Raw genomic sequence first — 56,565 nt, forward strand, 5'->3', positions numbered from 1 at the left:
GCAGGACTTCGGCGAAGTTCCGTGCCGTCAGCGTCTCGAGATTGAGCGGGGCGCCATAGGTCGGCACGAGGGCGGCCGTCAGGAGCGAGAGCACCGGCAGGATCAGGACGATCGCGATGATCGCGTACAGTCCGAGGCCGATGGGCCAGCGCCATCGGCCGAGCGCCCACAATCCGGAAACGCTGCGCCCGCGCGCGAGACGGCTGGGTTTCGTCCGCAGGGCCAGTTGCGCGACCATCAGACCGAGGGCAGCGATCGCAGCCACCAGGACCGACAGCGCGGCGACATCTCCGATGACGGAGGGGCCGAGGCTCGACAGGCGACGATAGATGAGCGTCGGCAGGGTCAGGTAATTCACCGGCATCCCGAGCAGCGCGGGAATCCCGAAATTTCCAACCGCCGCCACGAAGGCGAGGGCGGTCGCGGCGACGAGATGGGGCCTCATCAGAGGCAGCACGATACGGGCGAGGATCTGCCTCGGCTTCGCCCCCGCGGCCTGCGCGGCTTCGAGAAGATCGCGCGGAATCGTCCGCAGCCCTGCCTGCAGGGTGATGAACACGAGCGGCGCGTGATGCAGCCCGAGCACGACGATGATTCCCTCGCGCCCCACGAAAAGGTTCGGCGAACCCGGAGGCGGAGCCAGGCCGAGACTGTTCAGGAGCGGCGAGGACGGCCCGGACAGGGATTGGAAGGCAAGGGCGGTGACCTGCGGGGCGACCATCGTCGACAGCACGAAGAGAAGCGCCATCAACCGTCGCGCCGGCGGATCGAACAGGACGGTCAGGATCGCAACCGCGCCGCCGAGAGCGGTCGCGATGGCGGTCGATGCGAGGCTCGTTTCGAGGCTGTGGAGGGTTGCCCGCCAGGCGCTGCGGCTCGCGATTTCCGCGAAAGCGGGTCCGGGATCAAAGGAGCCTCCCGCCAGGAACGCTGCCGCGACGAGGCGTGCGAAGGGCAGCGCCGAGAAGAGAACGACGCTGAACAGAACGAGGACGAGGATGGTGAAGCCGTCCCCGCCCGCGAAGGCGACTGCTCGCGAACGCACCCTCACCGGGTGAAGATGTCCTCGAAGCGCTTCTTGTTCGAGGCTTCTTCCGCCAGCGCTTTGCCGGCGTCAAACGCCATGATCTTGATGTCTCCGCGCGGCGGATAGCCCGCCGGGAGAGCGACGTCCGGATGCGCCGGCACGTAGCCCTGCTTCGCGGCGAGTTCTTGACCGTCCTTCGAGAGCAGGAAGTCGACCAGAGCCTTGGCGGCTTCGGGATTGCCGGTGCTCTTGAGAATCGCGACGGGCTCGGTCACTGCGGATACCCCTTCCTTCGGGAAGACGAACTCGACCGGCGCGCCCTTCGCCTTCTCGCGTATCGGCATGAAGTCGACGATCATTCCGTAGAGCTTCTCTCCTCCGGCCACCTTCTTGAGGATGTCGCCGTTGCCGCCCGCCGCGAGGGCGCCGTTCGCCTCGAGAGCCTCGTAAAACTTCCAGCCCTCGGGCAGGTTGCTCGTGAGGGTCACCGTGTGGATCAGCGCCGCTCCGGAGGTGAGTGGGCTCGGCATCGTGACCTGGCCCTTCGCCTCCGGCTTCGCGAGATCAGCCCAGGAGGAAGGCTTCATGGGCGCCTTCGTATTGTAGACGATCCCCGTCGTGATCAGCTTGGTGGCGAACCAGTGTTTCTGGGGATCGTGCAGGCCTGCCGGGTAGGCCGAGATGTCGGCCTCGTCGTGGGCGAGGAGCAGGCCTTCCCCTCTGAGGCTCTCCATCGTGACGCTGTCGGCGATCAGGAGTACGTCGGCCTGCGGCTGGCCGGCCTGGATCTCGGCGCGAAGCTTCGCGAGGATGCGCGGCGTCCCGTCCCGCACGAAGGAGATCTCGATGTCCGGGTATTTCACCTTGAAGGCGTCGATCGTCTGCTGGGCATCGGTGTTCGGCTGGCTCGTATAGAGAACGAGCTTGCCGGAGGGGGCTCCCTGGGCCAGCGCGGCCGGCGCGATCAGGGCAGCCGCAGCGAGCGCGGCGAGCAGGCGTCTCATGGGATGTCTCCTGAGATACGGCGGCGGCTGGCGCCGTCCTGTAGCGGGCGCGCTTAATGCATGTAGGTACGACACCGCAATGACAGAAGACATCCGCGTCAGCGAGTCCTGACGGGACGGTTCGCGGGCAGCACTCAGGCGGAAGCCGTCCCCGTGATGAACCTCGTGGTTTCGCTCACGCTCGCCACCATCTATGGAAAGCAGGATGCTCCGGCAGGACGGAGCGCACGTGAACGGAAAGACCGACGATGCCCTCGAAGCTCGAACAACTCCGCGCCACGACCGTGGTGGTGGCCGATACCGGCGACATCGAAGCGGTGCGCCGGCTGAAGCCGCAGGATTGCACCACCAACCCGACGCTGCTCCTCAAGGGCATCGAGACCCCCGCGGCGGGCCCGATCCTCGAGGAAGCGCTGAGCTGGGGAAAGCGGCAGGGCGGCTCCCGCGAGGGCGTCGTGGCGGCGATCTGCGACCGGCTCGCCGTCGCCTTCGGGGCGGAACTCGCAGGGATCGTGCCGGGCCGCGTCTCGACCGAGGTCGATGCGGATCTCTCCTTTGACATCGCCGGCAGCGTCGCCAAGGCTCGCGCAATCATCGCGGCCTACGAAGCGCACGGAATCCCGCGCGAGCGCATCCTCATCAAGGTCGCGGCCACCTGGGAGGGTATCCGGGCGGCCGAGATCCTGCAGCGCGAGGGGATCGACTGCAATCTGACCCTGCTCTTCTCCCTCCCGCAGGCTGCGGCCTGCGCGGATGCGAAGGTCTTCCTGATCTCGCCCTTCGTCGGGCGCATCTTCGATTGGTACGTGAAGGCCGGCGGCGGGCCATATACGGGCGAGACCGATCCGGGCGTGCAGTCGGTCCGGCAGATCTACGCCTATTACAAGAGCCACGGGATCGGCACCGTCGTGATGGGCGCCTCGTTCCGCAACGTGGGACAGATTGAGGCTCTGGCCGGCTGCGACCGCCTGACGATCTCGCCTGCGCTCCTCGACGAGCTTGCCGCCTCCGACGGCGACCTCCCGCGCCGACTCTCGCCTGAAAATGTCGAGAACGCTCCCGCTCGCCTGCATCTCGACGAGAAGGGCTTCCGCTTCGCCCTCAACGAGGATGCGATGGCGGCCGAGAAGCTGTCCGAGGGAATCCGGCTCTTCGAGAAGGATCTTCGTGCCCTGCGGGACCTCGTGGCGCGCGGGCTCGAGGAAGCGAAGGCCGCCTGAGCGGCCTCGTATGTCAACTCCTACGAAAGCCTCTGAGCGCCAGAGAGCGCCATGCTTCCTGACATCGAAAAGTGAGGTTATTCGGCACCGTTGAATCAAGGCTGGGAGCGTGCTGTAGGATGGCTGGTCCGGGCGCTAATGAGTGCTGAGGGTGTGGTCCTTCCGGAAAGGCCGAAGGCACATAGCCGGCAGGGTGCTCGGGATTCTCAGCCGGGCTCCCGGATGCTCTCGTCGAGGCCCCGCAGGATCGGGTAAAGGAAATAGGAGATCACCGTGCGCCGACCGACCTTGATCTCGGCTTGCACGGTCATGCCAGGAATAAGGTGCATGGTCTCGGGCACGTCTCTGAGTGTCGTATCAGTAAGACTGATGCGCGCCCGGTGAATCAGTGCCGGAGCTTTGCCGGGTTCCTTCGATCCTTCTGTCGAGAAGGCGTCCTGGCTCACTGTGCGTACTTCGCCCCGGGCGGCTCCGTGCTTCTGGAACGGAAAGGCCTCGAGCTTGATCCGCACGGGCTGCTTTGGGGTAACGTGACCTACATCACGCGCGTCGATCGCAACCTCTGCCTCCAGAGGCGCATCGGCGGGCACGAGTGTGAAGATCGGCTCGGCCTCTCGTACCACTGACCCGACCGAGCGGTGGGCCGTGTCGAGCACGATCGCGTCTGCCGGTGCGGTGATTGCCACCATCCGCCGACGCAGTTCCGCCTTCTTGAGCTGCTCTGCCGCCTCGTCCCTCTGATTGCGCGTCTCCACAAGCTGTTCGAGAGCTGTACGGCGAAAATCATCAATGAAGGCCTGACGCTCAGCTCGGGCCTTCTCGAGGCCTTGTGCCAATTCCGACAGGCTGCCCTTAAGGCGGGCAAGGGAGGCCTCCGTTTCGAGCCGCATGTCCCGGGATTGGAGAAGGTTCAATCGTGAGCCATTGCTACTGGCAAACAGGGTCTCCCGCATGGTTTCGATCTCGCCGAGGGTCGAGAGGCGCTGCGTGAGCACCGTGATCTCGCTGCGGGTCGTCATAATATTCGCCGCTAGCCGAGCGGTCTGCGCATCGAGATTGCGCACCTGTGAGGTGAGGTAGGCTTGGCGCTGAGCATAGAGACGAGCTTGGAGAATCTCCTCAGGGGGAGCTTCCGCACCGGCTGTAAAGTCGAGATCTGCCAACTCGGCTTCGAGCCGCCGTGCTTGGGCATCCAGCGCTGCGTGGTGCGTGCGCAGCTGCTCCAAGTCGGCCTGTGTGAAAGTGGGATCAAGTGTGGCGAGCACCTGACCAGCCTTCACGGTATCACCCACTTGCACGTCGATGGAGCGCATAACGGAGGTCTCGAGCGGCTGCACGACAAGATTTGGTTGAGTGGTGACGAGCCGACCCGGGGCGACCGCGATCTCATCCACCTCTGAGAGGCATGCCCAAGCGATCGCGGTCACAATGAGAAATGCAACGATATAGAGTGTGATGCAGGCGATACGTGGCGGTGCACGCTCCTCGATCTCGGTAGCATCGGACTGGAACTCGACCACCTCGGGCGCGGTCGACACAAGTCTGAGATGAGGATGGGTTCTGGATGGGGCGCTCATGCGACCTGCCTCGTCTGCTGCGCCCATAGGCGCCGGTAGGCGGCGCAGCCGGACAGCAGCTGGTCATGCCGACCCATCGCAGCGATTCGGCCCCGGTCGATCACCAGGATGGCATTAGCGTCCACTAGTGTGGAGAGCCGGTGTGAGACAATCACGACCGTGCGCCCGGCTGCGATGCGGCGCAGATTCTGCCGGACCAGAGCCTCGCTTTCCGGATCTAAGGCGCTTGTTGCCTCGTCGAGAATGAGGAGCCGCGGATCAGTAACGAGCGCCCGCGCAATGGCAAGGCGTTGGCGTTGTCCACCGGACAGATTGCCGGCGTTCTCCTCGAGCGGGGTGTCGAAACCTCGTGGCAGTCGCTCGATGAACTCCTCTGCACCTGCGAGTCGGGCCGCGAATGCAATCTCTTCGAAGGTGGCGTCTGGCTTGGCGGCTGCGATGTTTTCCCGGATGGTGCCGCGGAATAGAAAGCTGTCCTGAAGCACCACGCCGGTGTTTCGCCGCAGATGCACGAGGTCGAGCTCGCGGATGTCGAAGCCGTCGAAGCGGATCTGACCCTCGTGTGTCGCATAGAGCCCTTGGAGGAGCCGCGTCAGCGTTGTCTTGCCGGAGCCGCTGCGCCCCACGATGCCCAGAATGCTGCTTGGTGCGACCGAGAAGGAGACCTCTTCAAGGGCGGATGGCCGATCGGGAGCGTACCGGAAAGTGACGCTCTCGAATTCGATGCGGCCCTCGAGCTGCGGCTTCAGGCCGTTGGTACGTCCGGCCCGCTCCTCGGCACGATTCATCACCTCGCCCAGCATTCGCACCGAGAGCGCGATATCCTGATATTCGTGCACCATAGTGACGAGTTGCACGAGAGGGCCCGAGACTCGGCCGGCGAGCATGTTGAAGGCCACGAGAGCACCGACCGTCAGCGTTCCGTCGAAGACTGCCATCGTGCCGAAGCCCACGATGGCCACGACCATCAGCTTCTCGACGAGACCTGTGGCTGCCTGCGCCACGGTCGAGATCGTCTCGACACGGAACCGTGTCGAGACCGCCGAGGCGGAGCGATCGTCCCAGACACGCCGCTGCATGGGCTCCATAGCGAGCGACTTGATGGTGTGCATCCCGTGCACGGTTTCGACGAGCAGCGCCTGGCGCTCCCCTTCGGCTTCGTAGAGGTGCTGGAGGCGCCGACGGAAAGGACCCACGAGAAGTGCGATCACCAACCCGACGACTGCCGTGAAGGCGACAACGATCAAGGTGAGTTCAACACTGTAAAGGACCAGGACGGGGACGAAGACCAGCAGTGACAGCGCATCGAGCACCGTCAGGAAGAGACGCCCGGTGAGAAATTCCCGAATACGCGCCGCTTGCTGCATGTGCTTCACCAGCACACCAGCCGGCATGCTCTCGAAGAATGCAATCGGCAAGCCCAGGAGATGCGCGAAAGTCCGCGTCGCGACCCGGATGTCGATGCGGTTCGTGGCGTAGAGAAGAAGGTAGCGGCGCAGGAACGTAAATATGCTGTCGAACAGGAGCGCGATCACGATCCCGATCGCCAGCACCTGCAGCGTGGCGTAGCTCCCGTGGAGCAGTACCTTGTCGATGATAAGCTGAAAGAAGATCGGAGTCGCGAGGCCGAGTCCATACAGGAACAGCGCGGCCACGATCACGTCCCGGAAGAGGCGCCTCTGGCGGATGAGCTCCGGGACGAACCACAGGAGGCCGAAGGGGCGCTCCGGATCCGTGACCCCATAGCTGCGCTTGACAAGCGCGACCTCGCCGGTCCAGCGCTCACAGAACAGGTCTTGCGGCACGAGGATCGTGTCGGTCTCGCCCGCAAGCGGGTCGTAGAGCCGGATGTGGTCCTGGTTCTCTCCCTCGATCGCCAACACCGCTACCCAGTTCCCGTTCGAGAGCCGGGCAATAGCCGGGTAGGCTTCGCCGAGACGTCCGAGGCCGCTCCAGTCGGAGGTGATCCTGCGGGCTTTCAAGCCGACCTGGCGGGCCATGCGCAAGAGGAGCGAGACGGGGACCGCCTCGTCACCGAGCGCATGGTCATGGACGAGGCGCTCGACAGAGAGGTCCAAACGATGGCGACGGGCGGCAAAAACGAGGCATGCCGCCGCCGTATGGGAATGCTGGCTCATCGAGCCTCAATCTCGTGCAGGGGCAATGGATGGAGCACAGCCATCTCAGGAGAAGTTTGGGGAGCCCTTCGGGCGTAGCGGCGTCGACGTGTGGGCCTGCATGGGCTTCTGGTCCTCGGCGCCGGGTGAGCGCCGTACCGCACCCGATTCCACGAGACTGGCCAGCACTTTTTGCATGAGATCGACGCTGCCCGCGAAGGCCTCGATCGACATGACGATGCGTTGCCGGAACACTGCCCTGGGATTGCCCATCTCGTCCCGCTCGGTGGGCGAGAGGCTCACGAGATCGACGCGGACGATCGGTCCGGTGACATGGATTTCACCGATACCATCGGCATAAATTTCCTGATCCATAGATGAAACTTCCTTCAGGCAGCCAATTGCCGGAAGTTGACGTCAACCCAATAGTTGGAGGCATTGTAGGTGCTGGTCGGGAAGGTTCCGGACTGGCCATAGGCGTAGACACCGGCATTGACGGGGGCGGTCAGCGGACCGCTCGTGTACGGCGCCGTAAAGTAGTTCAGGTCGGCCGAGTAGCTCCCATTCGTGCTGTAGGAGGCCACATAGGTTGTCCCGGCGGTGATCTTCACCGGGGTCGTAAAGGTCAGAGTCTGCCAACCGCTGGCGGTTTCATTCGTGAAGGTGCCTTGCGCGAGGCGCGTGCCCGTGCTCGACCACAGGCTCCCGATATGGGTGCCGGTGTTCTGAGGTCCTTTGTAGAACTCGATGCCGGTGATCTCGCCTGCCGCAGAGGACGAGAACCGCACCCCGAGTTCCAGCGCACTGCGCTCGGGATCGGTGATGATCGTGGGCGTGGCATTAGGAGAAAACAGACCTGCGGTCGTTGTGGTGCCGGGATCTGTGACGTTGACAGACACGGTTGCGGTGGATGTGCCGCCTCGCCCGTCACTGATCGAGTACTGGAAGCCTGCCGAGCCTACGTAGTTCATAGCGGGTGTGAAGGTGACGGCCTGCTGGTTGAGAGAGACCATTCCATTCGATGGATTGGATACACCCGTGATCGTGAGGGGGTCATTGTCCGGATCGGAGTCGTTGCGGGTGAGATCCGATCCTTGAATGGTGACGGCGGTGTTCTTGGTGGTTGTAGCGCTGTCGTTTACTGCCGTCGGGGGGCTGTTCGCCGTCGACGTGGATTGTCGAAAGATCGTGTCAACCCAGTAGTTGGAGGCATTGTAGGTGCTGGTCGGGAAGGTTCCGGACTGGCCATAGGCGTAGACACCGGCATTGACGGGGGCGGTCAGCGGACCGCTCGTGTGCGGTGCCGTGAAGTAGTTCGAATCGGCCGAGTAGCCCCCGTTCGTGCTGTAGGAGGCAACGTAGGTCGTCCCGGCCGTGATCTTCACCGGGGCAGCGAAAGTGACAGCCTGCCAGCCGCTGGCGGTCTCGTTCGTGAAGGTCGCCTGTGCGAGGCGCGTGCCCGTGCTCGACCACAGGCTCCCGATATGGGTGCCTGTGTTCTGCGGCCCCTTGTAGAACTTGACACCGATGATTTCGCCTGCCGCAGAGGACGAGAACCGCACCCCGAGTTCCAGCGCATTGCGCTCGGGATCGGTGATCACCGCGGGCGTATCAGTAGAAGAAAACAGACTTGCAGTCGTGGGATTGGAGACCGTGACCTGCACGCCTGCGCCGGGCGTCTCCATGTTGACGGAGTCGTCCACTGCCCGGGACCGGATCGTGTAGGTCCCGCCCGCTGTCGGAGTCCAACTGTAGCTCCAGCTAGATCGGCCGGCAGCCCTTCGCCATGTGGTTCCGCCATCGGTCGAGACCTCCACGCCGCCGACCACGCCGCCGACGTCTGTTGCCGTACCCGTGATGGTGACGGACTGGCCACCTGTCAGGGTCGAGCCATTGCTGGGTGTCACAATCGTCGAGGCGGGTTTGGTCGTGTCCGTGGACGGGATTGGCCGCACCAAGCCGGCCTGAAGAGTGTCCGTGAGGACTCCCATATCGGCCAAAAGGTTGGCAGTGGACTGTTGCACGCGGACGTCGGGGACCGCTGCCGCGACGCTGCCGCCATGGGCCATGTCGTAATCGTGTGTCCCGTCCAGACCCCAGGCCCAGCGGGGCGTCCCGGCTCCGAAGACGAGGGCGCCGCTGTCGTCCCGGTACAGGCTCAGGTTGTGCGTGGCAGCCCGAGATCCATAGGTACTGCCATAGTCCAGCAGATACGAGGTCGATGGGTCGGATGTGGAGGATAGGTTTATGAGCCCCGGTGGACGGAAGCCGTTATCCAGGTCCTCATCCCACTCGTAGCTGAGCAGTTCCCCAGACAATGTGGCGGTCTGGCTCGGCGACATTCCTGCAATGCTGGTGTTCCGCCAGAAGCGGAGATTGCCATAGCTTCCCGGTACCTGGATCGTTTCCTGAGACCCGTTATTGACAGTGAAGATGGTCCCGGTGAGCTGGTTTTCGGGGCGGCCGCCGTCGCTGGGCGGGCTGAAGCGCGGGTCGCGCCAGGTACCGGTCCAGGCCGGGTTCGGGTCGATCTTGGCGTTGGCGTGTGTCTCCTTGTACGAGACCAGCGTGCGATAGGGGGTGTTCGAGCCGTCAATCGAGTTCTCCCAGCGCGTCTTCCAGAACACCTCATTGCCGCTGAAGAAGGCGAGGTTGACGCCGGCATCGCGGGCGGCCTCGACATTGGCGCGCTGCTGGCCCGACCAGTATTCGTCATGCCCGACCGAGAGGAAGGCCTTGTGCTCGCGGAGCTCGGCCCCGAGCCGGTCGGTGTCGATGCCCGACAGATAGCTGACACCGTAGCCGTTCTGCTCCAGCCAGCGGATCATCGGATACTCGGAGTCGAACAGAAAATCCCGAGGTCCTCCCTGACCGGTGGGATCACCCCGGGTGATAAAAGGACGGTTATAGCTGACCTTGTAGGCCCGGCCGGCGGGGCTGCCTGTGTAGAGGCTGTTGCCGCCCCAGCTGTTGTAAGCCTGCCAAGTAGTGTCGGAAGTCTGGAATATGATGTCGCTCTGACTGTTGTCATCGCGCACGATGAAGGGGATAAGGCTTGCCCCGGAGACGCCGTCCTGGCGTACGAGCTTGGCGATGTAGACGCCTGACACCGCGGTCGTGGGCACGGTCCAAGAAGCCGAGACACTCCAGTTGCCCGCGTCCACCAAGCCCGTCGCACTATCCGTTCGGGGATTCGGCTGAGCCTGAGCGCTGCTGAGAGTCCTTTGGATCGTGGATACCTTACGAGCGCCCAAGCCCCCGTAGTAGCCGAGCCGGTAAATATCGATCCGGTAATTGGTCGAGTTCGTCTTGATCTTGAAGTCGACTTTGCCGCCGACATTCACGCTCATGTTGGTGGCAAAGCCCTGGATGTTCGTGCTCCCGGCGCCGGGTACGTCCCACTCGCTCTTCGGGCTACCGGGAAGTTGGTTCTCTTGGACGATCCGATCTGAGTACGTACCCATGGTCGCCTCCAGTATGGCGATCATGTCAGTTGCTCTCGCCCCCGATAATTCCCCGATCGGCGATCCTGGGTTACGTCTTTTGGGGATTTGCAGGGCGCCCAAGGAGCGCCACTCCAACGGACTAAGCTTTGCTGGATCAAGGGGAATCAAGTCGTTCAGGGCGCTGGAACATGGCCAGCTGATAGCTGTACCGGCCTCTCCCATTCCACTTATCAGAGGATGAATTGTACCTACGGCTGAATTGACCCTCCGGTGCCCAACATGAATCGTTAGCGATTTAGCGCCGGGTGCATGCTGCGTCAGATGCGGCTTCCGGTAATCACGATTTTGAGGCCTCGTATGGGGGCCTCTAAGGGCGCCACAATTGCGAAGCCCAGTCATGACGGCTTCTATTCAGCAGATGCGGACTACTTCCAAACGAGCGGTGTGGGGAACGGTCCGATCAGAGCCCTGTCGAGCCAGGAGGCAGGTGGGAACGGTGTATATGCCTATGGCACTACGAGTTGGTTCCCAGGCTCCTCATACCGGTCTTCCAACTACCGGGTGGATGTGGTGTTTGCCGACACCCTGACGACCTAAACAGGGGTGCCGCCCGTAAAGGATTCGGCGACGACCTGAGTTCAGCCGGAGGCAAGTTTCTGAAAGCGACAGCAAACGAGGCGATGCTCTGGATCAGGACCCGCCAAAGCTGGTTTTCGCTCTTGGCCATTGGGCAATCCTTGGCCGTCGGCGTTGCCAGGGCTGCGCCAGCCTCATTGTGCTGCCACCGAGGTGAACGGTATCAGCTGCCCGCCAATGCCTTTTCGCGGATCGCCGTGAGCGTCGTCGTCGGGGTGATCGCCTCGGAGTCGATCAGGCAATGCAGGACCGCCGGTTTGCCGGATTGCAGCGCCCGCTCGAGGGCCGGCGCGAAGTCCTCCGTGCACTCGACGCGCTCGCCATGTCCTCCGAAGGCGCGCGCATAGGCGGCGAAGTCGGGATTTTTCAGGTTCGTGGCCGAGATCCGGCCCGGATAGTGCCGCTCCTGGTGCATGCGGATCGTGCCGTACATGCCGTTGTCGACGACGATGATCAGGACCGGCAGGTCGTATTGTACGGCCGTTGCCAATTCCTGCCCGTTCATCAGGAAGTCGCCGTCGCCTGCCATGCAGAGGACGGTCGCTGACGGACGCAGGCGCTTGGCCCCCACGGCGGCGGGCACGCCGTAGCCCATAGATCCCGAGGTCGGCGCGAGCTGGGTGCCATAGGCCCGGAAGGGCCAGAACCGGTGGATCCAGGTCGCAAAGTTCCCGGCGCCGTTGCAGACGATCGTGTCGGCGGGCAGCACGGCGCGCAGATGCGCCATCACCTCGGCCATCTGCACGGAGCCCGGATTCCGGATCGGGCCCGGATCGCTCCAGGCGACGTACTGCGCATGCGCGGCCTCGCTCTCTCCCTGCCAGCCGATTGTGCCGGGCGGCTGCACGCCTTCGAGCGCCGTGGAGAAAGCGGTCGGAGAGGCGTTGATCGCGAGATGCGGGCGGTAGACCCGGCCGAGCTCGTCCGGATCCGGGTAAACATGGACGAGCGTCTGGCGCGGCGCGGGGATGCCGAGGAGCGTATAGCTCTGGCTCGGGATCTCCGAGAGCCGGCCGCCGACGAGCAGCACGAGATCCGAGGACTTGAGGCGCTCCAGGAGCTTCGGATTGATGCCGAGCCCGAGATCTCCGGCATAACAGGGATGATCTGCGGGAAAGAGCATCTGCCGCCGGAAGCTGCAGACGACCGGGAGAGCAAAGCGCTCGGCAAAGCGCGCGAAGCGCTCCGCAGCGGCAGCAGACCAGCGTGAGCCTCCGAGGATGGTGATTGGTGCTTTCGCGGCCCAAAGGAGCTTTTGCAGCTCCGCCATCTGGCCGAGCGAGGGATGCGTCTCGATGGGCTCGAAAGGAGGCGCATCAGGGACAGCCGCCTCATCGGTGAGCGTATCCTCCGGCAGGGCGATCACGACCGGCCCGGGCCGTCCGCTCGTCGCGACGTGAAAGGCGCGCGACACGAGTTCCGGAATGCGTGCGGGGTCGTCGATCTCCGTCACCCATTTCGCGATGCTTCCGAATACTGCGCGATAGTCGAGTTCCTGGAAGGCCTCCCGCTCGCGCATGCCGCGCTCGACCTGCCCGACGAACAGGATCATCGGAGTCGAATCCTGCCGGGCGATATGCAGGCCCGGCGAGGCGTTGGTCGCGCCGGGGCCGCGCGTCACGAAGCAGATGCCGGGCCGCCCTGTCAGCTTGCCGGCCGCCTCGGCCATCATGGCCGCGCCGCCCTCCTGCCGGCAGACGGTCACTGCGATCGAGGCATCGTGGAGCGCGTCGAGGACGGCGAGATAGCTTTCGCCGGGGACGCAGAAGATGTTGTCGACGCCATGGGCGAGAAGCTGGTCCACGAGGATCCGGCCGCCGTTTCGCGATTGGGTCGTCATCGTAGTCGCAAGGCTCCTTTACCCGTCTGCTGGGGGACTCGCGGTTCCGGGTTCGAAGCCTTTCATCGCCCGGCCTGCGCGGAATGTCACGAGGCTATGGAATGCCTGACCCGCCCCAGGCAGGATCGCTCAGGACCTCCGCGTCGTGCTGCCCGAGCTGCGGCGGCGGCCGGTCGGACACGAGAGGCTGCCCGTCCAGCATGAAGGGCGAGCGGACCGAGGGAACTGCGCCGCCGCGCACATGGGGCGCGGGGAGATCGACGCGCATGCCGCGGGCGACGACCTGCGGGTCGGCGAAGACATCCGCGACATCGTTGATGGGACCGCCCGGCACGCCCTCGCGCTCGAGCGCGGCGAGCAGATCCTCGCGAGTCGTCTCCCGGGTGCGCGCCGTCAGGAGCGCGATCAACTCCTCCCGGTGGCGGATCCGTTCGCGGTTCGAGCCGAAGCGCGGATCCGTCGCGAGTTCCGCGACCCCGAGGATGCGCACGAAGCGTGCAAATTGCGCGTCATTCCCGACCGCGACGATCACGTGTCCATCCGAGACCGGGAACACCTGATAGGGCACGAGATTCGGATGCGCGTTGCCCATCCGGTGCGGGACCTTGCCGGACACGAGATAGTTCATCGCCTGGTTGGCGAGCACGCTCGTCTGCACGTCGAACAGGGCCATGTCGATATGGGCGCCGACGCCAGTCTCGTCGCGGCGGCGCAAGGCAGCGAGGATCGCGACCGACGAATAGACGCCCGTGAAAATGTCCGCGAAGGCGACGCCGGGCTTCTGGGGCTCGCCGTCCGGCTCGCCCGTCAGGTCCATGATCCCGCCCATGCCCTGGATGATGAAATCGTAGCCCGCACGTGGGGCGTAGGGGCCCGTCTGGCCGAAGCCGGTGATCGAGCAATAGACGAGGCGCGGATTGATCTCGCGCAGGCTCTCGTAATCGAGCCCGTATTTCCGCAAGCCGCCGAGCTTGAAGTTCTCGATCAGGATATCGGCATGGGCTGCGAGGCGCCGCACCAGTGCCTGCCCTTCGGGCGTCTCGAAATCCGCCGCGACGGACCGCTTGCCGCGGTTGCAGCTGTGGAAGTAGGCCGCCGAGAGATCTTCGCCGTCGGCTCCGTCGACGAAGGGCGGGCCCCAGGCGCGGGTGTCGTCGCCCGCGCCGGCGCGCTCGACCTTGACGACATCGGCGCCGAGATCCGCGAGCGTCTGCCCGACCCAAGGACCGGCGAGAATCCGGGCGAGTTCGAGAACCTTGAGACCGGCCAGAGGTTTCATGGATCCATCACCGCATCGAGGCCCCTCTTGAGGCCGACAAGAGAGCCGACACGCCGCGCCGCGAGCAGCGTCCCGGCGACGTAGGGTGCCGCGGATGCGCCCGCATCATGGCGGATCGTCAGCCGCTCGTTGTCCGCCCCGAGCACGACCTCGCAGGACAGGACGAAGGACGGCATCCGAAGCGAATGAACCTGGACCGGTCGTGGCGCGCCGATGGCGCCGCCGCGGGTCTCGCGAACCCCGGTGAGTTCGGCAACTGGCTTTGAGGTTGCAGGCTGGCGCGTGTTGCCGAGCAGTTCCGCGAGCTCGCGCGCCGTTCCGGAGGGCGTATCGGCCTTCGCGGGCGACGCGTAGTCGATGATCTCGACATCCGGCACGTAGCGCGCCGCCTCCACGGCGAAGCGGCGCAGGAGCGTCGCGGTGATCGAGAAGTTCCCGGCCGCGAGAACGCCGCGCCCGGTCTCGCGCGCGCGGGCGTCGATCTCCGCGTAATCATCGGCCGAGAGGCCCGAGGTGCCGATCACGACGTGCCGACCGGCCGTCAGGGCCGCAATCGTGTGACCCTTCACGACCTGCGGCTTGGTGTAGTCGATGACGACGTCCCCGGGTTGCCCGAGCGCCTCTTCGAGCGTCGCCGAGATCGTCACGCCGAGCGGATCGATTCCGGCCGCCTCGCCGGCGTCGCGCCCAGCGGCGGAGCGACTCACGGCGCCCGCCAGTTCGAGATCCTCGGCCTTGGCGATCGCCTCGACGAGCGCCCGTCCGACCCATCCGGTCGCGCCGGCCAGAATGATGCGCAGAGGCATGATGAGTTCTCCGATCAGTTCATGGGGGCCGAGCAACAGCGCGGGAGTGATGAATGACCGCCGCATGAGGCTATGGCAAGTGTCTCTGCCGGATTCTGCGCTGGCGTGAAGCGGCCGAGTCGCTCAGTGAGCCGCGCCAATCCGGACCAGGCGGATTTACTCGGCAACACGCTCCAAAGCTGATAGGTCCGCCGCGCGGCGCCGCAGGCGCCCGCTCATATCGAGTATTCCTCCACTCTTGCCTGAAACAGCGTCGACCCGACGCAAGAAGCATGATCGACCCAACATACGTCCTCACCCTGTCCTGTCCCAACCGTCCCGGCATCGTCGCCGCGGTCTCGACCTGCCTGTTCGAGGCGGATTGCAATATCCTTGATGCCCAGCAATTCGACGATACCGAAACCGGCTTGTTCTTCATGCGAGTGGTCTTTAATCCGCTCGCAGAAGCCAGTGATCCCGAGACCATTCGGGCGCGTCTCGCTGCCGTCGCGGATCGGTTTGGCATCACCTGGGCTTTGCGCAACCGTGCGCAGCGCCGCCGCGTCATGCTGCTCGCTTCCAAATTCGACCATTGCCTGGCGGATCTGCTCTATCGTTGGCGCACCAGCGAACTCGCCTTCGACGTGAGCGGGATCGTCTCGAACCATCCGCGCGAGACATACGCCCATCTCTTATTCGATGGCCTGCCGTTTCATCACCTGCCCGTCACGAAAGCGACGAAGCTCGAACAGGAAACGAAGCTTTGGGAACTCGTGCGCGATACCAGCACCGAGCTCGTCGTTCTCGCACGCTACATGCAGGTTCTCTCGGACGGGTTGGCGGCGAAGATGAACGGCTGGTGCATCAACATCCACCATTCGTTCCTGCCGGGCTTCAAGGGCGCGAAGCCCTACCACCAGGCCCATGAGCGCGGCGTGAAGCTGATCGGCGCGACCGCGCACTACGTCACGTCTGATCTCGATGAGGGGCCGATCATCGAGCAGGACGTCGAGCGCATAAGCCATCGCGACACGCCCGAGGATCTCGTGCGCAAGGGACGTGACATCGAACGCCGCGTCCTCGCCCGCGCCGTGAGGCATCACCTCGAAGACCGTGTCATCCTCAACGGCCGTAAGACGGTGGTGTTCACGGATTGAGTTTGAAGAAAGTCTTGGTGTGACTGCAGAAATTGCAGCCGTGTAATTTTACTGCGTCATGCCAGATGTCGGCGCTGCCACCCTCACCCGGCTGCTTGGCAGCCGACCTCTCCCGTCAAGGGAGAGGTGAAGCGGCGGCCGCTCGCACATCACCTCTCCCCCGGAGGGAGAGGTCGCCGCCCAAAAGGGCGGCGGGTAAGGGGGAAACACTACACTGCATGACAACAGCTCTCACCCGAGCAGTGCGCTTTACGCTCTCAAAAAAACGCCTGAATGCCGGTCTGCGCGCGGCCCAGGATGAGTGCGTGCACGTCGTGCGTGCCCTCGTAGGTGTTCACAGTCTCGAGGTTCTGGGCATGGCGCATGACGTGGTATTCCTCCTGGATGCCGTTGCCGCCATGCATGTCGCGGGCGACACGGGCGATGTCGAGCGCCTTGCCGCAGTTGTTGCGCTTGACGAGCGAGATCATCTCCGGCGTGGCGCGGCCCTCATCGAATAGGCGCCCGACGCGCAACGAACCCTGCAGGCCGAGTGCGATCTCGGTCTGCATGTCGGCGAGCTTCTTCTGTACGAGCTGTGTCGCCGCAAGCGGCCGGTTGAACTGCTTGCGCTCGAGCGTGTACTGCCGCGCCCGATGCCAGCAGTCCTCGGCGGCGCCCATGGCGCCCCAGGAGATGCCGTAGCGGGCGCGGTTGAGACAGCCGAACGGCCCTTTGAGGCCCGAAACATTCGGAAGGAGGGCCTCCTCGCCGACCTCGACACCGTCCATCACGATCTCGCCGGTGATCGAGGCGCGCAGCGAGAGCTTGCCGCCGATCTTTGGGGCGGAGAGGCCTTTCATGCCCTTCTCGAGCACGAAGCCGCGGATCTGGTTGTCGTGCGCCTCTGACTTTGCCCAGACCACGAACACGTCGGCGATCGGCGCGTTCGAGATCCACATCTTGGTTCCGGACACCCGGTAGCCGCCGTCGATGCGCTTCGCGACCGTTTTCATGCCCGCCGGATCGGAGCCGGCATCCGGCTCGGTCAGGCCGAAGCACCCGACCCACTCGCCGGTCGCGAGCTTCGGGAGGTACCTCTTGCGCTGGCTCTCGTCGCCATAGGCGTGGATCGGATACATCACGAGCGAGGATTGCACGCTCATCATCGAGCGATAGCCGGAGTCGACCCGCTCGACCTCCCGGGCCACGACGCCGTAGGCCACATAGGAGGCACCGGCGCAGCCATATTCCTCCGGAATCGTGATCCCGAGCAGCCCGAGCTCGCCCATCTCGTTGAAGATCGCGCGGTCGGTCTTCTCCTCGCGGTAGGCCTCGATCACGCGGGGAAGCAGCTTCTCCTGCGCGTATTGCCGGGCCGTGTCGCGGATCATGCGCTCGTCATCGAGAAGCTGGTCCTCGAGAAGGAATGGATCGTCCCACACGAAGGAGGCCGACGTTCCGGACGCCTTCTTCAAACTCGGTTTCGCTGTCATCTCACATATCCCGTCGGGTTTGAGGTCACCGGACAATTCTTCAGCGGACTAGCCTTCCACGTCGAAGCGCACGCCCTGGGCGAGCGGCAGGCTGGTGCCGTAATTGATTGTGTTCGTGGCGCGCCGCATATAGGCCTTCCAGGCGTCCGAGCCGGCCTCGCGGCCGCCGCCCGTCTCCTTCTCGCCGCCGAACGCGCCGCCGATTTCCGCGCCGGACGGTCCGATATTCACGTTGGCGATGCCGCAATCGGATCCCGCAACTGAGATGAAGGCTTCCGCCTCGCGCATGTCGAGCGTGAAGATCGAGGAGGAGAGCCCCGCTCCGACGGCATTGTGTGCGGCGATCGCCTCATCGAACGACCGGTAGCGCATCACCCAAAGGATCGGCGCGAAGGTCTCGCGCAGCACGGGGCCGATCTGGTCCGGCATCTCGACGAGAGCTGGCCGGGCGTAGAACGCCTCCGGTTGGCCCTTGATCTCGATGCGCCCGCCGCCATGGACGGTTCCTCCGGCCGCGCGCGCCTCGTCGAGGGCGCGCTCCATGCCCGTGGAGGCAGCGCCGTCGATCAGCGGCCCGACCAGCGTTCCCTCCTCGCGGGGATCCCCGATCTGCACGGTCTCGTAGACGCGCTTCAGACGCGGCACGAGGGCGTCGTAGATGCTCTCGTGAACGAACAGGCGGCGCAGGGTCGTGCAGCGTTGGCCTGCGGTGCCGATCGCCGCGAAGGCGATGGCTCTGAGCGCGATGTCGAGATCCGCGGATGGAGCCACGATAGCGGCGTTGTTGCCGCCGAGCTCGAGAATTGCGCGCGCAAAGCGCTGGGCGAGGCGTGGGCCGACCTGCCGGCCCATCGCGGTCGAGCCCGTTGCCGAGACCACCGGCACGCGGTCATCCTCGACGAGCGCCTCGCCGAGGTCGCGTCCGCCAATCAGGACCTCGTGCAATCCATCCGGGATGCCGCCGAACCGCGCAGCGGCCCGCTGCACGATGGCCTGCGTAGCGAGCGCCGTGAGCGGTGTCTTCTCCGAGGGCTTCCAGACGACCGGATCGCCGCACACGAAGGCGAGCGCCGCGTTCCAGGACCAGACGGCCACGGGAAAATTGAAGGCGGTGATCACGCCGCAGGGGCCAAGCGGATGCCAGGTCTCCATCATGCGATGATCCGGACGCTCGGTGGCGATCGTCAGACCGAAGAGCTGGCGGGAGAGACCGACCGCGTAGTCGCAGATATCGATCATCTCCTGGACCTCGCCGAGGCCCTCGGAAAGAATCTTGCCGGCCTCGAGCGTGACGAGCCGGCCGAGATCCTCCTTGGCGGCCCGCAACTCCTCACCCAGGAGGCGCACGAATTCACCGCGCCGGGGCGCCGGGACCGCGCGCCATGCCAGGAAGGCCTGTCGGGCACGGCCGATCGCCTCCCGGGCCCCCTCGACGCTCGTCTCGTTGAGGCGGGCGATCACTTCGCCGGTGATCGGGGAGCGGGCCGAAAGGCCGGATGACGCGAAGGCGGAGTCGGGAACGCCGAGGCGCGCCAGGATGGCGAGCGCCTCCTCGGATACGGACTGTGCCTCGGGTGGGCGGCGAAGGGCTTGGTTTGGTGTCGCCATGGTCCGGACCTCCTGTCGGGACGGGATATCGTGCGCCTCTCTTAATCAGGCAGGAACCACTGCGTCGAGGCTCATTGCTTGCGGGCGGCTCTGTTTGCGTTGCATGCGGAACGAAAAGACGACCTCACGCAGGGCAGGAGCGTCTTGAGCTCTCGCATCCTCGCGATTGGGCCGAACGATCTGTCGACAAGCGGGGCCATCAACGGGTAGACCGCCAGCCGACCGGTCCGATCCGACATGCCGGACGCCTCCACCCTCAGAGCACCTCATGATTGGCACCGTCCCGAATTCCGCCGATGTCGTGATCGTCGGCGGGGCTGCGATGGGTTCTTCGACGGCCTATCACCTTTTGAGCGATCCCGCCTTCACGGGCCGTGTCGTCGTCATCGAGAAGGATCCCACCTATCGCCTCTCGGCCTCGGCGCTCTCGGCGGCCTCGATCCGCCAGCAGTTCTCGACGCGAGTGAACATCGCGATCTCTCTCTATGGGATCTCGTTCCTGCGGAATATCCGCGACCATTTCACCGTCGATGGCGAGGCCCCGGACATCTCCCTTCAGGAGGGAGGCTATCTCTATTGCGCGACGTCGGCCGGAGCGACAATTCTAGAGGAAAACCAGAAGCTCCAGGCAGAGGCCGGGGCCGACATTGTCCTTCTTGATCCCGCGGGGCTGAAGGAGTGCTTTCCGTGGCTGCGTGTGGATGATCTCGCGGCAGGAAGCTTCGGGCGCTCGGGGGAGGGGTGGTTCGACGGCTGGGGTCTCCTGCAGGCCTTCCGTCGCAAGGCCCGTGCGCTCGGCGCCCAATACGTCACCGGAGAGGTCGTGCACTTGGAGCGCGACGGCTCTCGAATCTCTGCGGTTCGGCTTGCGGACGGAACGCGGATCGCGTGCGGGGCGCTGGTGAACTGTGCCGGATCCGGAGGGGCCCATCTCGCGGACCTTGCCGGGGTTCCGATCCCGGTCGCGCCGAAGCGGCGCTACGTCTTCACGTTCACGTGCCGCGAGCGCATCGCAAATTTCCCCATGCTGATCGACGTCTCCGGCGTCTATGTCCGCTCCGAGGGGGAGGGGTTCATCTGCGGCGTATCGCCAGCCACGGAAGCGGACCCGGACTGGCACGACGATGATCCGGCAAGCCAGGAGGTCGACCACTCGCTGTTCGAGGAGATCATCTGGCCGGCCCTGGCCCATAGGATTCCGGCCTTCGAGGCGATCCGGCCGGGGCGCGCCTGGGCGGGCCCCTACGATATGTGCCTCTTCGACCACAACGCGATCGTCGGGCCGACAGCCGTCCCGAATTTCTATCTCTGTAACGGCTTCTCGGGGCACGGGCTGCAGCAATCCCCGGCAGTCGGGCGCGGGTTGGCCGAACTCGTCGTCCACGGCCGTTATCGCACGCTGGATCTCACGGACCTGGGCTACGAGCGGCTTCTCGAAAACCGCCCGCTTCTCGAGCGGAACGTCATCTGAGGCGGTGCAGGATCAGGCCCGAACGCGATCGGGTTACCTATCCGCCTCCATAGATCCGGACGCGGCCGCGTCGCAGCAGCTCAAGGGCGCCGGGCGCTCCTGCCCGGGCATCGCCACGACGCTCTCCCGTACTGGTCGTGCTGCCATCGGCAGCATAAGGAGCCGCCCGTGAACCCGTCTGGAGATCCGACGTCCCGAGATCACTGCTGCCCTCGGTCAGGGTGCCCATGCCCGGCAACGCGGAGGCGTTCGTCATGCCGCCGAGGCTGCCGGCCGCCAGCCCTTCTCCGAGGGGCGCTCGGGTTCCTGCCTGCACGTCCGTCGCGGCCTGCTCCGTCGTCTCGTCCATCTGGACGGGGTCCAGGAGTTCCAGCACGTCCGCCGTCTTGTCGAGGATCGCGTCGTCCACCCGGACGGCCACGAGCGCGCGGCCCTGGGCGAGATGGGTCGCGAGCATCGAGCGCTCGTCATCCGGGATGGGGAGAGCATCTAGCGCCGCCCCGAGATCATCTCGCGTGGAGAGTTCACGGAATCCGGAGATCGACGAGATTTCCCGGTTCTGATCCACACCGATGATGGCGGCCCGGTCGGCCGGGATACCTGCTTCGAGAAGCGCTTGGAGCGCACGCTCGGCAGCAAAACGGTCCTTGAAAACGGCAGTGGCGATATGGGGCACGGCGGTCTCCCATCAGGCGGGAAAACGGCGATGGAAACCGGGTGTTCCAGCGCGCGCCGACACTTTGATCGGCCGAATATCCGGACCAGACGCGGGAGCGGCAACCATATTGGCCGTTCCTGCCTCCTCTGGCGTGGTGATCAGCAAAGTGTCATTGAAGTGTCACCCAACCGTCATGCTAGGATGGTCAGGAACGAGAACCCTTTGGGTCGCAACCGGGAGAAGCCCATGCTCAAGAAGTCTGTGCTGAGCGCGCTCGCGCTCGGCTTCGCCTCGACCACCGCTTCGGCGCAAACCGAGATCCAGTGGTGGCATGCCATGACCGGCGCCAACAACGACGTCGTCAACCGTCTGGCGGAGGAGTTCAACGCGAGCCAGAAGGACTTCAAGGTCGTCGCGACCTTCAAGGGCTCCTATGCCGAAACGATGAATGCCGGTATCGCGGCGTTTCGCGCCGGCAATGCTCCTCACATCATGCAGGTGATCGAGGTCGGCACGGCCACGATGATGGCGGCGAAGGGCGCCATCAAGCCCGTGCAGGATCTCATGAAGGAGGCCGGCGAGCCCTTCGACCCGAAGTCCTATCTCCCGGCAATCACCGGCTACTACTCGACGGCGAAGGGCGAGATGCTGTCGATGCCCTTCAACTCCTCGTCGATGGTCATGTGGTACAACAAGGACGCCCTGAAGAAGGCTGGCCTCGACCCCAATCAGCCTCCGAAGACCTGGCCGGACGTTTTCGACGCTGCGAAGAAACTGAAGGCCGCCGGCTACAACACGTGCGGCTTCACCACGGCCTGGTCGATCTGGGCCAATATCGAGCAGTTTTCCGCCTGGCACAACATTCCGATCTCGACCAAGGCGAACGGACTCGACGGGTTCGACACGGAACTCAAGATCAATTCGCCTCTACACGTAAAGCATCTGCAGAATCTCGTCGATCTGCAGAAGGACAAGACCTTCGACTATTCCGGTCGCACGAACACCAACGAGGGCCGCTTCACGTCCGGTGAATGCCCGATCATGCTGACGTCCTCCGCCTTCTACGGGAACGTGCGCGCGAACGCGAAGTTCGACTATGGCGCGGCACCGATGCCATATTATCCGGATGTGCCCGATGCGCCGCAGAACTCGATCATCGGCGGCGCATCCCTCTGGGTCATGGCCGGCAAGTCTCCGCAGGAATACAAGGGTGTTGCGAAGTTCCTGAGCTTCCTCTCCGATACGAGCCGGCAGGCCAGGCTCCATCAGGAATCGGGATATCTCCCGATCACCAAGGCCGCCTACGAGAAGACCAAGGCCGATGGCTTCTACGAGAAGAATCCGATTGTCGAGGTGCCGCTCAAGGAGCTGACCAATAAGGAGCCGACGGAGAATTCTCGCGGCTTACGGCTCGGCAACATGGTCCAGATGCGTGACGTGTGGGCCGAAGAGATGGAGGCGGCTTTGTCCGGCCAGAAGACCGCGAAGGCCGCCCTCGATGCCGCTGTCGAGCGCGGCAATCAAATGCTCCGCCAGTTCGAGCGCACCGCCGGCCGTACGAACTGATCCTGCCCCGGAGGCGATCACCGGTCGCCCCCGGTTTACGAAGAGCGGAGCGCAACGGGCGCTCCGCGCCTCCGCAAGGAGGGCTCTTTTTCGAACGTGTCCATGGAAAAACGCTCGGTCTTCGGCGGTCGCGCTCTGCCCTACGCGCTCCTGGCGCCGCAGATCGCCGTGACGCTGATCTTCTTCTACTGGCCTGCCTCGCAGGCGATCTGGCAATCCTTTCTCGTCGAGGATGCCTTCGGGCTCAGCACGGAATTCGTCTGGTTCGACAATTACCGGGACCTCTTCACGCGTCCGGACTATATTCGCGCCGTGGTGACGACGCTCGTCTTCTCGTCGGCCGTCACCTTCCTGTCGCTGTCGATCGCGCTCCTGCTCGCCACGCAGGCCGACAAGCAGATCCGTGGCGCGACGGCCTATCGAACCCTGCTGATCTGGCCCTATGCCGTCGCTCCGGCCGTTGCCGGCGTGCTCTGGGTGTTCATGTTCCAGCCCTCGCTGGGCATCATCTCACGCGGCATGCGCGACACGGGGTTCGACTGGAATCCGTTGCTCAACGGCAATCATGCCATGATCATGGTCGTGCTCGCGGCGGCATGGAAACAGATCTCGTATAATTTCCTGTTCTTTCTCGCCGGCCTGCAGGCGATCCCGAGAAGCGTCATCGAGGCCGCCGCGATCGACGGCGCTCGCCCGGTGCGGCGATTCTGGACAATTACGTTCCCGCTTCTCTCGCCGACGACGTTCTTCCTTCTCGTCGTCAATATCGTTTATGCCTTCTTCGATACTCTCGGAGTCATCGATACGATGACGAGCGGCGGGCCGAGCCAAGCCACCACCACTTTGGTCTATAAGGTCTATGCGGACGGCAAGCTCGGCGGCGACCTCGGCGGCTCCGCGGCGCAGTCGGTGATCCTGATGATCATCGTCATCGCCCTCACCGCCATCCAGTTTCGATATGTCGAGCGCAGGGTAACCTACTGATGGCGATCACGTCTTTTCGACCGGTGACCGAGCACCGCGCCATGCGCAAGGCACGAGCCTGATGGTCGAGCATCGGCGCTTCGGCAATCTGCTCCCGCACGTCGTTCTCCTGCTCGGTGTGCTCATTGTCGCATTCCCGGTCTATATGGCGGTGATCGGATCGACGCATGACACGACGACCATCGCGAACGGTCAGATGCCGCTCACGGCGGGGTCCCATCTTCTGGAAAACTATTCCCGCGCGCTGTTCGTCGGCGGCTCGCAGATGCGGACCGAGCCCGTCTGGGGGATGCTCTTCAACTCCTTCGTGATGGCGCTCGTGATCGCCGTCGGAAAGATCGCGATCTCGATCATCTCGGCCTATGCAGTCGTCTATTTCCGCTTCCCGTTCCGCATGACGGCATTCTGGGTGATCTTCATCACCCTCATGCTGCCCGTGGAAGTGCGCATCTACCCGACCTATGCGGTCGCATCTCAGCTCAACCTGCTCGACAGCTTCACGGGTCTGACGCTTCCGCTGATCGCATCGGCGACCGCGACGCTCCTGTTCCGCCAGTTCTTCATGACGATCCCGGCCGAGCTCGTGGAAGCCTCGCGCATCGACGGGGCAGGTCCGATCCGGTTCTTCAAGGATACGGTCCTGCCGCTCTCCCGCACGAATATCGCGGCGCTCTTCGTGATCCTCTTCATCTATGGCTGGAACCAGTATCTCTGGCCGTTGCTGATCACGACGCGCGACGACATGCAGACGATCGTGATCGGCATCAAGAAGCTGATCGTCACGGCCGACGCACTCACGGACTGGCCGGTCGTCATGGCGACGTCTGTGCTCGCGATGCTGCCGCCGATCCTAATCGTGGTCGTGATGCAGAAGCTTTTCGTGCGCGGGCTCGTCGAAACGGAAAAATAGGCTGCCAAGCCGGACAGGAGATTGAAGAATGGCGGGCGTCGCGCTCGACAAAGTGCGCAAGATTTACTCGGGTGGCGTCGAAGCCGTGAAAGGCGTTTCGCTCAATGTCGCCGATGGTTCCTTCTGCGTGCTCGTCGGCCCTTCGGGCTGCGGGAAATCGACTCTGCTCCGGATGGTCGCCGGGCTTGAGACCATCACCCAAGGCGAGGTCAGCATCGGCGGACGGGTGGTCAATGCCATCGAGCCGTCGGACCGGGACATCGCGATGGTGTTTCAGAACTATGCGCTCTATCCGCATATGAGCGTGTACGACAACATGGCCTATGGCCTGCGCAACCGGCGCACGCCGAAACCCGAGATCGATGCCCGCGTTCGCGAAGCCGCCAGGATCCTCGCGATCGAGCCGTTCCTGAAGCGCAAACCTCGCGAATTGTCAGGTGGGCAGCGGCAGCGGGTCGCCATGGGACGGGCGATTGTTCGCAAGCCACAGGTCTTCCTGTTCGACGAGCCGCTCTCGAATCTCGATGCGAAGCTGCGCGTTCAGATGCGAGTCGAGATCAAGCGGTTGCAGCGCTCCCTCGGGGTGACGTCGATCTATGTGACGCATGATCAAGTGGAGGCCATGACGCTCTCCGACCAGCTCGTCGTCATGAATGCCGGCGAGATCGAGCAGGTCGGCCTGCCGTCCGAGATCTACCGCCGCCCCGCAACCCGGTTCGTCGCAACTTTCATCGGCTCGCCGCCCATGAACATCCTGCCGGGGCGCGTCGAGGGTCCGGGCAGAATCTCGCTGGCGGGCGGCACGATCGCGGTGGAGGACATGAGGGAAGGGCTGCCGCCCGGGACGGCGGTCGATGTCGGCCTGCGCCCCGAGGATGTTCGCCCGGCTCCGGATGGATCGTTGAAGCTGACGGTCGATTTCGTCGAGGAGCTCGGCGCCACGCAGCTCTTCCATGGCCAGATGAGCGGTGCGGAATTCGTGCTGCAGAGCCAGACCGGGACCATTCCGGCCGATGCACGCGAGATCACCGCTGCAGTCGATCCCGCACAAGTGCACCTGTTCGACCCGGAGACGTCGAAACGTCTGGGGCGGGAGTGAAGGAAGAGGTGAGAGCAAGCACCGGATCCACTCCGTCTTTGCGAACGAAGTGAAGCAATCCAGTAGCGCATCGATCGAAGGGTAGATTGCTTCGCCTGCGGCTCGCAAGGACGAAGAGGCAGCGGAAAGGGTGGTGCATCGCGCCTTCGGCTCGCAATGACGGTGGTGGGTCTGGCGCTTCGTTCCGTATCCGGCAGTGCTCTTCCCGCTCTCACGCCCTCTCCGTCATTGCGAACGCAGTGAAGCAATCTACCCGTCGACGAATAGTTCGCCTCACCTACGGCTCGCAGTGACGGGTAGACGTTGCGTTCACCCAGCTATCATCCGCACAGACTCGATCAACGCACGCGCCGCGGCATCGGCATCCTCGACGGTGATGGACTCCGCGGGGTTGTGGCTGATCCCGCCCTTGCAGCGCACGAACAGCATCGCGGCCGGACAGAGGTGCGCCATCGCGACGGCATCATGTCCGGCGCCGGAGGCGAGATGGAGCGGCTCCTCGCCGATGGAACAGCACGCATTACCAAGAAGGGCAGCGAGGTGCGGGTCCATTGGGGTTGCCGGGGAGTCCATGGTGGGCTCGATGGCGAGCGTCACGCCCCGGCGTCGAGCGATGGCTTCGCACTCCTCGAGGATGGCCTTCACCATCTCGTCGCGCACGGCATCGTCGGGGGCCCGTGCGTCGAGCGTCCACCGCACTTCCGCGGGAATGACGTTGACGGCGCCGGGCTCGACACGCGCGGCGCCGACCGTTGCCACGGTCTCGGAATGGCGCGCTCCGATGCGCTCGACGACTGCGATCATCTCCGCCGCTGCGGCCAGAGCATCGCGCCGCATCGACATGGGCACCGTGCCGGCATGGCCAGCCTCTCCCGTCACCGCAAGGCGTGCTCGCGAGATGCCGTTGATCGCGGTGACGATCCCGAGAGCCCTGTCCTGCGCCTCGAGCAATGGACCTTGCTCGATGTGGACCTCCAGATAGCCTCGAACGCTGCCGGGTCTGCGCGCGAGCGCGTCGATGCCGCCCGGATCGCCTCCGAACGAGACGAGCGCCTCACGCAGGGTGATGCCGCCCGAGTCCTTTCCGTCCAGCCAGGCGGGATCATAGCGTCCGGCCAGTGCGTGCGAGGTGGACAGGTTCGTCGGAAAGCGGGCGTTCTCCTCGTCCCCGAAGGCGAGCACCTCGATCGGGCAGGACGGATCGAAGCCTTCTCTCCGAAGTTCCTCGACGGCAACGATCCCAAGGACGACGCCAAGCGTGCCGTCGAAGCGGCCCGCATCGACGACGGTGTCGATATGCGAGCCGATGATTACGCCGGGTTCATCGGGCCGCCGGCCATCCCAGCGCCCGGCGACCGAGCCCAGCGCGTCGATCTGCGCTGCGAGACCGGCCTCCTCGATCATCACGCATGTCGCTTCGGCTGCGCGCCGGTGAGCGAGGGAGAGATAGAGCCGGGTGAGCCGGCCCGGCTCGTCGGTATGCCGCGCGAGCTGCTCGAGAAGCTCCATCGTGCGGCGGCCGAGGCGAAGATCGGAAGAGGCGGGCATGCACCGACACTGCCGCGATGCGGCCTCGTCCTGCAAGAGGTGCCCATGCAAAACGGCCCGCCACGAAGGCGGGCCGTTTTGCACTGCTTGGGATTAGTTCAGCGCGACGCCGGCCGGCCGCTTCTCGGTCGACGCGACGATGTCCCCGATCATCAGGCCGCCAGGTCCGAGGCGGACCGGCACCGTCTCGCCATCCTTGATCTCGCCGGCGAGGATGGCCTCGGCGAGCGGATCCTGGACGTTCTTCTGGATCACGCGCTTGAGCGGGCGTGCGCCGTAGGCGGGATCGTAACCCTTCTCGGCCAGCCAGGCGCGAGCCTCCGGATCCAGTTCGAGCCTGATCTTGCGCTCGTCGAGGAGCTTCTGCAGGCGTGCGATCTGGATATCGACGATCGCGCCCATCTCCGACCGCTTGAGGCGGTGGAACAGTATGATCTCGTCGACACGGTTCAGGAATTCCGGCCGGAAGTGGGAGCGCACCACACCCATGACCTCGTCCCGCACCGCATCCGAATCCTGGCCTTCCGGCTGGTTCACGAGATACTCGGCGCCGAGATTGGAGGTCATGACGATCAGCGTGTTCCGGAAGTCGACCGTCCGGCCCTGGCCGTCCGTCAACCGTCCGTCGTCGAGCACCTGAAGGAGCACGTTGAAGACGTCGTGGTGCGCCTTCTCGATCTCGTCGAACAGAATCACCTGATAGGGCCGCCGGCGGACCGCTTCGGTCAGCGCACCGCCTTCCTCATAGCCGACATAGCCAGGAGGCGCGCCGATGAGCCGGGCCACCGAATGCTTCTCCATGTATTCCGACATGTCGATGCGGATTAGCGCCGACTCGTCGTCGAACAGGAACGCAGCCAGCGCCTTCGTGAGCTCCGTCTTGCCGACGCCTGTCGGGCCTAAGAACATGAATGAGCCGATCGGCCGGTTCGGGTCCTGCAGGCCGGCGCGCGCCCGGCGCACCGCCGTGGAGACGGCCTCGACAGCCTCGCGCTGGCCGACGACACGCTTGCCGAGCGCCTCCTCCATCTTGAGAAGCTTCTCGCGCTCGCCCTCGAGCATCTTGTCGACGGGCACGCCCGTCCAGCGCGAGACGACCTGTGCGACGTGATTGGGCGTCACGGCCTCTTCCATGAGGCTGCCGGCATTGGCCGAGTCCTCGATCTCGGCGACCTCCTTCTCGAGTCCCGGGATGATCCCATAGGCGAGTTCGCCGGCGCGCTGGTACTGGCCCTGGCGCTGCGCGATGGCGAGTTCGGTGCGGGCATCGTCGAGCTGCTTCTTGATCTCGGCAGCCCGTCCGAGCTTGTCCTTTTCGCTCTTCCACCGTGTCGTGATCGCCGCTGAGCGTTCCTCGAGCTCGGCGAGCTCGCGCTCGAGACGGACCAGCCGATCCTGTGATGCGGCGTCGGTCTCCTTCTTCAGGGCCTCGGCCTCGATCTTCAGGCGCACGATCTCGCGGTCGATGGTGTCGAGCTCCTCGGGCTTCGAGTCCACCTGCATGCGCAGGCGCGAGGCCGCCTCGTCGACGAGATCGATTGCCTTGTCGGGCAGAAACCGGTCCGTGATGTAGCGGTTCGAGAGCGTGGCCGCGGCAACGAGCGCCGAATCGGTGATCCGCACCCCGTGATGCTGCTCGTACTTTTCCTTGAGGCCGCGCAGGATCGAGACCGTGTCTTCCACGCTCGGCTCGCCCACGAAGACCGGCTGGAAGCGCCGAGCGAGCGCCGCGTCCTTCTCGACATGCTTGCGGTATTCGTCGAGCGTCGTCGCGCCGACGCAGTGCAATTCACCACGGGCGAGAGCCGGCTTGAGGAGGTTCGACGCATCCATCGCGCCGTCCGCCTTTCCGGCCCCGACGAGCGTGTGCATCTCATCGATGAACAGGATGATGCCACCTTCAGCCGCCGTGACTTCCTGCAGGACGGATTTCAGCCGCTCCTCGAACTCGCCGCGATATTTCGCGCCGGCGATCAGCGCGCCCATGTCGAGCGCGAGCAATTGCTTGTCGCGCAAGGACTCCGGCACGTCGCCGTTGACGATCCGCAGCGCCAGGCCCTCGACGATCGCCGTCTTGCCGACGCCGGGCTCGCCGATCAGGACAGGGTTGTTCTTCGTGCGGCGCGACAGCACCTGAATGGTGCGCCGGATCTCCTCGTCACGGCCGATGACCGGATCGAGCTTGCCCTCGCGCGCAGCTTCGGTGAGATCGCGGGCGTATTTCTTCAGTGCGTCGTAGGCGTTCTCGGCGGTGGGATTGTCGGCAGTGCGGCCCTTGCGCAGGCTGTTGATCGCCTCGTTGAGAGCCTGCGGCGTGACGCCGGCCTGAGCGAGAATCCGGCCCGCCTCGCTGGTCTTGTCGAGCGCCAGGGCGAGCAGCATCCGCTCGACCGTGACGTAGGAATCGCCGGCCTTCTGGGCAGCCTGCTCGGCAGCATCGAAGAAGCGCATGAGATCGCGCGTCGCCTGCGGTTGCGCGGCCGCTCCGGACACTTTCGGTTGCTTCGAGAGCCAGAGATCGATGCCCGTGCGAGCCTCTCCGGAGCGTCCGCCTGCGCGATCGATGAGACCGGCGCAGAGGCCCTCGGGGTCATCGAGAAGGGCCTTGAGAATGTGGCCCGGCGCGAATTGCGGGTGGCCTTCGCGCATTGCGATCGTCTGAGCCGCCTGCACGAAGCCACGCGCCCGTTCAGTGTACTTTTCAAAATCCATGGATCACCCTTTCCGGCAGACGATGTCCTCATCGAGGCCCATCGGCACCGTCAGCTGTTCGGACCTCGTGACGAGCATCCGTAACGCTAAGGTGGTGTTGCCGTTCGGCCACAACAAGGGCCCGTTGCACCCGCTTCCGCCTCTCGCCATGAGGCGCAGGCACGCTGGCGGCCATGGAGATGGTGCGCCCGAGGCGAGCCGCAACCTGCAGGCGAAGAGCTAGCGGCAGCCCAGCCGGCTTGGCCTCCGCCATGCACGAGCACGTGGGGCGATTACTCCTTCCATGGGTCTCGCGCGTCGCGGAACCGTGGATGCTCGCCGGCATTGACCCGGACTACCCGGGAGGTCGGCATGGCACCCAAAGATCCTCGATCGGAAGCCGAGAAAGCGCGCGCCGATCTCGCACGCAATGCGGAGCTCGGGCTCTCCGTGCCCGAAAGTCCGCTCGAGCAGAAACCCTCGGTAACGCCCCGAACTTTCGGGGACACGACGGAAGCCGCACGCGTACGGTCCGGCACCGATCTCGGAGTCGAAGCAGGAGGCGCCTCGCCGCCGCATGGCGGTAGTTCACAGTCTCCGGCCGATGCGGAGCAGGTCTCGACAGGTCGTAACAGCACGGCTTCGGCAAACAGCCCCGTCTCGTCCTCCCGGACACCGCAAAGAAAGGAGTGACCCATGGTCCTGGCGAATTTTCTGGCTCGCCTCAATCCGAATCGCCGTAAGGCGGAGCGCGCTCGTGCCGAGTTGAAGGAGAACGCCGAGAAGGCTCTGCGCATGAAGCAGGAGAGCGGAGTCGGTGCAAAAATCCCGGAACACCAGACTTCCCACGAGGGAATGCGCCGAGATTCGACAATGGCGGAGTTCGATCGCAACTCCGGGCGAGAAGCCGGGTTCACGCCGCAACTTAAACGCAGCAAGGTTGCGCGTTCAGGTGATGCCTCCTGAGGCAGCGCGGCATTTTTCTTCTGGAATCTTTGCTTTTCGAGGAGGACACGTTCTCGGCGCGAAAATTTGCGGTATGGGTCACGGATGCGCGTGACATCTCTCTATCGTTATCCCATCAAGGGCCTGTCTCCCGAGCGCCTCGACAGGCTGACACTTTCGCCCGGCGAATATGTGCCGGGCGATCGCCTTTATGCGATCGAGAACGGTCCATCGGGCTACGACGGCGATTGGCCGGATCAGCCTGCAAAAATCCGCTTTCTCATGCTCATGCGGCAGGAGCGTCTTGCCGAGCTCGACACGCGCTGGGACGAGGCGAGCGGCATCCTCACCATACGGCATCGCGGCGAGACGACAGCATCAGGAGATCTGCGAACCCCGGAGGGCAGGGCGGTGATCGCGCGCTTCTTCGAGGCCTTCATGGGTGAAGAGATGCGGGGGCCTGCGCGAATCCTGGAAGCCCCGAGTGGGCGGCGCTTCACCGATGCCCGCGACGGCCACGTTTCGATCATCAACCTCGCGAGCGTCAGGGCCCTCGAGGAGAAGCTGGGCGTCCGTGTCGATCCACTGCGATTTCGCGGCAATATCCATCTCGAGGGTCTCGCCCCATTCGCGGAATTCGACCTGCTCGGTCGGGTTCTGGCCGGCCCGGACGGCCTTCGGCTGAAGGTTCAGCGCAGGATCCAGCGTTGCGCTGCGACGAATGTCGATCTGGCCACGGGACATCGCGACCTGCAGATTCCGCGAACCATCACCGAGACCTATGGCCATGCGGATTGCGGCGTCTACGCGAGGGTCCTCACTGGCGGAGCGATCCGGGTCGGCGAGAGCTTTCGTGAGGAGGAGCCCCGTCAGGCAAGTCTGAGCTTCGCCTGAGCCTCGCGGGTAAGTTGCGCCGCAGCTCCATCTCTCACCTGTTGAGCCTAGGCGACGAACGGAACCGCTCTCCGGACGTTTCCGCCAGGGGTGCCGATGCATTCTGTTGTGACCTTGAACATTGCCATCGCGCGTTAGGTTGAAGGAGGAAGAGCGCTGGAGGTTGGAATGCGGGATCGCTGGCGAGCATTGTGCGGTGCTGCGATCATTGCAGGCTTCGCATCGCTGCCGCAGGCCCTGGCCCAGGAGGGGCGGGTCTGGGTCGATCCACCGAGCAATCTCGGCGAACTCCCTCTACCGCCTGTCGAGAAAACCAAGCCACCCGAGAATGCTGCTCCGGAGCTGCAGGCCGCATCAGCCCTGCCGCCGCTACCGCCGCCGCGGCCCGAGGATTCAGGTCTCCAGGCCGATTCAGCCTCCGCCGAGGGGGGGCAAATGGGAACCGGATCGGTTCCCCGCCGTCGTCCGGAACTCCCAGCCGCTATCACCGATCTGTCTGTGCTCGAGGAAACGGCCCGGCAGTTTGCGATCGATTATCTTGCCTTCTGGTCCTCGAAAGAGGTGTCCATCAGGGACGCGGTCCCGGCCTTCTATGCTCCTCGGGTGGAATATTACGGGCGCACGATGAACTCATCTGCACTCATCCGCGAGAAGACCCGCTTCGCACGTCGCTGGCCAGATCGCGAATACAGCACTCGGCCGGAAAGCATTCAGGTTCATTGCGACCCTGCGGATCGTTCCTGCGCCGTGCATTCGCTGTTCGACTTCAGGGCCGAGAACAAGAGGCGGCGGCGAAAGTCGGAAGGGAGGGGCGTCCTTGAACTCGTCATCACCTTTGAACAGGGCCGGCCGCAGATCACGTCGGAGAACGGTCTCGTCCAGACCAGCCGCCGCGAAGCGCGCAGGCGTCCGGCCGCGTTCGACTAACCCGCGGGTGTAATCATGAGCCAGGAGCGGGATGCCGTCCGAAATCTGATCCGCGAAGAGGTCACCCGCGCAGGCCCGATCGAGGAGGCCAAGGGCGCCCTCGAGCTGATCATCGAATCCTCGCTCCGATGGTCTCGGAACGAGGATGGGCTGGTGATCACGGTCGTGAGCCGGACAGGTGAACCACGCTTCGTGCAAAGGGATGGTCACGAGTCGGCCATGTCGATCCACGACCTCGTGGCGGAGTTGAGAACCCTGCATCCCGGGCTCTTTCGCGTCGGCAACAGGCCGAACCAGGCTCCGGAGGCGCCCGGCCCGACAGGGCAGGTCGACGAGGCGGGGAGCGACGATAATCCTCTGCCTCCCGCCTCGCCCGACGAACGGGAAACCCCGCATACCGCATCCGCACAGCCTGAACGGGACGTCTGGTTTATCGGCACGGACGCGCTCGAAGAGGAATTCGACGAGGAGGATGATCTCGAACGCCGGCCCTTGACCCAGGTCGGTCGCAGGCTCGCCGGCAATATCGCGCGTCGACTGCCGATCCTGCGTGGGGCGGCACGAGAAGATGATGCGCCTGAGCAGTATCATCCAGCATCGCTCGCATCCTCCACTGAGCCGGATGCCGCGGAAGACGAGACTCCCCGAGGCTGGCGTGGATGGCGCCGGCCCGCCATCATCGCACCGGCCGCTCTCGGCCTTCTCGTAGCTGTAGGGCTCTCTGCCGCCGTTCTAATGTCCGGGCGAGGTGAGGCACCAGCTCCGTCAACGGTCGAGACCGCAGCGCCAGCATCACCCGATCCCGCCGCACAGCAGGAAACCGCCTCTGCGACAGGTGCAACGGCGACGACCGCTGCTCAGCAGGGAGGGGGAGGCGAGATCAGAGGCATTCCGCAGGTCCTCGACACGGCCGCCCTGTTCCTGAACGGGCGCGTGGTGCGGCTGTTCGGCGTCCAATGGGCAAAGGGAGCGGGCAGTCCAGACCAACTGACGCAATATCTCGCTGGGCGCGAAGTCTCCTGCACGCCTACCGGTTCAGCGGACCTCTACCGCTGCACCGTGGATGGACGGGATCTCTCGACGGTGGTCCTTTACAACGGCGGCGGGAGAACCACGGAACAGGCGACGCCCGATCTCAAGCTCGCGGAGGAGCATGCGCGGCGGATGCGGGTCGGCCTCTGGAACCAGCAGGAAGCTGGGCTACCGGCCCGATAAGATGGCCTTGGTCGCGTTGAAGGTCGGCAAGAGGCTGCCTGATGAAGACCGCGCCTCGGCCCGGAGGTCAAAACCTTCTTTGGCTGTCGCTGTGAATTCGGGTCGTCACATGACGCGATAAGGGGAGGGCAAGCCCTCCCCTTTTCAATTTTGAACTGATGAGTCCTACTCGGCAGCAGGCGGCTTCGCGCCCTCGGTCGCGAAATCCGGGGTCTCCGCTGCGCCTCCCTCCTCATCTGAGAAGCCCCGGCGCCGGCGCCGGGGCCGACGAGTCCGGAACTCTCCGTTGGCCTCCGCGGCACCGTTATCCGGTGAGGCGGCCTCGGCCGATTCGCCTTCGACGCTGACCGGTGCACGGAGCGGAGTGGTCAGGAAGGCCGGCAGTCCGGGCTGCTCGGCCGCAGCGGTATCATTGTTCTCCTCGCGACGCCGGTCGTGGCGGAACTCGCTGCGTGATTCGCCCTGGTTATCCGGGCGTTGCCGGCCTCCACGCGAGAACCGCTCGCGACGATCACCGCGCTCGCCGCGCTCGTTCCTGTCTCCACGATCGAAGCGTGGCTGACGCTCGGAATTATCCCGGGGCTCGAAACGCGGCGGGCGCTCGTTGGCCTCACGGGGTTCGAAGGGAAGCTGCGATTGCGGCTGCCCGTTGAATTCGGATTCCTCGCCGCCATTCGGGAAACCGGAGCGCTCGGGTGCAAAGCCACCCTCGTCCTCGCTCTCCTCCTCGAACGGCCGGTTCTGATACCCGAACTGCTCGCGAAGCTGCTCCTGGGCCGCTGCGATGATTCGGAAGTAATGCTCGGCGTGCTGGAAGTAGTTCTCGGCAGCCACCGGGTCTCCGCTTGCCTGCGCATCACGCGCGAGCTGGGAGTATTTCTCGGCAATGTGCTGAGCCGTCCCACGGATCTTCACATCCGGTCCGTTGGACTCGTAGCTCCGAGTCAGCGGATTGGGACCCTTGTTGCGGTTGCGCCCGCGCATCCGCCTGTTCTGTCCTGGTCTCATTTCTGGTCTATGACCCTCGCTGGTTCGTCAGCCCACGCGCTCTGAAGCCAATCCGCGGAACGGGCCTGCGCCCACCGTTCGCGTGGCGTTTCCGTCAGTTGTGCAACCGCGACTCAGGTCCCGGTCGTGCTTCAGTGTCGGGTTCGAATGGCCGCATGGGACTGCAAATGCCCCCGCCGACGCGGCTGATTTCGTTTGGTCCTACCGGCGCAGATTTTAGCCCCGATTCGCCGGTTCTCTTTTGGACCGGGACGATCTCGCCTGAAACCTAGCGGGTTCCGCGGTAGTCGCCAAGGGGGAATTTCACAGGATTACCCGTGATCAAGACCCTCCGGAAAGCACTCTGGCGGGCAATCATGCCCATTTCAGGGCGAGGCACCGCCGTATGCCGGATAGATCGTGAGCCACCTTGCACTTCGCAAGGCCCGAGGCACGAGAAAGCGCTTCGACAGCCTCTGCCTGATCGTAGCCGATCTCGAGCACGAGCAAACCCTCGGGTGCGAGGACATCGCCTGCGGACGCGAGAATCGAGCGATAGGCGGACAGCCCGTCGGGCCCGCCATCGAGGGCCGCGGACGGGTCGTGGTCGCGCACCTCCGCGGCCAAGGTCGGGATCACGGCGGACGCGATATAGGGCGGGTTCGAAACGACGAGATCGAATGGACCTCGCGCCGCGCTGGCCCAGTCTCCACACGCGAACAGGGCCCGGGGCGCGACATTGTTGTGCACCGCGTTCCGCCTCGCCGTGCGAAGGGCTCCTTCGGACAGATCGATGCCCAGGCCAACCGCTTCGGGCCGCTCGTGAAGCAGGGCGACCAGAAGGCAGCCGGTGCCCGTGCCGAGGTCGAGGATGCGCAGCGGTGCGGTGCGGCCGGGCAGAAGGCCGAGAGCCGTCTCCACGATCGTTTCCGTATCGGGCCGCGGGATGAGGGTCTCGGGAGACAGGGCAAAGCGAAGGCCCCAGAATTCCTGCTCGCCCAGGATTCGCGCGAGGGGCTCCCGCACGAGCCGGCGGCGCAGGAAACCCTCGAGCCGCTGCGCGCCATCCGGACCGAGATGGCGCTCCGGAAAGGCGGCCAGTTCGCTTGCGGAAATCCGGAGAGCCGCCTCGACGAGCCACCGTGCCTCGAGGGCAGGCGCATCCAGGCCGGCTTCGGTGAACAGCTTCCGGGTCAGAACGATGGCCTCCTGTCGGGTCATGGCCCCAGTCGGGGCGACCGGAGGCCCGCCTTCCGGACTCTGCGTCACGCTGCCTCGTCTTCGGCGAGGAGGGCTGCCTGGTGCTCGGTCACGAGGGCATCGACCAACTCGTCGAGCCCGGGGCCCGCAAGGACCTCCTCGAGCTTGTAGAGGGTGAGGTTGATCCGATGGTCGGTGACCCGTCCCTGCGGGAAGTTGTAGGTCCGGATCCGCTCCGAGCGGTCGCCGGACCCGACCTGGGATTTGCGGTCGGCTGCGCGGGCGGCGTCCTTCGCGGTCCGCTCGGCATCGAAGAGCCGCGCTCTCAGGAGAGCGAAGGCCCGGGCGCGGTTCTTGTGCTGGGACCGTTCGTCCTGCACGAGCACGACGATGCCGGTCGGGATATGCGTGATCCGCACGGCAGATTCCGTCTTGTTGACGTGCTGGCCGCCTGCGCCTCCGGAGCGCATCGTATCGATCCGGAGGTCCGCCTCGTTGATCTCGACGTCGACCTCTTCGGCCTCGGGGAGGACTGCCACCGTGGCGGCGGAGGTATGGATCCGCCCGGATGCTTCCGTCGCCGGCACGCGCTGGACCCGATGGGCCCCGCTCTCGAATTTGAGCCGCGCGAAGACGCCTCGCCCCCTGATCTCGGCAATGATTTCCCGGAAGCCTCCGACGGTGCCTTCGCTCTGGGAGATCACCTCGACGGTCCAGCCCTTCAGCTCCGCGTACCGCGAATACATCCGGAACAGGTCGCCGGCGAAGAGAGCGGCCTCGTCGCCGCCGGTCCCCGCCCGGATCTCGAGGATAGCGCTCTTCTCGTCCGCGGCATCCTTGGGGAGAAGCAGAAGACGCAGGGATTGAGCGGCCAGGTCACGCTCCTCCTCGGCCTGGGGCAGTTCCTCCTCGGCGAGGTTCCGCATTTCGGAGTCGGTCGCCGGATCCGATACGAGCGCCTCGATCCCGGCGAGGTTCTCCTCGGCCGCTCGGAAGCCACGGATCGCATCCACGATCGGCTCGAGTTCGGCGAGCTCCCGGGACAGGGCGACGAAGGATTCGGGGTCCGGGCCCGCATTGAGGGTTGCCATCACGATGTCGTGGCGGGCCAGGATGGCGTCGAGCCGTTCGATGGGCGGGGTGAAGGCCATGGTCACACCGGAAGATCGGGCCGCATGCCGAGGCACTCGGCTCGGGACAGGGAAGGGCCGCCCCTGCGCGCCGGGACGGCATCGGGAAACGGGGCGCCCAGCATCGTCAAATCGGGATGTTGTGCTGCTCGGCGAAGGAGATGAGCTGGGAACGCAGGGTCTCGGCGCCGCCCGCGCGGGCGAGTTCCTTCTCGAGGAACGCCCCGACAGCGCCGGCGTCGAGTTCCAGGAGCATCGCCTTCACGGGTCCGATCGATGTAGGAGCCATCGACAGAGCGCGGAAGCCCAGCCCGATCAGCGCCATTGCCTCGAGCGGGCGTCCGGCGATTTCACCGCAGACCGATACCGGACAGCCGCTCCGGTTGGCCGCATCCGCGACCGTCTTGAGCGCACGCAGGGCGGGCGCACTCAAGGGATCGAAGCGCTCCGCTACCATGCGGTTGTCGCGGTCGGCCGCGAAGAGGAACTGCAGCAGGTCGTTCGAGCCAATCGAAATGAAATCCGCCGTGGCGCAGATTTCCTCGATCTGGAACAGCAGAGACGGGACCTCCAGCATTACGCCGAGCTTCAGGTCTGCCGGCAGAGAATAACCGTGGCGCTGAAGATAGGCGGATTCGCGATCCACGAGGGCCTTGGCGCGGGCGAACTCGTCACAGGTCGCGACCATCGGGAACATGATCCGAAGCTTTCGGCCGTCGCTCGCCTTGAGCAGGGCCCTCACCTGGGCGCGCAGGAGACCCGGCCGGTCGAGGCCAATCCGGATCGCGCGCCACCCGAGGGCAGGGTTCTCCTCCTCGACCGAGCGCATGTAGGGCAGGATCTTGTCGCCGCCGATATCGAGCGTCCGGAAGGTCACGGGCTCGTCGCCGACCGCCGTCATGACGGCGCGATAGAGGGCCTGCTGCTCGCTCGCCGCGGGCATCCGCTCGGCCACCATGAATTGCAGCTCGGTTCGGAACAGGCCGACGCCACTCGCTCCCGTTTCGGTGAGGTGGGGGAGATCGACGATGAGGCCCGCATTCATCTGCAGGGTGATCTCGATGCCGTCCGCGGTGACGGGAGCGACAGTCCTGAGCCGTCGATACTGGGCTTGCCGCCGTGCCCGCAGGCGCGCCTTCTCGGCATAGGCGGCTTCGACGTCCACACGCGGCCGGATCTGCACGTCGCCGGCGGAGCCGTCCACGATGATCGCGTCGCCGGGCTCGACGAGCGCCGTCACGTTCGCGACCTCACCGACGGCCGGGATGCCGATCGCGCGGGCGACGATCGCGATGTGGCTGGTCGGCCCACCCTCCTCGAGAACGAGACCGCGCAGGCGCGAGCGGTCATAGTCCAGGAGGGCCGCGGGCCCCATCGAGCGCGCCACGAGGATCGAGTTCTCGGGGAGGGATGCCCGTTCGGCAACGAGGTTCCGGCCGACCAGCCTGTGGAGGAGGCGGTTCGCGAGATCGTCGAGATCGTGCAGCCGGTCGCGGAGGTAGGGGTCCGTCTGGCGAAGCATGCGGGCCCGGGTATCGGATTGCACGCGCTCCACGGCGGCTTCGGCGGTCAGGCCGGAAAGCACGGCCTCGCGCATGCGCCGCAGCCAGCCCTGATCGTGGGCAAACATCCGGAAGGTCTCGAGAACCTCCCGGTGCTCCCCGTGATGAGCGACGTCTCCGTGCTCGATCAGCTCGTCGATTGATGCGCGGACCTCGGCGATAGCCGTCTCGAGGCGCGCGACCTCGGCCTCCACGCTCTCGGCAATGAGGTTCTTGATGACGACCCGTGGCTCGTGGAGCACCACGTAACCGAGGCCGACACCGTCGGCGAGGGGAATGCCGCGCTGATGAAGGGGCTGCCGGAGCGCGCTGGTCGAATCCGTTGATGAGAGCGTCTGCAGTTCACCCGAGGCGAGCATCTCCGCGAGGACCATCGCGGTCGTCTGGAGCGCCTCGATCTCCTCTTCGGCATAGGTCCGGAATGTGCGGTTCTGGACCACGAGGACGCCGAGGGTGTTGCCGGCACGCAGGAGCGGAACGCCCAGGAAGGCGTGGTAGATCTCCTCGCCGGTCTCCGGCCTGTAGGAAAAGGCCGGGTGCGATTGTGCGTCGGAGAGCGCGAGCGGTTCGGCTGTCGTTGCGATGAGGCCGACGAGGCCCTCTCCCGCCCGCATCCTGGTGTGGTGCACGGCCTCCCGGTTGAGGCCCTCGGTCGCGAAGAGCTCGAGGTCGCCGTCGCCTCGCATCACGTAAACGGAGCAGACCTCCGCAACCATGTTGGCTGCGATCAGGATCACGATCTTGTCGAGGCGATCCTGTGCGCTGACCGGCTCCGCCATGACTTCGCGGAGGCGGCGCAGGAGCACGCGCGGGCCGCCGGGAGTCGCTGGCATGTTCTGTCCGTTCCCGTACCTCGGGCTGCTGGTCGAGCTGCCGGCCCCCGGCTGAACCGATGAGGCTGCGCGGCGGCCGCGTCAGACCCTGTCCAGGCCGTATAGCGAGTGGAGTGTCCGGACGGCAAGCTCCGTGTAGGCCGACTCGATCAGGACCGAGAACTTGATCTCCGAAGTCGTGATCGCGCGAATGTTGATCCCCTTCTCGGCCAAGGCCTTGAAGGCCCTCGCGGCGACACCCGCGTGACTGCGCATCCCGACCCCGATCGCGGATACCTTCACGACATCGGTGGCGCCCTGCAGGGCACGGTAGCCGATCTTTGCCCGATGCTCCTCGAGCACCCCGCAGGCGCGCTCGTAATCCGCGGCCGGGACCGTGAAGGTGATGTCGGTCGTGACGCTGTCGTCGGACACGACCTGGATGATCATGTCGACGTTGATGTTCGCGTCGGCGAGCGGCACGAAGATCGAAGCCGCTACGCCCGGCTTGTCGGCGACGTTGCGCAGCGTGATCTGGGCCTCGTCCTTCGAATAGGCGATGCCCGTGACGATCTGCTGTTCCATGATGCTGTCCTCGTCACAGATAAGGGTCCCCTGGCGCGGATCCGCAGGGTCGTCGAAGCTCGAACGCACATAGGTCGGGACCCGGTGGAGCATCGCGAGTTCCACGGAGCGGACCTGCAGCACCTTGGCCCCGAGAGAGGCCATCTCGAGCATCTCCTCATAGGATACCCGGTCGAGCCGGCGCGCCTTCGGCACGATACGCGGATCGGTCGTATAGACCCCGTCGACGTCGGTATAGATGTCGCAGCGCTCCGCCTGGAGCGCGGCCGCGAGCGCAACCGCGCTCGTGTCCGAGCCGCCGCGCCCGAGGGTCGTGATCCGCCCTGTCTCCTTGTGGAGGCCCTGGAACCCGGAGACGACCGCAACCTCGTGCTCCTCGGCAAAGGATTTCAGGATAGCGCTTCCATCGATCTCGGCGATCCGGGCCGAACCATGCGCCTCGGAGGTCAGGATGGGAATCTGCCAGCCCTGCCAGGAGCGCGCCCGAAACCCGATATCCTTGAGAGCGATTGCGAGGAGGCCGGAGGTGACCTGCTCCCCGGAGGCGACGACGGTGTCGTATTCGCGCGGATCGTAGCGCGACGAGGCCTCGCGGACGAACCCGACGAGCTCGTTGGTCTTGCCGGCCATCGCGGAGACCACGACCGCCACGTCGTAGCCGGCCTCGACTTCGCGTTTCACGTGCTGCGCCACGTTGCGGATGCGCTCCACGGTGGCGACCGACGTGCCGCCGAATTTCATGACGAGGCGAGGCATGGGCTGAAAGCTTGTGCGGAGATCGTGGGATTGGCCTTCGCTAGGCCGGAGGGGCGGTATACATGACGAGGGGGTCTTGCCCTGTCAACGCCACTGCCGGGCTCGATGAGCTCGGGCCGGAGCCCTGCCGATGTCCGATCCTGCCGCCAGTGTCGATCCCGAGGAGGTCGCCCGCTTCGAGCGTCTCGCCAACTCGTGGTGGGATGCCCGAGGCCCGATGCGGGCCTTGCACAAGTTCAATCCGCTGCGCCTGGCCTATATTCGCGACGAAACCTGCCGGCGGCTCGGCCGCGACCCCAAGTCGCCGAGGCCGCTGTCCGGGCTGTCGATCCTCGACGTCGGCTGCGGAGGAGGCATCCTGGCGGAGCCGCTCGCGCGGCTCGGAGGCTCCGTGGCGGGCCTCGATCCGGCGCGAACCAATATCGAGGTCGCGCGGCTCCATGCGGAGCGGGCCGGTATCCTCGTGGATTACCGGAACGAGACCGTGGAAGCCGTCTCGGCGCGCGAGGAAACCTTCGACGTCGTGCTCGCGATGGAGGTCGTGGAGCACGTACAGGACGTCCAGGCGTTCATCGCGACCTGCACCAGCGTGGTCCGGCCCGGCGGACTTCTCTTCATGGCAACCATCAATCGCACGCTCCGGGCTTTCGCGCTGGCGATCGTCGGGGCCGAATACGTGCTCGGCTGGCTGCCCCGCGGGACGCACCAGTGGGACCGGTTCGTGACTCCGGACGAGCTGAAGCTCGCCATCGAGACGAGCGGCATGTCCGTCATCGATACCACGGGTGTGGTCTACAATCCGCTGCGGGATGCCTGGACTCTCTCCCGGGATACGGGTGTCAACTACATGGCCTTGGCGGCAAAGCCCATTGCACAGGGCGGCACAGCGCATGCCTCGAGCACGCCATAGCTCCTATCGGGCCTGGAGGCTGCTGCCGCTCCAGCACCCATCCTGGAGGATCACTCCGCACCGGCGGGCTTCCACGGCTTGCGACGCACCCGGAGCTGCGCGAGCGTGACGGGGCGATAGTTCCAGACATCGACGCCCACGTCGTATTGGCGGGTCTGCGGCCGCAGCCGGCCATGGGAGTGCCCGTGCAGATCGAGCCAGCCACGGCCCATGTTCTTCCAGGTCCGGAACGCGTAGTGGCAGAGGACCAGCGCCGTGCCGTCGACGACGATCTCCGCATAAGTCTGCCGGCTGGCCCAGCCTTCGGCTGCGAGCGTGTCCGCCCCGTCATTGTTCCCGACGACGAGGTGCTTCTTTCCGTTGAGAATCGCCAGCAGTTCGCCGATCCGGGAGGCCTTCACGTGCAGCGCGAAGTCGCCGAGGTGCCAGACCTCGTCCTCGGGAGCGACGGTCTCGTTCCAGTTTCGGATCAGAGCCTCATCGTGCTCGGCGACCGATGCGAAAGGCCGTCGATCGATGCGCAGGACGCGGGAATCGCCGAAATGGGTGTCGCTCGTGAAGAAGGTCCCCACCGGCGCCTGCAGGCTCAGTTCTGGGAATCCGGCAGCATCGGCAAGGGCAGGATCTCGATGCCTTCCTCGATCAGCTCGCGCGCCTCGGTCGGCGAGGCCTGCCCATAGATCGACCGGTGCTCGATCTCGCCGAGATGCATGCTGCGGGCCTCTTCCGCGAACCGGTCGCCCACATTTTCCGCATGCTTTTCGACGTGATCGCGCAGAGCGCGCAACATCTTCCGGAGTTCCACCTCCTGTTCCGAGAGAACGGCCATGGGGCGGTTCGGAGCCTGCGGAGCCGCACGATCCTTGCGCGCCACCGAGGGCGCCATGATCTGCTTCTCTACTTTGGTGGATTGGCACACGGGGCAGGAGACGAAGCCCCGCTTGCGCTGCGTCTCGAACGCATCGCTCGAAGGAAACCAGCTCTCGAACTCGTGGCCGGATTCGCAGGCCAGGGAATACTTGATCATCGGGTCAGGTCAAACGCACGCGGAGCGCCCTTGCTCGAACGGAGCCGGCTTTCGGATTGGTTGCCGGGTAGGACGGCAGAGGAGAGAGACATCGGTCAAGTGGAACGGATCGCTCAAGCCGTCAAATGGGGACGGCTCAGCTCCCGTCCAAGACCTCAGGCGGTGGCGGCGCGCGGCGCGTCCTCGGAGAGGGCGGCGCGGACAACCTCGAACGGCCGGCCATGGCGGAGGGCCGGGATCCGGGCCCGGGCCTCTCCGACGAGAGCAGGGTCGATCTCGGCCAGGATCACGCCAGGCTCCGTTCCACCCTCGGCGAGCACACGGCCCCAGGGATCGACGATGATCGAATGGCCATAGGTCTCGCGGCCGTCCTCATGCAGGCCGCCCTGGGCGGCCGAGATCATGAAGGCGCCGGTCTCGATCGCCCGTGCACGGTGGAGGATGTGCCAGTGGGCTTCGCCCGTCTGCTTCGTGAAGCAGGCCGGGGCAGAGAGGAAGCTCGCGCCGGCCTTCGCGAGAGCCCGGTACAGTGCCGGGAAGCGCACGTCGTAGCAGATCGTCAGGCCGAGCCAGCCCCAGGGCGTTTCCACGAGAGTCGCCTCGTTCCCGCCGGCATAGGTCGCCGATTCACGCCACCGTTCCCCGTTCGGGAGGTCGACATCGAACAGATGAATCTTGTCGTAGGTCGCAACAACCTCACCTTCCGCATCGATCAGGATGGCCCGGTTCGCGATCCTGTCGCCCTCCGCGACGGCAACGGACCCGATCTGCACGACGATGCGCCGCTCCCGGGCGACCTCGCGGAGCGCATTGACCGTCGCATCGGTCTCCTGCGGACCGACCTTGGCGAACAGCGCTGACCGCTCCCGTTCGACGAGGGACGTCATCTCCGGTGTCTGTACGAAGCTCGCGCCCTGCGCGGCGGCCTCCCGGGCGAGGGTTACGGCCGCATCGCGATTGACGAGCGGGTCTCGCCCGGAACGCATCTGCAGGCAGGCGGCGATGAAACGGCGCGTCATGTGCAAATCCCCCTTCAGCCCGCGAGGGCCTTGTCGAGCGCATGGCCCCGCTCGAGGGCATAGAGATCATCGCAACCGCCAACATGGCGCTCGCCGATGAAGATCTGCGGTACGGTCGTGCGCCCGCCCGCCCGTTGGATCATTTCCGCACGCGCCTCGGGCTGCTCCTCGATGTCGATCTCGGTGAAGTCGGCGCCTTTGCGCCGCAGGAGTTCCTTTGCGGCGGCGCAATACGAGCACCAGCTCCGCGTATAGATGGTCACGGGTTGCATCGCGGCTCCTTGCCGAAATCCGATATAGGGTCCGAAAATCGCTCGCAAGCCGGTAGCCTCATGGCCACCGGCCAATGGAAGAATGTGAAACGGTGCCGCCCGGTTTCGGTCCCGTCTCGGTACTCCCGAGGGGGAAGCCCGATCAGCCATCCGGCACGACCTGCGCGAAGCACAGCACGTCGACCGAGGTGGCGCCGCCGCGCAGGAGCGCGCGGCTGGCGGCATTCGCCGTCGCTCCCGTCGTGAAGACATCATCGACCAGCACGGCGCGACGGCCGGACAGGCGCGGCCGAGCCTCCTCCGGAACCCGGAACACGCCCTGGAGATTCTCCCGCCGCTGGGCTCTCGTGAGGCCGACCTGCTGGCGTGTCGACCTGACTCGGCTGAGGAGAAAGGGATCGCATGGGCAGCCCGCGCGCTCCGCGATCGACCACGCGAGGGCGGCCGCCTGATTGAAGCGGCGGGTCCAGAGCCTCCACCGATGCAACGGCACCGGAACGATGACATCGGCCTCCCGGAGGAGTTCGGCGCCGGCTCGCGCCATAAGGAGGCCCATGGGACGGGCGAGCCGATCCTGGTCGCCGTATTTGAGGCGGTGAACGAGAGAGCGTGCGACCTCGTCATAGCGCGCCACGGCCCGGGCGCGCCTGAAAACGGGCGGCTCCGCGACGGCCGCCGGAGACAGCAGGCTGCCGCCGAGATCCGCAGCGAAAGGAGTTCCGAGCCGCTCGCAGAACGGCCGCTCGATGAACCGCATCCGCGACCAGCACGCGGCACAGAGGAGTTGCGGCGTTGCCACAGCGGCCTCGCAGGCCGCACAGCTCGGCGGGTAGACGATCCCGAGGGCAGCCTGTACCGCCCCTTCGAGAACAGCCCGCGTGCCAACTCTCGCCACCAGTCTCGCTCACCCGAGGCGATCACCACGGCCCGATAGTAGCAGCAAGCTTGGCCGTGCAAAGGCCCCTCGAAGGTGCGGAAGGGATCCCGGCGATTCCTCCGACGGCTTCGGCGCCTTGTCGAGGGGAAATGCGCCGCGTCCGCTTGGCGAGCGAAGGCCTGGGTGCCATATCGCGCTCCATGGCCGCGCCACAGGTTTTCGATCGTGCTCTTCTGCGTCGCCGGCTCGCCCGGGCGCAGGCGGGAGGCTATGCGGGCTTTCTGCTCGAGGCTGCTGCAGTCGATCTCGAGGAGCGCCTCTCCACCGTGATGCGCCCCTTCTCCCTGGCGCTCGATTGCGGCTCCCCTGGTCCCGCTGCCGTCCCTGTCCTGCAACGCCGGGCAACGACCGTGATCCGGCTGGCGCCGACCCCCGAAACCGGCACGGTTGTCGGCGATGAGGAGCGGCTGCCGTTCGCGGGGGAACGCTTCGACCTCGTTGTATCGCTTCTGTCCCTTCAGGCCGTGAACGACCTGCCGGGTGCCCTGGTCCAGATCCGGCGCGCCATGAGGCCCGACGGGCTCTTCATGGGTTGCCTCCTGGGCGGCGGGAGCCTGGCCGAACTGCGCCAATCCTTCCTGCTGGCTGAGATGGAAGTCGAGGGTGGTGCAAGCCCACGGGTGGCGCCCTTCGCGGATCTGCGCGATCTCGGCGCCCTTCTGCAGAGGGCAGGTTTTGCGCTTCCCGTGACGGACAGTGAGATGCTCCGGGTCCGCTACGCCAATCCCTTCCTGCTCATGCAGGATCTGCGCGCCATGGGGATGACGAACGCTCTCGTGGAGCGCAGGCCCGCTGGGCTGCGGCGGGCGACGCTCCGCCGGGCCGCAGAGATCTATGCCGAACGCTTCGCTGACCCGGATGGTCGCGTGTGGGCGACGTTCGAGATCGTCTGGCTCTCCGGGTGGACACCCCATTCAAGCCAGCAGAAGCCGCTTCGGCCTGGATCCGCCAAGGCGCGTCTCGCCGATGCGCTCGGCGTGCGTGAGCAACGGCTCGACGAAGACTGACGCAGCGATCTGTAGGCTTCGCCGCTTCGCGCCATCGCTCGTCGTGCGGTCCCGGCACCAGCCGTTTATTGCCATACCAATTTGAACTTCGCTGCCGCGCTTGCGTTCTCCATTCCCAAGCTGAACGGGAGGAGCACATGGGTCTGTTCAAGTTCCTCAAAGAGGCGGGCGCGAGACTGCTCGGCGGAAAGGCCGAAGCAGCTACACCCGATACGATCAAGCAGGAAGTGAAGAGCCACGGCCTCGATGCCGACAAGCTCAACGTCGACGTGCAGGGCGACAAGGTCAAGCTCTCCGGGCAAGCCATGACCCAGGAGGAGGCCGAGAAGATCATCCTGTCGATCGGCAACACCATCGGGGTTGCGGAAGTCGATACCAGCGACCTGCAGGTGCAGCAGAAGGCTCCGGAATCGACGATGTACACCGTCCAGAAGGGTGACACGCTCTGGGCGATTGCCGAGAAGCATTATGGCAAGGGGAAGGGAGCGAAATATACGGAGATCGTGAAGGCCAATACGCCGCCCGTGAAGGATCCCGATCTGATCCAGCCGGGCTGGGTTCTCCGCATTCCGCCACTGGCGTCCTGAGCATCGGCGGTTCGGCACAGTCGCCGGCTCGGAAAAGCGCCTTCGCGATGAGGGGGCTTCGAGAGGGCGCAATTTCTTTTGCGCAACGGATCCCGTTGGCCGGAATTTGCTGTACCCTTTCGGCTTCCGGCAGGAGAGTGGAATGCAGGACCCTGGCTCCGATCACACGATCACGATCAGCAAGAACCCGCATCGGATCAGGGTCATGCTCGGTGGCTTCATCGTGGCGGAAACCACCAGCGCTCTGGCTCTCGTGGAGGGACAGCACCCGCCGGTGCAGTACATCCCGCGCGAGGACGTGCGGATGGACCTGCTCGAGCGAACGTCCCGGACGACGCAGTGCCCCCATAAGGGCGAGGCGTCCTTCTTTCGGGTCACGGCCGGTGGACTCGTGCGTCCGGACGCGGCCTGGAGCTACGAGAACCCGCTCCCGGCTTCGGAGCAGATCCGGGGATACATCGCATTCCAGCCCGATCGGGTCGATGCGATCGAGGAGTTCAGCGACTGACGATGGCTGCCCCCGCGGGCGTGACATCTCCGGCTTGCCGCGAGAGGCCCGGTTTTCGTCTTGCAACCGTCACCGGATCATATCCCTGAGCGCGGGAGCAAGGTGAGGATCAGTCCCTAGAATTTCTGCGGGCGGCGGGTTTGGTGGCAGTGCCCGCCGTGACAAAGCAGAGCCATCCCTCTTGCCAAGAAGCGGGCTCTCCGGTTTCTCCTCTCCAGAGCAGGGAGGATGGTAGCGGTGATCGGTACATTCAGCTTCAATACGACGCCTAGCGTCGTCTTCGGGGCCGGAAGCGCAGCGCGGCTCGGCGAGATCGCAGCCGCACAGCTTGGACGGCGTGTCCTGATCGTCACCGACCAGGGCCTCGTGGCAGCCGGGCTCGTCGCGCCTGCCGTCTCGTCCCTCGAGCAGGCAGGCTGCGCCGTCTCGGTTTTCGACAAGGTCGTGGCCGACCCGCCGGAGAGCGTCGTGCTGGAGGCAGTAGAGTGTGGGGCCGGGTTCGGGGCGGATGCCGTCATCGGGCTCGGTGGCGGCTCGTCCCTTGATGTCGCGAAGCTCGTGGCGCTCCTGCTGAGAAGCGGTGAGCGATTGGCCGATATCTATGGTATAGGCCAAGTGCGCGGAAAACGTCTCCCGCTTCTCCTGTCGCCCACCACCGCAGGCACCGGCTCTGAAGTCACGCCGATCTCGATCGTGACGACGGGAGCTCACGAAAAGAAGGGCGTTGTTTCGCCCGTTCTTCTGCCCGATATCGCGCTCCTCGATCCGGAACTGACCTACGGTCTGCCCGCGCCGGTCACAGCCGCGACGGGCGTGGATGCGATGGTGCACGCAATCGAGTCGTTCACCTCGACCAGCGCCAACCGCAATCCGATCTCGGCCGCTCTCGCAACCGAAGCGCTCCGCCTTCTTGCCGGAAACATCTCTGCCGCCGCTCATCGCGGTGACCACGACGCTCGCGGCAAGATGCTGCTCGGGTCGATGCTTGCCGGCCAGGCTTTCGCGAACTCACCGGTCGCAGCCGTGCATGCATTGGCCTATCCGATCGGCGGCCATTACGGCATCCCGCACGGGCTCTCGAACGCGCTGGTTCTACCTGCCGTTCTCGAATTCAATCTCCCCGCAGCCGAGAGCGCCTATGCCGAGCTTGCGCCTCATGCCTTCCCCGATCTTGCACGGGAGCCGTCCTCCAGCCGCGCGGCGGCGTTCATCCGGAGGCTTGCGGCGCTCTCTTCGGATCTCGGCCTGCCGCCACGTCTGCGCGATGTCGGGATTCCCGCTGATGCGGTGCCAATGCTCGCGCGCGAGGCGATGAAGCAGACGCGCCTTCTCGTGAACAATCCGCGCCCGCTCGAAGAGGCGAATGTCGCTGCCATCTACGAGGCGTCGTGGTGAGCGAGCGGGCAAGTCCGCTTCCGCGCGAAGCCTTCGCGGTATTTCGTCCGATCACGACGCGGTGGATGGACAACGATGCCTACGGGCACGTGAACAATGTCGTTTACTACAGTTACTTCGACACCTCTAAGCCACTTCCAGCGCAGCAGCCCACAAGCTGCGTGGAGTTTAGATAGGGGCGGCATATGAAATCTCCTCCCGAGCAACGGAGTTCATATGTCTGCTTTGTCGAGATCACGACGCGGTGGATGGACAACGATGCCTACGCGCACGTCAACAACGTCGTGTATTACTCATTCTTTGATACTGCCGTTAATCAAATTTTGATTGAAGCGGGAGTTCTTGATATTCAGCGCAGTCCGGTAATTGGACTAGTTGTTGAAACGCAATGCCGGTACTTCGCTCCGATCACGTTCCCGGATCGCGTGTGCGCAGGTATCCGTGTCGCGCACATCGGCAACAGCAGCGTGCGCTATGAGGTGGGTCTATTCCGAAACACGGAACACGTGGCAGCGGCTCAGGGGCACTTCGTCCACGTCTATGTCGATCGATCTACGAATCGGCCGGTAACGTTGCCCGATCTGCTAAGGAAGACAGTCGAGTCGCTTTCTCGGCATATGGACCAGGTCACGATGGACGACTGAACTTACAGCCCTGGATCCCAGAGTTAACGCGCCTGGGCACGAGTTGCCAGGATGTGGAAGGCTGGAGACGACCGGCGTTCGTGAGGAGGCGCACATCACGAATAGGATCAACCGGGGTGGTTTTATGGCAGTGTTCCTGCTCCAGGTGTTGAGCGCTATTGGATCTAAGGAACTGCGTCTCGATTAGGCTTATGACTGATCGGCATTGCTCCAATTGGCGCCCAGATATTCCCCCTTATCAAAGCCGAGTGTCACCCACTTCTTCTGTGACAGCTCGCACTTCCTCTTGCCGCCGCGCCCATAACGCACCTTGAATTCAACAAATCCGGGCAGGCCTCCGGAATCCGGAGGATTGAATTCGATCTCGTTATCGACAAACCACATGAGGTCCTGCGGCCTGACCGTGATCTTGACAGGCAGCTTTCGATCCACGGCGGGAACAACGTTCCCAATCCTGCTCTTGATGTGAACGACTTCGCATTCTAGCGGGAAGTCTGCGAGGTTCTTCAACTCGAACCCGATCCGAGCAGCATTCGCGTGGTGGTTTTTCGCCACTCTGACGGCAACAAAGCCTAACTTGTCGTCTACGAGGCGATTGAGCCGCCACACGGAGAATGAAACCAGCCCGACCGACATGGAAGCAAAGGTGAGAGAGCTTCCTACGATCAGATAGAACAGGTTGACCTCTTGCCACAGCCCTACCACTGCCGCGACTCCGGCAAGGAGGATTGGGCTAACAACCTGTAACCCGGCCCAAATGTCCCACGGCGCGGGCACAGATGCCGCACCAAGCATTTTGACGATTGTCCGCAAGTAACCCATCTGGCGCCCCCAATCTGCGCGGCGGGCACTGTAGGCGGGCGGGGCTCACCTTTGGAGTCATGGCCAAGGTTATTTTCCGCGGCCTTTGTGGGGCCCCAGGATCCTACGCGAGCTTGCTGCTTTAGCTACGCTAAGCGGGAGCTTCGCTGCTCCGCCCGTTCGGTGGGCGCCGGCTATGGCTTGCCGACCAAGTTTTCCCATCTTCCAATCACCTAGGTATATCGGTGACTTCCTTACAGCCGTGAATGCGTGGCTCGTCGAGAATGGGTATCTGGTAATCGGCGAGAGTCCGGTGATCGGCCTCGTCGTCGAAACCGGCTGCACTTATTTCGAAAGTGTCGCCTTCCCGGATTCTCTTGAGGCCGGACTGCGCGTCGAGAAACTCGGCCGCTCATCGATTCGCTACGGAATCGGGATTTTCCGCGCGGGCGCTCCCCTCGCAGCCGCACAGGGACACTTCGTACACGTGATGATCGACCGCGCGAGTGGCAGACCGACGGCGATTCCCGACACTTTGCGCACAGCGCTTACGACACTGCATTCCCCGGCAGCGCAGTGACGATGCCGGACCACACCGTCATGTCAAGTCGAGCGAAGCGATCCAGGAGCACATCCGTCCACGGGTAGATTGCTTCGCCTGCGGCTCGCAAGGACGGCAGTGCAGTGGGACTGGGACGGGCAGTGCATCACGCCCACGGCTCGCAAGGACGGAAGTGCGGCGGAAAGGGTTGTGCTTACTGCCTTCGGCTCGCAAGGACGGCAGTAGGTCCGGCGCTACTCCGTTTCCGGCTCTGCGCCGCCCACCCTCAGACCCTCTTCGTCATTGCGAACGCAGTGAAGCAATCTACCCGCCGACGGATGGTTCGCCTCGCCAGCGACACGCCATGACGGACATGGCAGCCCGGAACGTTGCCCGTCATCAACCTGCCAGAAGGTCCATCAGGAACGGAATCAACGGCTCGTCGGCCGGCGGCATCTCGAGCTTGCGCAGATCCGCGGCCTTCACCCAGCGCAAGTTCTGGCCCTCGCGTGGTGTCACGAAGCCTTCCCAGCGCCGGCAGACATAGAGCGGCATCAGGAGGTGAAAGCTCTCGTAGGCGTGACTCGCGAAGGTCAGCGGCGCGAGGCACGGCTCGCGAACGACGATGCCAAGCTCCTCTTCGAGTTCGCGAATGAGCGTCTCTTCGGGACGCTCTCCCGGCTCCACCTTCCCGCCGGGAAACTCCCAAAGCCCCGCGAGGGCCTTGCCGGCCGGGCGTTGCGCTACGAGAAGGCGCCGGTCCGGGTCGATCAGCGCGACGGCAACGACGAGGAGCAGTGGCGTTCCGTTACTGGTCTCAGTGGCATTCGTCACGAACGGTAATCACCGTTGATCTCGACATAGGCCTTCGTGAGATCGCAGGTCCACGCCGTCGCCTCGCCGCGACCAAGGCCGAGGTCAACCCGGATCACGATTTCGTCCCGCTTCATGTATTCGGAGGTCCGTGCCTCGTCGTAATCGGGATCACGCGCACCTTTCACCGCAACACGGATATCGCCGAACCAGATCGCGAGCTTGTCCCGTTCGGCCGGCTCGCCCGCCTTGCCGACGGCCATCACGATGCGCCCCCAATTGGCATCCTCGCCGGCCATCGCGGTCTTCACGAGCGGCGAATTGGCGATCGACATCGCGATACGCCGGGCGGATGTCGTGCCCGTCGCTCCGGTGACCCGCACGGTCACGAACTTGCGCGCGCCTTCGCCGTCGCGTGCGACCTGCTGCGCGAGATCACGCAGTAGATCTTCGAGAGCCTGGCGGAAGGGCGCGAGTCTGCGGTCACTCGGAAGTGCGATCCGCGGCGCGCCACGATCGGCGGCTCCACCTGTCGCGAAGAGGAGCAGCGTGTCGGATGTCGAGGTATCGCCGTCGACCGTCACGCAATTGAAGCTGCGATCGGCACCTTTGCGAAGGAGCGCCTGCAGGACCGGCGCGGCGATCGGCGCATCCGTGAACACGAAGGACAGCATCGTGGCCATGTCGGGAGCGATCATGCCCGCCCCCTTCGCGATGCCGTTGATCGTGACGTCGACACCACCGAGAGAGACCGTTCGCGTCGCGACCTTCGGAAAGGTATCCGTCGTCATGATCGCCTTGGCGGCGTCGAGCCATCCATCGGGAGTAGCCCGCTCGGCGCAGCTTTCGAGAACGTTCTCGAACTTGCTCGCATCGAGCGGCTCGCCGATGACACCGGTAGACGCGATATAGACCTGAGACGGGCGGCATCCCGCCGCACGCGCGGCGATGTCACTCGTCATCTTGACGGCCTCGGCGCCCTTTCGACCCGTGAACGCGTTGGCGTTGCCGGAATTCACGACGAGCGCGCGCGCCGATCCCTTCTCGAGATTGCGGCGGCACCAATCGACCGGCGCGGAGGGACATTTCGAACGGGTGAACACGCCGCCGACTGTAGTGTCCTTCGGCATCGAGACGAACAGGACATCGGTGCGGCCACGGTAACGAATTCCCGCCTCCGCCGTGGCGATCCGGACTCCGTCGATGGCCGGCATGTCCGGATACGATTTCGGCGCGAGCGGCGAGATGGTCTTCGACATTCAGGGAGGCTCCGGTCGGCCCGGATCGGGGCCACGCTGCGCAAGAAGCGGCGAGGTGCCGAGTCTCATACCTCATTGTCAAGCCCGTGTCCGCCTGGACACATGGTCGAGGTGTCCCCGACTGCTATGCACTCCTCGGCCGCAGGTTCGGCCAGATGCGCGCGACTTTCCGGATTCGAGCCCATCGGAACGCGGCGACCAACGCCCGTTGATCCTCATTCCGAAGCAACGATCGAAGGTGAGTTCATGAGCGGCAACAAGCACCCGAAGACGCAGCCGAAGGATCGTCCGCGCAACGACCTCAAGATCGTTCCTGGGATCGGTCACTCAAAGGGCTCGTACATGACGGGCGAGGATCCACGCCTTCTCGATGCAGGCTCGACTGTCGAGGGCGACGTCGAGAACGAGACGAACCGCGAGGGTGGAGTCGGTCCCAACCGTCTCGGCCGGACCAATCGCTGATCGGAGGCTGTGCTTGCAGCGTCGGTGCGGCAGCCCTCATCCGGCTGCTGTGCGCCTCGCCTCTCCTTGGCGGGTAAGGGGACACGCTATGCATGAGGCGCAGCGTGTCCCCCGCCGAAATTCTCTCTTCGTCAGGGCTGCTTCTGCTCGACGAGGTTGCCCTTCTCGTCGAGGCGTTCGATCTTGGCCTTCTGGCGCAGCCCGAGGACGAGGTCCTGCTGGGCCTTGCGGCCGAGATAGGTGTCGATCTGCTCCCGCATCTCCTCGAAGGTCGGCACCGGGCGATCGCGCTTCTCCTCGACCTTGATGATGTGCCAGCCGAACTGGGTCTTCACCGGCTCCGAGATCTGTCCGGGCTCGAGCTTGAAGGCGGCCTCGGCGAAGGGCTCGACCATTCGGTCCTTCGAGAAGAACCCGAGATCGCCGCCCTCGGACTTAGAGCCGGGATCGGTCGACAATTCGCTCGCGACCTTCTCGAAATCCTCTCCGCCGCGGACCCGGGCGAGAGCCGCCTTTGCGGCATCCTCGCTCTCCACCAGGATGTGTCTGGCCCTGACTTCTGGCTCCGGCTTCAGGTTCTTGACGGTCTCGTCATAGAGCTTCTTGGCCGCTTCCGGAGAGACCGCCTTGGCGGCCTCACGCTCGAGATATTCGTCGAGCAGCGCTTTGTCTCGCGCATAGGCGAGCTTGCGGGCGAAGTCGGCGCTGTCGCCGACCTTGGCGGCTTCCGCGGCCCGGGCGCCGAGCTTCAGGTCGATAAGATATCCGATCAGCAGGTCGCGCTTTTGGGTATCCGGGACGCCCGGGATCTGGAGAGCCGGATCGTCCGAAGCGACCGCCAAATCTCCCTCAGTGATCGCGTTGCCGTCGACGCGAGCGACCACCTTGTCCTTGTCGGGTGTCGCGGTAGCAGCCTGCGACTGGGCCGGAGAGGCCGGTGCAGCGGGAGCGGCGGGTGACTGCCCTGTCTGAGCCAGGGCGGCTCCCGAGGCAAGCAACGCAAGAACAGCCGGGGCGAGGAGGCGCGTACGGGGCATCATAGACTGGCAGATCCTTTTTCGGTCCCGGTGGTGCATGGCCGCCGGATGCGGGGCGATCGTTGGCGAAGTTCGAGAACCTTTGCAAGCGAGGCTGTGCGTCACGGGCCCGTGAGGGGGGATCGGCGCAACGTGTTCGCCACGAGGCCGAGCGTCATCTACGCGAGACCGGGCGATAGGACTGTGAGCAAAGGGGCTTTTCGTTCGAGCCCGGTTGTCCTATGCCGTAGGGGGCATTGCCGGGATCCTCCGCGTCAGGCCACCGCAGCCGCGCTGCCGGCCGGAGGGGTATCGGGAACGGCTCGGCCGGCTTCGCGCGGGCCGCAGCCTACCGGATGCACTTTTCAGCAATTATGTCTATAAGGCGGCCCCGTCCGCCCCCGACCTTATCGATGAATTCAAAGGCACCCGATGTTCGGCTCGATCGCGAAGAAAATCTTCGGCTCGGTCAATGACCGCCGCCTGAAGTCGTACCGCCCGAAGGTGGCGGCCATCAATGCGCTCGAGGCCGAACTCGAAAAACTCTCCGACGAGGAGCTCCGCGCCCGGACCGACGCGTTGCGAGCCGAACTCGCGGCCGGGAAAAACCTCGACGACCTGCTCGTCCCGGCCTTCGCCACGGTCCGCGAGGCCGCCAAGCGGACCCTCGGCCAGCGGCATTTCGACGTCCAGTTGATCGGCGGGATGGTCCTCCACGAGGGTGGGATCGCCGAGATGCGCACCGGTGAAGGCAAGACGCTCGTCGCGACCCTGCCGGTCTACCTCAATGCGCTCGCGGGCAACGGCGTCCACGTCGTCACGGTGAACGATTATCTTGCCCGCCGCGACTCGGAGTGGATGGGGCAGATCTATCGCTTCCTCGGCATGTCGGTCGGCGTGATCGTCCATGGTCTCGACGATACCGAGCGGGCCGCGGCCTATGCTTGCGACATCACCTACGGGACGAACAACGAATACGGCTTCGATTATCTGCGCGACAACATGAAATACGAGCTCGCGCAGATGGTGCAGCGCGGGCATCACTACGCCATCGTCGACGAAGTCGACTCGATCCTGGTCGACGAGGCGAGAACGCCGCTCATCATTTCGGGGCCGGTCGACGATCGCTCCGACCTCTACATGGCGGTGGACATCTTGATTCCGCGTTTGCGGAAGGGCGATTTCGAAGTCGACGAGAAGCAGCGCGCGGTTTCTCTGACCGAGTCCGGGAACGAGCATATGGAAGAGCTCGTCCGCGAAGCCGGCCTGTTGCGGGAGGGGACGCTCTACGACGCCCAGAACGCAACGCTCGTTCATCACGTCAATCAGGCCCTGCGGGCGCATAGCCTGTTCCAGCGGGACAAGGACTACATCGTGCGCAACGGCGAGGTCGTCATCATCGACGAGTTCACGGGCCGCATGATGCCGGGCCGGCGCTATTCCGAGGGGCTGCACCAAGCCCTCGAGGCGAAGGAGCGAGTGCAGATCCAGCCCGAGAACCAGACGCTCGCCTCGATCACGTTCCAGAACTACTTCCGCCTATACGAGAAGCTCGCCGGCATGACGGGAACCGCCGCCACCGAGGCGGACGAGTTCCTCGAAATCTACAATCTGGAAGTCGTGGAAGTGCCGACCAACCGGCCCGTGGCCCGCGTCGACGAGGACGACGAGGTCTATCGGACCGCGGAGGAGAAGTACAAGGCGATCATCCGCGAGATCAAGGAAGCCTCGAGTCGCGGACAGCCGATCCTCGTCGGGACCACCTCGATCGAGAAGTCGGAATACCTGGCTGAACTCCTGCGCCGCGACGGCCTCACACAAATCGATTTCGGCGAGCCCAAGGCTCTGGAACCGCTCTACTCGGCCGTGCGGGAAGGCCGTGCCGTGAAGCATTTCGCGGTGCTCAACGCGCGCTTCCACGAGCAGGAGGCCTTCATCGTCGCCGAAGCCGGTGTTCCGGGCGCGATCACGATCGCCACGAACATGGCGGGCCGCGGAACGGATATCCAGCTCGGCGGCAACCTCAAGATGCGCATCGAGCAGGAAATCGACGGGCTCGAGGGCGATGCGCGCAAGGAAGCGGAAGACCGGATCGTTGCGGAGATCGCCGCCTTCAAGGAGCGCGCCCTGCAGGCAGGCGGCCTCTACGTGCTCGGAACCGAGCGGCACGAATCCCGGCGCATCGACAACCAGCTTCGCGGCCGGTCGGGACGCCAGGGCGATCCGGGACGGTCGAAATTCTACCTGTCGCTGCAA

The 56,565-nt window shown here is 64.8% G+C and carries 52 protein-coding genes (2 of these 52 only partly in view); 24 read left to right on the forward strand and 28 right to left on the reverse strand.

The window, feature by feature from the left end; genetic code table 11:
- Positions 1–1,051: the 5' portion of an ABC transporter permease gene (locus BN1233_RS14160; protein WP_048709181.1), read on the reverse strand. It extends 659 nt beyond the left edge of the window; 1,051 of the gene's 1,710 nt are visible here — the first part of the coding sequence; the start codon lies at positions 1,049–1,051; its stop codon lies off the left edge, out of view.
- Positions 1,048–2,031 (reverse strand): ABC transporter substrate-binding protein, encoded by a 984-nt coding sequence (locus BN1233_RS14165; RefSeq protein ID WP_046864214.1) that lies wholly within the window; start codon positions 2,029–2,031, stop codon positions 1,048–1,050. Before BN1233_RS14165 ends, BN1233_RS14160 begins: the two co-directional genes overlap by 4 nt.
- 248 nt (positions 2,032–2,279) lie before the next feature.
- On the opposite strand from BN1233_RS14165, the gene tal reads away from it, so the two are divergent.
- Positions 2,280–3,251, forward strand: coding sequence for a transaldolase (tal, locus tag BN1233_RS14170; RefSeq protein WP_046864215.1), 972 nt, complete (start codon positions 2,280–2,282; stop codon positions 3,249–3,251).
- 206 nt (positions 3,252–3,457) lie between these two features.
- On the opposite strand, the gene BN1233_RS14175 is transcribed toward tal, so the two are convergent.
- Genes BN1233_RS14175 through BN1233_RS14190 form a run of 4 tightly spaced genes read right to left on the reverse strand, consistent with a single transcriptional unit; the run spans position 3,458 to position 10,409 of the window.
- Entirely contained in the window at positions 3,458–4,828 is a 1,371-nt protein-coding gene (locus tag BN1233_RS14175; protein WP_046864216.1) for an HlyD family type I secretion periplasmic adaptor subunit, read from the reverse strand.
- Positions 4,825–6,966: a peptidase domain-containing ABC transporter gene (locus tag BN1233_RS14180; RefSeq protein WP_046864217.1), complete on the reverse strand. Its 2,142-nt coding sequence runs from the start codon at positions 6,964–6,966 to the stop codon at positions 4,825–4,827. Before BN1233_RS14180 ends, BN1233_RS14175 begins: the two co-directional genes overlap by 4 nt.
- A 45-nt stretch (positions 6,967–7,011) precedes the next feature.
- Positions 7,012–7,320: a hypothetical protein gene (locus BN1233_RS14185; protein WP_046864218.1), complete on the reverse strand. Its 309-nt coding sequence runs from the start codon at positions 7,318–7,320 to the stop codon at positions 7,012–7,014.
- A gap of 14 nt (positions 7,321–7,334) precedes the next feature.
- Entirely contained in the window at positions 7,335–10,409 is a 3,075-nt protein-coding gene (locus BN1233_RS14190) for a DUF4082 domain-containing protein (RefSeq protein WP_046864563.1), read from the reverse strand.
- Positions 10,410–10,748: 339 nt separating this feature from the next.
- Between BN1233_RS14190 and BN1233_RS14195 the strand changes: the two genes are divergently transcribed.
- Positions 10,749–10,988: a DUF4082 domain-containing protein gene (locus BN1233_RS14195; protein WP_046864219.1), complete on the forward strand. Its 240-nt coding sequence runs from the start codon at positions 10,749–10,751 to the stop codon at positions 10,986–10,988.
- Positions 10,989–11,190: 202 nt separating this feature from the next.
- Here BN1233_RS14195 and BN1233_RS14200 read toward each other — a convergent pair whose 3' ends face one another.
- The 3 genes from BN1233_RS14200 to dapB form a co-directional block, all read right to left on the reverse strand.
- Positions 11,191–12,867, reverse strand: a complete 1,677-nt coding sequence (locus tag BN1233_RS14200) for a thiamine pyrophosphate-binding protein (RefSeq protein ID WP_046864220.1) — start codon at positions 12,865–12,867, stop codon at positions 11,191–11,193.
- Positions 12,868–12,961: 94 nt separating this feature from the next.
- A complete protein-coding gene (locus tag BN1233_RS14205) occupies positions 12,962–14,146 on the reverse strand; it encodes a CaiB/BaiF CoA transferase family protein (RefSeq protein ID WP_046864221.1) in 1,185 nt (394 codons plus the stop codon).
- Positions 14,143–14,952 carry a 4-hydroxy-tetrahydrodipicolinate reductase gene (gene dapB / locus BN1233_RS14210; RefSeq protein WP_046864564.1) on the reverse strand — a complete coding sequence of 270 codons (810 nt, stop codon included), beginning with the start codon at positions 14,950–14,952 and terminating at the stop codon, positions 14,143–14,145. The genes BN1233_RS14205 and dapB overlap by 4 nt, the downstream gene beginning before the upstream one ends.
- Before the next feature lie 272 nt (positions 14,953–15,224).
- Between dapB and purU the strand changes: the two genes are divergently transcribed.
- Complete coding sequence (gene purU / locus BN1233_RS14215) at positions 15,225–16,088, forward strand: formyltetrahydrofolate deformylase (protein WP_046864222.1); 864 nt, start codon at positions 15,225–15,227, stop codon at positions 16,086–16,088.
- Between the two features lie 257 nt (positions 16,089–16,345).
- Here purU and BN1233_RS14220 read toward each other — a convergent pair whose 3' ends face one another.
- On the reverse strand, positions 16,346–17,563 hold the full coding sequence (locus BN1233_RS14220; protein WP_046864223.1) for an acyl-CoA dehydrogenase: 1,218 nt from the start codon (positions 17,561–17,563) through the stop codon (positions 16,346–16,348).
- A 48-nt stretch (positions 17,564–17,611) separates the two neighbouring features.
- A complete protein-coding gene (gene amaB, locus BN1233_RS14225) occupies positions 17,612–19,171 on the reverse strand; it encodes an L-piperidine-6-carboxylate dehydrogenase (RefSeq protein ID WP_046864224.1) in 1,560 nt (519 codons plus the stop codon).
- Between the two features lie 268 nt (positions 19,172–19,439).
- On the opposite strand from amaB, the gene BN1233_RS14230 reads away from it, so the two are divergent.
- Positions 19,440–20,642 (forward strand): NAD(P)/FAD-dependent oxidoreductase, encoded by a 1,203-nt coding sequence (locus tag BN1233_RS14230; RefSeq protein WP_046864225.1) that lies wholly within the window; start codon positions 19,440–19,442, stop codon positions 20,640–20,642.
- A 37-nt stretch (positions 20,643–20,679) separates the two neighbouring features.
- Here the strand turns inward: BN1233_RS14230 and BN1233_RS14235 are convergent, their stop codons facing one another.
- Complete coding sequence (locus BN1233_RS14235; RefSeq protein ID WP_046864226.1) at positions 20,680–21,318, reverse strand: hypothetical protein; 639 nt, start codon at positions 21,316–21,318, stop codon at positions 20,680–20,682.
- A gap of 228 nt (positions 21,319–21,546) precedes the next feature.
- Between BN1233_RS14235 and ugpB the strand changes: the two genes are divergently transcribed.
- The 4 genes from ugpB to BN1233_RS14255 all read left to right on the forward strand — a co-directional run bounded on the left by ugpB (position 21,547) and on the right by BN1233_RS14255 (position 25,859).
- Positions 21,547–22,866, forward strand: coding sequence for a sn-glycerol-3-phosphate ABC transporter substrate-binding protein UgpB (gene ugpB / locus BN1233_RS14240; RefSeq protein ID WP_046864227.1), 1,320 nt, complete (start codon positions 21,547–21,549; stop codon positions 22,864–22,866).
- Positions 22,867–22,968: 102 nt separating this feature from the next.
- On the forward strand, positions 22,969–23,850 hold the full coding sequence (gene ugpA / locus BN1233_RS14245; RefSeq protein WP_046864228.1) for a sn-glycerol-3-phosphate ABC transporter permease UgpA: 882 nt from the start codon (positions 22,969–22,971) through the stop codon (positions 23,848–23,850).
- Between the two features lie 61 nt (positions 23,851–23,911).
- Positions 23,912–24,760 carry a sn-glycerol-3-phosphate ABC transporter permease UgpE gene (gene ugpE, locus BN1233_RS14250; protein WP_046864229.1) on the forward strand — a complete coding sequence of 283 codons (849 nt, stop codon included), beginning with the start codon at positions 23,912–23,914 and terminating at the stop codon, positions 24,758–24,760.
- A gap of 28 nt (positions 24,761–24,788) precedes the next feature.
- Positions 24,789–25,859, forward strand: a complete 1,071-nt coding sequence (locus BN1233_RS14255; protein ID WP_046864230.1) for a sn-glycerol-3-phosphate import ATP-binding protein UgpC — start codon at positions 24,789–24,791, stop codon at positions 25,857–25,859.
- Positions 25,860–26,168: 309 nt separating this feature from the next.
- Here the strand turns inward: BN1233_RS14255 and BN1233_RS14260 are convergent, their stop codons facing one another.
- Both BN1233_RS14260 and clpB read right to left on the reverse strand, forming a co-directional pair.
- The gene (locus BN1233_RS14260; RefSeq protein ID WP_046864231.1) at positions 26,169–27,407 is read right to left on the reverse strand and encodes an allantoate amidohydrolase; all 1,239 of its coding nucleotides are present in this window, start codon (positions 27,405–27,407) and stop codon (positions 26,169–26,171) included.
- 93 nt (positions 27,408–27,500) lie between these two features.
- Complete coding sequence (gene clpB, locus BN1233_RS14265; RefSeq protein WP_046864232.1) at positions 27,501–30,119, reverse strand: ATP-dependent chaperone ClpB; 2,619 nt, start codon at positions 30,117–30,119, stop codon at positions 27,501–27,503.
- Positions 30,120–30,470: 351 nt separating this feature from the next.
- On the opposite strand from clpB, the gene BN1233_RS14275 reads away from it, so the two are divergent.
- The 5 genes from BN1233_RS14275 (at position 30,471) to BN1233_RS14295 (ending at position 34,079) form a co-directional block, all read left to right on the forward strand.
- Positions 30,471–30,791 carry a hypothetical protein gene (locus BN1233_RS14275; RefSeq protein WP_046864234.1) on the forward strand — a complete coding sequence of 107 codons (321 nt, stop codon included), beginning with the start codon at positions 30,471–30,473 and terminating at the stop codon, positions 30,789–30,791.
- A 3-nt stretch (positions 30,792–30,794) separates the two neighbouring features.
- Positions 30,795–31,064: a hypothetical protein gene (locus BN1233_RS14280; RefSeq protein ID WP_046864235.1), complete on the forward strand. Its 270-nt coding sequence runs from the start codon at positions 30,795–30,797 to the stop codon at positions 31,062–31,064.
- Positions 31,065–31,148: 84 nt separating this feature from the next.
- Positions 31,149–31,937, forward strand: coding sequence for an MOSC domain-containing protein (locus tag BN1233_RS14285; RefSeq protein WP_046864236.1), 789 nt, complete (start codon positions 31,149–31,151; stop codon positions 31,935–31,937).
- 168 nt (positions 31,938–32,105) lie between these two features.
- On the forward strand, positions 32,106–32,864 hold the full coding sequence (locus BN1233_RS42905) for a hypothetical protein (RefSeq protein WP_048709184.1): 759 nt from the start codon (positions 32,106–32,108) through the stop codon (positions 32,862–32,864).
- A gap of 15 nt (positions 32,865–32,879) precedes the next feature.
- The gene (locus tag BN1233_RS14295; protein ID WP_046864237.1) at positions 32,880–34,079 is read left to right on the forward strand and encodes a thermonuclease family protein; all 1,200 of its coding nucleotides are present in this window, start codon (positions 32,880–32,882) and stop codon (positions 34,077–34,079) included.
- A gap of 165 nt (positions 34,080–34,244) precedes the next feature.
- Here BN1233_RS14295 and BN1233_RS14300 read toward each other — a convergent pair whose 3' ends face one another.
- From BN1233_RS14300 to BN1233_RS14320, 5 genes are all read right to left on the reverse strand, one after another.
- Positions 34,245–35,063: a DUF4167 domain-containing protein gene (locus BN1233_RS14300; RefSeq protein WP_048709186.1), complete on the reverse strand. Its 819-nt coding sequence runs from the start codon at positions 35,061–35,063 to the stop codon at positions 34,245–34,247.
- Positions 35,064–35,441: 378 nt separating this feature from the next.
- Entirely contained in the window at positions 35,442–36,287 is an 846-nt protein-coding gene (prmC, locus tag BN1233_RS14305) for a peptide chain release factor N(5)-glutamine methyltransferase (protein WP_046864239.1), read from the reverse strand.
- 44 nt (positions 36,288–36,331) lie between these two features.
- A complete protein-coding gene (gene prfA / locus BN1233_RS14310) occupies positions 36,332–37,417 on the reverse strand; it encodes a peptide chain release factor 1 (protein ID WP_046864240.1) in 1,086 nt (361 codons plus the stop codon).
- A gap of 106 nt (positions 37,418–37,523) precedes the next feature.
- Complete coding sequence (gene ptsP, locus BN1233_RS14315) at positions 37,524–39,791, reverse strand: phosphoenolpyruvate--protein phosphotransferase (RefSeq protein ID WP_046864241.1); 2,268 nt, start codon at positions 39,789–39,791, stop codon at positions 37,524–37,526.
- A gap of 81 nt (positions 39,792–39,872) precedes the next feature.
- The gene (locus BN1233_RS14320; protein WP_046864242.1) at positions 39,873–41,111 is read right to left on the reverse strand and encodes an aspartate kinase; all 1,239 of its coding nucleotides are present in this window, start codon (positions 41,109–41,111) and stop codon (positions 39,873–39,875) included.
- A gap of 130 nt (positions 41,112–41,241) precedes the next feature.
- Between BN1233_RS14320 and ubiG the strand changes: the two genes are divergently transcribed.
- Positions 41,242–42,021, forward strand: a complete 780-nt coding sequence (gene ubiG, locus BN1233_RS14325) for a bifunctional 2-polyprenyl-6-hydroxyphenol methylase/3-demethylubiquinol 3-O-methyltransferase UbiG (protein WP_046864243.1) — start codon at positions 41,242–41,244, stop codon at positions 42,019–42,021.
- 50 nt (positions 42,022–42,071) lie between these two features.
- Here the strand turns inward: ubiG and BN1233_RS14330 are convergent, their stop codons facing one another.
- The 5 genes from BN1233_RS14330 to BN1233_RS14350 form a co-directional block, all read right to left on the reverse strand.
- Positions 42,072–42,593 (reverse strand): metallophosphoesterase family protein, encoded by a 522-nt coding sequence (locus BN1233_RS14330; RefSeq protein WP_046864244.1) that lies wholly within the window; start codon positions 42,591–42,593, stop codon positions 42,072–42,074.
- A 14-nt stretch (positions 42,594–42,607) separates the two neighbouring features.
- A complete protein-coding gene (locus tag BN1233_RS14335; protein ID WP_046864245.1) occupies positions 42,608–43,048 on the reverse strand; it encodes a DUF1178 family protein in 441 nt (146 codons plus the stop codon).
- Between the two features lie 155 nt (positions 43,049–43,203).
- On the reverse strand, positions 43,204–44,067 hold the full coding sequence (locus BN1233_RS14340) for a carbon-nitrogen hydrolase family protein (RefSeq protein ID WP_046864246.1): 864 nt from the start codon (positions 44,065–44,067) through the stop codon (positions 43,204–43,206).
- A gap of 14 nt (positions 44,068–44,081) precedes the next feature.
- Positions 44,082–44,339: a glutaredoxin 3 gene (gene grxC / locus BN1233_RS14345; RefSeq protein ID WP_046864566.1), complete on the reverse strand. Its 258-nt coding sequence runs from the start codon at positions 44,337–44,339 to the stop codon at positions 44,082–44,084.
- 142 nt (positions 44,340–44,481) lie between these two features.
- The gene (locus BN1233_RS14350; protein WP_147707239.1) at positions 44,482–45,237 is read right to left on the reverse strand and encodes a ComF family protein; all 756 of its coding nucleotides are present in this window, start codon (positions 45,235–45,237) and stop codon (positions 44,482–44,484) included.
- A 179-nt stretch (positions 45,238–45,416) separates the two neighbouring features.
- Between BN1233_RS14350 and BN1233_RS14355 the strand changes: the two genes are divergently transcribed.
- The 7 genes from BN1233_RS14355 to BN1233_RS49700 all read left to right on the forward strand — a co-directional run bounded on the left by BN1233_RS14355 (position 45,417) and on the right by BN1233_RS49700 (position 49,604).
- Positions 45,417–46,283, forward strand: coding sequence for a methyltransferase domain-containing protein (locus tag BN1233_RS14355; RefSeq protein ID WP_046864567.1), 867 nt, complete (start codon positions 45,417–45,419; stop codon positions 46,281–46,283).
- Between the two features lie 137 nt (positions 46,284–46,420).
- Positions 46,421–46,870 (forward strand): peptidoglycan-binding protein LysM, encoded by a 450-nt coding sequence (lysM, locus tag BN1233_RS14360; protein WP_046864248.1) that lies wholly within the window; start codon positions 46,421–46,423, stop codon positions 46,868–46,870.
- A gap of 142 nt (positions 46,871–47,012) precedes the next feature.
- Positions 47,013–47,378, forward strand: a complete 366-nt coding sequence (locus tag BN1233_RS14365; RefSeq protein WP_046864249.1) for a DUF427 domain-containing protein — start codon at positions 47,013–47,015, stop codon at positions 47,376–47,378.
- Positions 47,379–47,618: 240 nt separating this feature from the next.
- Entirely contained in the window at positions 47,619–48,773 is a 1,155-nt protein-coding gene (locus BN1233_RS14370; RefSeq protein ID WP_147707308.1) for an iron-containing alcohol dehydrogenase, read from the forward strand.
- Complete coding sequence (locus BN1233_RS49695; protein ID WP_425311716.1) at positions 48,770–48,949, forward strand: acyl-CoA thioesterase; 180 nt, start codon at positions 48,770–48,772, stop codon at positions 48,947–48,949. The genes BN1233_RS14370 and BN1233_RS49695 overlap by 4 nt, the downstream gene beginning before the upstream one ends.
- Positions 48,950–49,021: 72 nt before the next feature.
- Positions 49,022–49,417, forward strand: a complete 396-nt coding sequence (locus BN1233_RS14375; RefSeq protein WP_244470909.1) for an acyl-CoA thioesterase — start codon at positions 49,022–49,024, stop codon at positions 49,415–49,417.
- Positions 49,418–49,460: 43 nt separating this feature from the next.
- Positions 49,461–49,604 carry a DUF6471 domain-containing protein gene (locus BN1233_RS49700; protein WP_244470910.1) on the forward strand — a complete coding sequence of 48 codons (144 nt, stop codon included), beginning with the start codon at positions 49,461–49,463 and terminating at the stop codon, positions 49,602–49,604.
- 2 nt (positions 49,605–49,606) lie between these two features.
- Here the strand turns inward: BN1233_RS49700 and BN1233_RS14380 are convergent, their stop codons facing one another.
- Positions 49,607–50,239, reverse strand: a complete 633-nt coding sequence (locus BN1233_RS14380) for a hypothetical protein (protein WP_156312715.1) — start codon at positions 50,237–50,239, stop codon at positions 49,607–49,609.
- Positions 50,240–50,414: 175 nt separating this feature from the next.
- Here BN1233_RS14380 and BN1233_RS14385 point away from each other — a divergent pair, with 175 nt between their 5' ends.
- Positions 50,415–50,798 (forward strand): thioesterase family protein, encoded by a 384-nt coding sequence (locus BN1233_RS14385; protein WP_046864253.1) that lies wholly within the window; start codon positions 50,415–50,417, stop codon positions 50,796–50,798.
- Between the two features lie 360 nt (positions 50,799–51,158).
- On the opposite strand, the gene BN1233_RS14390 is transcribed toward BN1233_RS14385, so the two are convergent.
- Together BN1233_RS14390 and argJ are read right to left on the reverse strand one after the other, a co-directional pair.
- Positions 51,159–51,593 carry a (deoxy)nucleoside triphosphate pyrophosphohydrolase gene (locus tag BN1233_RS14390; RefSeq protein WP_046864254.1) on the reverse strand — a complete coding sequence of 145 codons (435 nt, stop codon included), beginning with the start codon at positions 51,591–51,593 and terminating at the stop codon, positions 51,159–51,161.
- Complete coding sequence (gene argJ, locus BN1233_RS14395; protein WP_046864255.1) at positions 51,590–52,831, reverse strand: bifunctional glutamate N-acetyltransferase/amino-acid acetyltransferase ArgJ; 1,242 nt, start codon at positions 52,829–52,831, stop codon at positions 51,590–51,592. Before argJ ends, BN1233_RS14390 begins: the two co-directional genes overlap by 4 nt.
- A 246-nt stretch (positions 52,832–53,077) precedes the next feature.
- Here argJ and BN1233_RS14400 point away from each other — a divergent pair, with 246 nt between their 5' ends.
- Positions 53,078–53,293: a hypothetical protein gene (locus tag BN1233_RS14400; RefSeq protein ID WP_046864568.1), complete on the forward strand. Its 216-nt coding sequence runs from the start codon at positions 53,078–53,080 to the stop codon at positions 53,291–53,293.
- Between the two features lie 131 nt (positions 53,294–53,424).
- Here BN1233_RS14400 and BN1233_RS14405 read toward each other — a convergent pair whose 3' ends face one another.
- On the reverse strand, positions 53,425–54,330 hold the full coding sequence (locus BN1233_RS14405) for a peptidylprolyl isomerase (protein ID WP_046864569.1): 906 nt from the start codon (positions 54,328–54,330) through the stop codon (positions 53,425–53,427).
- A gap of 411 nt (positions 54,331–54,741) precedes the next feature.
- On the opposite strand from BN1233_RS14405, the gene secA reads away from it, so the two are divergent.
- Positions 54,742–56,565: the 5' portion of a preprotein translocase subunit SecA gene (secA, locus tag BN1233_RS14410; protein ID WP_046864256.1), read on the forward strand. It continues 984 nt past the right edge of the window; the window shows 1,824 of its 2,808 coding nt (coding positions 1–1,824); the start codon lies at positions 54,742–54,744; its stop codon lies off the right edge, out of view.

This window comes from Microvirga massiliensis, assembly GCF_001006805.1.
Lineage (GTDB): Bacteria > Pseudomonadota > Alphaproteobacteria > Rhizobiales > Beijerinckiaceae > Microvirga > Microvirga massiliensis.

Coding starts and splice junctions, on each gene's coding strand:
- BN1233_RS14165 (WP_046864214.1), bottom strand. CDS start 2,031: ATGAGACGCCTGCTCGCCGCGCTCGCTGCGGCTGCCCTGATCGCGCCG.
- tal (WP_046864215.1), top strand. CDS start 2,280: ATGCCCTCGAAGCTCGAACAACTCCGCGCCACGACCGTGGTGGTGGCC.
- BN1233_RS14175 (WP_046864216.1), bottom strand. CDS start 4,828: ATGAGCGCCCCATCCAGAACCCATCCTCATCTCAGACTTGTGTCGACC.
- BN1233_RS14180 (WP_046864217.1), bottom strand. CDS start 6,966: ATGAGCCAGCATTCCCATACGGCGGCGGCATGCCTCGTTTTTGCCGCC.
- BN1233_RS14185 (WP_046864218.1), bottom strand. CDS start 7,320: ATGGATCAGGAAATTTATGCCGATGGTATCGGTGAAATCCATGTCACC.
- BN1233_RS14190 (WP_046864563.1), bottom strand. CDS start 10,409: ATGGGTACGTACTCAGATCGGATCGTCCAAGAGAACCAACTTCCCGGT.
- BN1233_RS14195 (WP_046864219.1), top strand. CDS start 10,749: ATGGGGGCCTCTAAGGGCGCCACAATTGCGAAGCCCAGTCATGACGGC.
- BN1233_RS14200 (WP_046864220.1), bottom strand. CDS start 12,867: ATGACGACCCAATCGCGAAACGGCGGCCGGATCCTCGTGGACCAGCTT.
- BN1233_RS14205 (WP_046864221.1), bottom strand. CDS start 14,146: ATGAAACCTCTGGCCGGTCTCAAGGTTCTCGAACTCGCCCGGATTCTC.
- dapB (WP_046864564.1), bottom strand. CDS start 14,952: ATGCCTCTGCGCATCATTCTGGCCGGCGCGACCGGATGGGTCGGACGG.
- purU (WP_046864222.1), top strand. CDS start 15,225: ATGATCGACCCAACATACGTCCTCACCCTGTCCTGTCCCAACCGTCCC.
- BN1233_RS14220 (WP_046864223.1), bottom strand. CDS start 17,563: ATGACAGCGAAACCGAGTTTGAAGAAGGCGTCCGGAACGTCGGCCTCC.
- amaB (WP_046864224.1), bottom strand. CDS start 19,171: ATGGCGACACCAAACCAAGCCCTTCGCCGCCCACCCGAGGCACAGTCC.
- BN1233_RS14230 (WP_046864225.1), top strand. CDS start 19,440: ATGATTGGCACCGTCCCGAATTCCGCCGATGTCGTGATCGTCGGCGGG.
- ugpB (WP_046864227.1), top strand. CDS start 21,547: ATGCTCAAGAAGTCTGTGCTGAGCGCGCTCGCGCTCGGCTTCGCCTCG.
- ugpA (WP_046864228.1), top strand. CDS start 22,969: ATGGAAAAACGCTCGGTCTTCGGCGGTCGCGCTCTGCCCTACGCGCTC.
- ugpE (WP_046864229.1), top strand. CDS start 23,912: ATGGTCGAGCATCGGCGCTTCGGCAATCTGCTCCCGCACGTCGTTCTC.
- BN1233_RS14255 (WP_046864230.1), top strand. CDS start 24,789: ATGGCGGGCGTCGCGCTCGACAAAGTGCGCAAGATTTACTCGGGTGGC.
- BN1233_RS14260 (WP_046864231.1), bottom strand. CDS start 27,407: ATGCCCGCCTCTTCCGATCTTCGCCTCGGCCGCCGCACGATGGAGCTT.
- clpB (WP_046864232.1), bottom strand. CDS start 30,119: ATGGATTTTGAAAAGTACACTGAACGGGCGCGTGGCTTCGTGCAGGCG.
- BN1233_RS14275 (WP_046864234.1), top strand. CDS start 30,471: ATGGCACCCAAAGATCCTCGATCGGAAGCCGAGAAAGCGCGCGCCGAT.
- BN1233_RS14280 (WP_046864235.1), top strand. CDS start 30,795: ATGGTCCTGGCGAATTTTCTGGCTCGCCTCAATCCGAATCGCCGTAAG.
- BN1233_RS14285 (WP_046864236.1), top strand. CDS start 31,149: ATGCGCGTGACATCTCTCTATCGTTATCCCATCAAGGGCCTGTCTCCC.
- BN1233_RS42905 (WP_048709184.1), top strand. CDS start 32,106: ATGCGGGATCGCTGGCGAGCATTGTGCGGTGCTGCGATCATTGCAGGC.
- BN1233_RS14295 (WP_046864237.1), top strand. CDS start 32,880: ATGAGCCAGGAGCGGGATGCCGTCCGAAATCTGATCCGCGAAGAGGTC.
- BN1233_RS14300 (WP_048709186.1), bottom strand. CDS start 35,063: ATGCGCGGGCGCAACCGCAACAAGGGTCCCAATCCGCTGACTCGGAGC.
- prmC (WP_046864239.1), bottom strand. CDS start 36,287: ATGACCCGACAGGAGGCCATCGTTCTGACCCGGAAGCTGTTCACCGAA.
- prfA (WP_046864240.1), bottom strand. CDS start 37,417: ATGGCCTTCACCCCGCCCATCGAACGGCTCGACGCCATCCTGGCCCGC.
- ptsP (WP_046864241.1), bottom strand. CDS start 39,791: ATGCCAGCGACTCCCGGCGGCCCGCGCGTGCTCCTGCGCCGCCTCCGC.
- BN1233_RS14320 (WP_046864242.1), bottom strand. CDS start 41,111: ATGCCTCGCCTCGTCATGAAATTCGGCGGCACGTCGGTCGCCACCGTG.
- ubiG (WP_046864243.1), top strand. CDS start 41,242: ATGTCCGATCCTGCCGCCAGTGTCGATCCCGAGGAGGTCGCCCGCTTC.
- BN1233_RS14335 (WP_046864245.1), bottom strand. CDS start 43,048: ATGATCAAGTATTCCCTGGCCTGCGAATCCGGCCACGAGTTCGAGAGC.
- BN1233_RS14340 (WP_046864246.1), bottom strand. CDS start 44,067: ATGACGCGCCGTTTCATCGCCGCCTGCCTGCAGATGCGTTCCGGGCGA.
- grxC (WP_046864566.1), bottom strand. CDS start 44,339: ATGCAACCCGTGACCATCTATACGCGGAGCTGGTGCTCGTATTGCGCC.
- BN1233_RS14355 (WP_046864567.1), top strand. CDS start 45,417: ATGGCCGCGCCACAGGTTTTCGATCGTGCTCTTCTGCGTCGCCGGCTC.
- lysM (WP_046864248.1), top strand. CDS start 46,421: ATGGGTCTGTTCAAGTTCCTCAAAGAGGCGGGCGCGAGACTGCTCGGC.
- BN1233_RS14365 (WP_046864249.1), top strand. CDS start 47,013: ATGCAGGACCCTGGCTCCGATCACACGATCACGATCAGCAAGAACCCG.
- BN1233_RS14375 (WP_244470909.1), top strand. CDS start 49,022: ATGGACAACGATGCCTACGCGCACGTCAACAACGTCGTGTATTACTCA.
- BN1233_RS14380 (WP_156312715.1), bottom strand. CDS start 50,239: ATGGGTTACTTGCGGACAATCGTCAAAATGCTTGGTGCGGCATCTGTG.
- BN1233_RS14385 (WP_046864253.1), top strand. CDS start 50,415: ATGGCTTGCCGACCAAGTTTTCCCATCTTCCAATCACCTAGGTATATC.
- argJ (WP_046864255.1), bottom strand. CDS start 52,831: ATGTCGAAGACCATCTCGCCGCTCGCGCCGAAATCGTATCCGGACATG.
- BN1233_RS14400 (WP_046864568.1), top strand. CDS start 53,078: ATGAGCGGCAACAAGCACCCGAAGACGCAGCCGAAGGATCGTCCGCGC.
- BN1233_RS14405 (WP_046864569.1), bottom strand. CDS start 54,330: ATGCCCCGTACGCGCCTCCTCGCCCCGGCTGTTCTTGCGTTGCTTGCC.